Source organism: Candidatus Mycobacterium wuenschmannii (genome assembly GCF_030252325.1).
Taxonomy (GTDB): domain Bacteria; phylum Actinomycetota; class Actinomycetes; order Mycobacteriales; family Mycobacteriaceae; genus Mycobacterium; species Mycobacterium wuenschmannii.
In genome coordinates this window covers 2169012-2224921 of sequence record NZ_CP126981.1, presented here as the reverse complement: position 1 = coordinate 2224921, position 55910 = coordinate 2169012, and the positions used below count along the sequence as shown (strand labels likewise).

The window sequence follows — 55910 nt, the reverse complement described above, 5'->3', positions numbered from 1 at the left end:
GGATTCGACATCAACACCGGCGCTTTCGTGCTCAACGGCGCCACGTTGGGTCCGCGGGTCATTGCCGCCTACCGACGGGCGGAGCACGACCGGGTGGCGGCGCTCGACGCATTCATGACCGAGCGGTCGATTCGTTATACCCGCATCGGCGCCAGCAGCGAACTGCGCGCGCAACTGGTCGGCCTGACCGAGAGCTTTCGCCATGCAAACTGACCTGCTGCGTTACATCTCGGGTCCGAGCCCATTTGCGTTGTGGTGGCTGGTGATTGCCGCGGCGTTGATCATCGTGCTGGCGGCCTGGTACGCCGGGGTCTTCATGTGGACGATGCCGCCGGCTCGACTGCGCGCAATGCGCGGGATCTCGACGCTGCACCGCCGGTTGCTGGCACGCCGTTTCGCGCGGTCGGTAGCTGCGACGACGAACGCCTACCGATCCGGCGCGATCACCGCCGTGCAGGCGTGCGCTGGATACAGCCGCACCCTGCGCAGCTTTCTCAACGTCACGACCGGGCAGCGGGCTCAGTACATGCACGTCGACGACCTGTCCGGCGGGGCGCTGGCGCCGGCGGCGCCACTGATCGCCGCACTCAACGAGGCCCGCTTCACCCCGCTGGCGCGAGTCGAGGTCGAACGGTTCGGCACGACCGTCGAGGAGTTGATTCGTTCGTGGACCTGAAGTGGTGGCCCATCACCGTCGTGGGTGTGGTGACGCTCGTCGCGGTTATCCTTGCCGCACTGATCATCCCGCTGCCCTCGATAGTCCGGATCCTTCGCCCGCTGGCACATGTCAGGCGACTCACCGAGCTTCCCGAATACGCCCGGGTGGCGCGGGCCCGCTTTCTCGCTTTGATCATCACCGCGGTCCTGCTGCTGGTCTTGTTTCTGGCGGCGATCATCACCGCGGGGCGTCCGGTCGGTTTCTCTTCGGCGACAAGAAACTTCGAGTCGCTGCACCCCGAGGACATCATGATCTGCGTGGGTGAACCCGTGACCGACGCGGCGACCGCGGGGCTGCTCAACTACGTCAACCAACAGATGAAGACGTATCACACCCAGCGGATAGGGCTGACGTCGCCAACCCTGCGCGTGGTCCCGTTGACCCGCAACTACGATTGGGCCGCACAGCGCTTCACCGAATACGCGAAGCTGTCCGGACTGCAGCAAGACATCGACGCCGGCAAGAAGCTTAACGGTGGCGAGGTCGCGCAGCTCAGCAACGGCATCACCAGCTTTTCGCGCTCCATCGACTACACCGATTACGTGCGTTCCGTCGAAGACATCTTGGCACTGTGCATGACCGGCTTCCCCGGCTTCGAGGACAAGTCCGCACATCGTCGCTCACTGATCTACATGGGCTACAGCAAGATTCGCTCGGACGAGGATCAGCGTCGGTCGCTGTACTCCACGCAGACGGTGAAGGACATGGCCGCGCACGCCGGCATCCAGATCAACGCGATCGCCCGTACGGATGTTCTCAGCGGACCGAAGCAGTCGTCGGAGTCCCTGTCGTCGATCGTCGCCGCCACCGGCGGCCGCTTCAGCCTGTACAACCCAGCAGGGACCGGCGTCGACACCGGAGGTACCGATTCGACGCTCTCCGGCCTGTTGGATCGCATTCGTGATGCCCCGCCCAGCGTCGTGCTGCCGAACGGCACGATGATCACCCGCCGCTCGTGGGATTACCCGATTCTGCCGGTGAGCATCTCACTGGCCGCGGCCATCCTGCTGTGCGTGTCCCTGGCGGTGCTGCGGCGATGACCTTCGAACCCGTTCTGCCGGTGTGGCTTCTGGTCACCATCGCCATCGTGCTCACCGGTGTGCGCATGACCGCCCTGTACCGCGTGCTGGTCCGGACCGGACCCGGTCGCTACCGGCCCGTGGTGTTGCGCTGGAGCGGCTTGACGCTGGCCGTCCTCATGCTCGTGGTCGCCGCAGCGCGGCCGGGACTGGAAGCCAAGGACGCGCATCCGGACTCCCCGCCGCCCAACGCTTCCGCGGCGTCCACGGCAAACCTGAACGTGTTCTTCGTGATCGATCGATCAGTGGACACTCGCGTCGAAGACTTCGCCGACCGAACCTCGCGGCTGGCGGGAATCCGCGACGACGTGGTTGCGCTGATCGATCAGTACCCGCGCGCCCGTTTCTCGGCCATCGGGTTCGCCTCGAAAGCCACTGAGCTGTGGCCGCTTTCCGACGATGCATGGAGTCTCAAGCCGCTCATCCAAGGGCTGTCTTCTTACACCGAAGTGCCCGAAGACGCTATGTACCGGGTTGATTCCGGCGCCGCCAACGACACCTTACGAACTGCCTTGACCGTGGCCCGCAGCCAGCACAAGGGCTCCAAGAATGTGGTGTTCTACCTGGGTTGCGGGGCCGCTGGGTCGCGAGCCGCCCAAACAGCTTTCACGGTCAAGGATTTGGTGTCCGGCGGTGCGGTGCTCGGCTATGGAACACCGGCGGGTGGCCCGATCCCGCGCGGGTACATCGACGGCAACCTGATTTACATGGCCGACCAGCAGAGTGGCGCCCCGCTCACCAACGGCATCGGCGAAGACACCCTCAAGGCGCGGGCCTCGGACCTCGAGGTCACCTACCACCACCGTGACAAAGGTCAGTCCATCTCGCCCGTGGTGCCCGCGGTCACCGCCGAGCCGCCACCGGACGCCGCTCCGTTGCAGGCATCGCAGACCGTCGAACGCACCGAATTGTATTGGCTCTTCAGCCTTCTCGCTGCGACGTTCGTGGCGATCGAGATCTACCTGACCGCTCGTGACTACCGACGCGCCCGGCAGGCCGGATCGGGTGTGACGCCATGATGCTGCGGACAACCCCCCGACGTGCGACCGCGCGAATCGCGGGCTGGTGGCGCGCCGGTCCGACCCGGTTGCGGTTACGCCGGCGACTCGTGGTGATGTCGCTGCTGCCGGCGCTGCTGCTCCTGGTCGTGATCGTCAAGCTGATCTCGGTACAACTCGTCGGCAATGGGGCGATCGACGACTTCGCCCGCCACGACACCGAGGCGCTGCGCAATGACATCGACGCGCTGTCGCTGCTCAACGTCATTGAGCCGGAGCACGTCACCTTCGCGAATGGTGACCTGGCGGTACTCGAAGGTCGACTGGACGACGCGGAACGCAACTTCAGTTCCGCGCTGTCGCACGCCGCCGCCGACGACTGCACGTCCCGGGTGAATCTCGAACTGGTGCGTGAGACGTTGGGCGACCTGGCCGCGCGATCAGGGGACAAGGCCGGTGCGCGCGGGCGATACACGAGCGCGCTCGAGGTGGTCACCGGCGCGCCCGAGACGGCGCACTGCTTCAAGGGCAACAACGATCCGAACTCCGACCGGCGCCGGATTCGCGACGCCACCCCGGAGCGGTTGAAAGACAAGCTCGCCTCGTTGGACCGGCCGCCAGCACCGCCACCATCGCCGGCGGTGAGCGTCCCGCCGACGGATCCGTCCGCGCCGTTGACGTCCACGGCGTTACCGCCACCCCCTCCGCCGGCCGGTCCGCCGACTCCCGAGGCGCCCACGCCGCCGCCGTCTGGTGGCGGGCCCGGACCGGTCTTCGGTCCGGGCGGGGGCGGCGGGACCGATGGTCCCGGTGCGCTCAACGACGCCGATCCAGACCGTCTGCCGAGCCAGGGTTCGGGAGCGGCGCCCGGGCACGCCCTCGGCGGTGGCGGAGATCCGCTGGACAAACTGCGCGATGCGCTGGGGACTTCGGACTCCACCGGCGGCAGCCGCGAATAGCGCTATCCCGCTTGCAGTTCGCAGATCACCACCGGGATGTCACGGGTGGTACGTCGTTGATACCCGGCATAACCCTGGTACTGCGCAACGATTTTCGGCCATAGCTCGGACTTCTCGGCCGCGTCGGCAGTTCGGGCGCGAACCTTGTGTCGCCGACCGTGAATGACGATCTCCGCGTCGGGATGGGCCTGAAGGTTCTGGTACCAGTCCGGGTTGCGGTCGTCGCCGCCCTTGGACGCGACGAGCACGACGCGGTGATCGTCGTGGATGGGGGCGGTCAGGTAGCACGACCGGGAAAGTCCGGACTTGCGTCCGGTGGTGTGGAGTTCCACCGTCGGCATGCCGAACGGCGTCGACAGTAGCCGGCCTCCGGAGGCGGTGAGGATGACGCGGTGCGCCAGGTTCATCAGCCTGGCGCCGCTGTCCTTGACAGTATTGAAGTTCATTGCGCTCAGTTTAGGGCGTGAGGGAGGTCTACCTGGTCGTGAGGAAACTGAGCTGCGGGATCACGGTGTCACTCGACGGCTACATCAACGACCGCGACGGGCGCATCGACTGGAGCGTGCCGGACGAAGAGCTGCACCAATTCCACAACGACAGGTTTCGCGAGATCGAGGTCTCGCTGCATGGCCGCCGGCTCTACGAGCTCATGGCGCAGCATTGGCCGTACGTGCCCGAGGACGCGTCCCCGATCGAGCGCGAATTCGGCCGGCTGTGGACGGACAAGCCGAAGGTCGTCTTCTCGCGCACGCTCACCGAGGTGCAGTGGAACAGCACCCTGGTTTCCGAGAACGCGGTGGACGAGGTCCGTCGACTCAAGGCAGAGGGTGACGGCACCATCGAAGTGGGCGGTGCCGCCCTTGCGGCCTCGCTGATGCCGCTGATCGACGAATACCAGCTTTTCGTCGCGCCCGTGGTGCTCGGCGGTGGTACGCCGCTCTTCCCGCCGCTGGACGGCCCCTTTCAGCTGCGGTTGGCGGAGACCAGACATTTCAACTCCGTCGTGATGCTGCGCTACCTCGCGGCGTGACGCGGATACCTGCGCGCATTCGCGTGCGCATCAACGAAATTCGTCCAAGATACCCCCTACCCGGTCGGGGTCTTGCACCTACGACACAGCGTCGTATTCAATCCTCGACGTGACCACACCGGTGCTCCGGCGCAACGGCGGACGATGACGGCGCCAGTCTGGATGGCGGTGCCGCCAGAGGTGCATTCGGCATTGCTCAGCAGCGGCCCCGGACCAGGCTCGCTGCTGGCGGCCGCCGGAGCGTGGACATCGCTCAGCGCCGAGTATGACTCGGCAGCAGCAGAACTCACCGGACTGCTGGCGACCGTGCAGGGCGGGGCGTGGCAGGGTCCGAGCGCGGAGGCGTACGCGGCGGCCCACGCGCCGTACCTGGCGTGGCTGACTCAGGCCGGCGTCGACAGCACCGCGGCGGCCGCCCAGCACGAGACCGCCGCGGCCGCGTACACCGGCGCGCTGGGGGCAATGCCCACGCTGGCCGAACTAACGGCGAACCACACCACCCACGCGGTGCTGCTGGCGACGAATTTCTTTGGCATCAACACGATTCCCATCGCACTCAATGAGGCCGACTACGTCCGGATGTGGGTGCAGGCCGCCACCACCACGGGCGCTTATCAGGCGGTCGCGGCGGCAGCGGTGGCGTCCGTGCCGCCCGCGCAACCGGCTCCCCGCATCGTGAGCTCCGATATGACCACGTCCGGAATGGACATGGGTGGCGACATGGGAGACATGGGACCCCCGGTCCCGCCGTCCGATCCGGCGGCCCAACTCGGTTGGCTGATCGAGCAATTGGACATGCAGTACCAGTTCCTCATCCAATGGATGATCGATCCGGCGAGCACCGGCTTCACGCCGGAGATGATTCTCGAGGGCTTCACGGGCTCGGTCGACGGAATCTTCACTGAGATCCTTCCGCAGCTGCTGACCCAACCCACCAGCGGAGGACTGCTGCTTCTCGTCGTCTATGCGTCCATGGCTGCGGTGCACGGCGCGCAATTGGTCATGCTTGCGGCGCCGTCGTTGCTGCCGTTCGCGGCAGTACCGGCGATAGGCGTGGGCGCGCTAGGCGGACTCGCCGGCCTGTCCGGCCTGTCCGGACTGGCCCCGCCGCTGACGGTGCCCGCCGAGGTCGGACCTATTCCGGCGGCGCCCACAACGGCCACGCCCGTCGTCGCACAGGCGCCGGCCCCGACCGTGACGAGCCCGACCCCGAGTTCGGCCCCGGCCACGGCGCCTGCCCCGGGCCCGCCCCGGCGGGCACCCCGCCACCGTCGCTACCCGCCGCCTCGGGGGCTGGTGTCGTCGGCTATCCGTACCTGGTCGCTCCGCCCGGAGTCGGGTTCGGCTGGGGGATGAACGCCCGGGCTCAGGAACCGACGCCTGACAAGACAGCCGCCCCGGCGGCCGCGCCGGCCGCCGCAGCCGCCGCCCAAAAGTCGGCCGTACGCCGACGTCGCCGGGCATCGATGATCGAGCGCGGTCGGGGCACCGAATACATGGATCTGACAGGCGATCTGGAGCCGACGATCATCGCGTCGGACGTGGGTGCCAGCAACCTGGGATTCGCCGGCACCGTCAGCGCGGGACGCGTCGGTGCGGCCGTGGGGTTGACGACGTTGTCCGACAACGATTTCGGTGATGGCCCGACGATGCCGATGATGCCGAGTACCTGGGGTGCGACGGCGGCGGAGGCCTAGGGACTAGACGCCGGAGCCCGGATTCAACAAGCCCTGTGGGTCGAGCGCGTCCTTGATGCGACGGTTCAGCGCCATCGCCTCAGGCCCGAGGTAGTCGTCCAGCCACGGCCGCTTGAGCCGGCCGACGCCGTGCTCGCCGGTGATCGTGCCACCGAGATCGATTGCCAGCTCGATGATTTCGCCGTAGGCCAGCTGGGCGCGCTCGGACTCGGCTGAATCCTCGGGGTTGTAGACGATCAGCGGATGGGTGTTGCCGTCGCCCGCGTGGGCGATCACCGCGATCATCAGGTCGCGCTGCTCGGCGATTCGCGCGATTCCGCTGACCAGATCGGCCAGCGCCGGCAGCGGCACACCGACGTCTTCGAGGAGCAGCGGCCCCTTCTCCTCGACCGCCGGGATGGCGAACCGGCGGGCGGCGACGAACGCCTCGCCCTCGGCCGGATCGTCGGTCGAAAAGACCTCCGTCGCACCGAATTCGGTGAACGTCGACGCCATGAACTCGGCGTCGTCGCTGCCGCCGCGGCCGCGCTCGTCGGAGGCGCCCACCAGCATCGCCGCCGCGTCGCGGTCCAGGCCCATCCGCAGTTTGTCCTCGACGGCATTGATCGTCGCCCGATCCATGAACTCCAGCATCGCCGGGCGTAACCGCGAGGTCACTCCAAGTACCGCCGCGCAGGCCGCTTCCACAGAGTCGAACGTCGCGACCACCGTACTCAACGGCTGCTGGGCCGGCACCAGTCGTAACGTCACCTCGGTGATCACGCCGAGGGCGCCCTCGCTGCCGACGAACAACTTGGTCAGGCTCAGTCCCGCAACGTCTTTGAGGCGCGGACCGCCGAGCCGAACCGCGGTGCCGTCGGCCAGTACCACCTGAACGCCCAGCACGTAGTCGGTGGTGACGCCGTATTTGACGCAGCACAACCCGCCGGCGTTGGTCGCGATGTTGCCGCCGATGCTGCAGATCTCGTACGAAGACGGATCCGGGGGATACCAGAGGCCGTGCTCGGCGACGGCCTTCTTCACCTCGGCGTTGAGCAACCCGGGCTGACAGACGGCGGTCCGCGTCACCGGGTCGACCACGATGTCGCGCATCTTCTCGGTCGACAGGACGATCCCGCCGTCGACCGCGGTGGCGCCGCCGGACAGACCGGTGCCCATCCCGCGTGTGACCACCGGCACTTGGTGGGTGGTGGCCCACCGCAGCACGGTTTGCACTTCTTCGGTGCGCAGGGTTCGCACCACTGCCAACGGCTTGCCCGCCGACGGGTCCAGGGCGCGGTCCTGTCGGTAGCCCTCGGTGATCGAGGGGTCGGTGACGACCATTCCCTCGGGAAGCTCGGCGATCAGGCCGGCCAGCGCATCAGCGGCCATGGCAGCGATCCTACGGACGCATGCCTTACTTCACGCCGGGTAGTCGCCGCAACAACCGGAGCCCGTTGGTCATCAGCTTCGCGTAGATGTCACCGCGGACGCCGTGCGGCGCTCCGACCGGCAGTATGCGTTCGGTCGCGATCGTCTGCGACTCGGTGTATTTCAAGAGGCCGTGCTCGCCGTGTCGGCGTCCGAGCCCGGAATCCTTCATGCCGCCCATCGGGGCGTCGACGGACGCCCACGTCGCCGCGTAAGCGCCGTTGACGTTGACGGTGCCGGACTGCAACTGGTTGGCCACCCGCCGGCCGCGCGCCGGATCACTGGTCCACACCGCGGCGTTCAACCCGTAGGCGCTGTCGTTGGCCTTCGCGATGGCTTCCTGTTCGGAATCGACTCGATACAGCGACACCACCGGGCCGAACGTCTCGTCGGCATAGAGCGTGACGTCTTCGTGCACATCGCTGAGGATGGTCGGCTCATAGAAGTACGGTCCGAGGTCGGGGCGGGCCCGGCCGCCGGCCAGCACCGTCGCTCCCTTGGCCTTGGCGTCCTCGACGTGCTCGGTGACCGTCTGCAACTGCTTCTCGCTGATCAGCGAGCCCATGTCGGCCGAGTAGTCCAATGCGCCCGACAGCTTCATCGCCTTCGTGGCCTTGACGAACTCGGCGACGAATTCGTCCCAGAGGGCCTTGACCACGTAGATCCGCTCGATGGAGATGCACAGCTGACCTGCGTTGGAGAACGCCGCGCGGACGGCACCCGCGGCCGCTTTGCCGACGTCGGCGTCATCGAGCACGAGCAATGCGTTCTTGCCGCCCAGTTCCATCGAGCAGTCGATGAGCCGCTCGGCCGCCTGCTTGGCGACTGTGCGGCCGGTGCCGGTCGAACCGGTGAACATCAGATAGTCGGACTCCTCGATGATCGGTGTCCCCAGTTCGGACCCCGGCCCGGTGACCACCTGCACCAGGCCCGGCGGCAGGCCGGCCTCCTCGAGCAGCCGCACCGCCCACAATGCCGAAAACGGTGTGCTGTCATCGGGTTTCGTCAGCACCGCGTTGCCCGCGACGAGGGCGGGCACCGCGTCGCTGATCCCGAGGGTCAACGGATAATTCCACGGCGAGATGATGCCGACCAGGCCCTTGGGGTGGTGCTGCTCCCAGACCTCGGTGAGCGCCAGCTGCACACCCTGACGGCGTTTGGGCCGAAGGTACTTCTCGGCGGTGTTCGCGTAGTAGCGCGCGGTGATGGCGGCGTCGAGAATTTCCTCGAATGCATGACGCCGCGCCTTGCCGTTCTCGAGCTGAATGAGATCGAGCACCTCGTCCTGACGCTGCAGCACGAGGTCGTGATAGCGGAGCAGGACGGCCGCGCGCTCGGAGACGGGTCGCGCGGCCCACTCTTTCTGGATCACCCGGGCGCGTTGGGCCGCGGCTTTCACGTCGGCCGGCGTGCAGTGCGGCACGTGGCCCAACAGCTCGCCGGTCATCGCGTTGGTGATGTCTCGCTGCGGTCCGGGGTCGGCGGCCTGAACGTGACCGGCCAAGGTCTTGAGCAGCTGGTCGAGGTCTCGGGTCGTGGTGACGGTTGACGACATCGTCGATGACTAGCCCCGACCCGGTCCCGGCAAACACCGTTCGGCACAGTGGAGCTGTGAACCTCGCCCACCCGCGTACCGGCGTGCTGTTCGACTCCCCGGTGTCGCCGGGAACGGGATGGCCCGGGGACCCCGCGACCACTCGCACGGCGGTCGCGACGAACGCGGGCCAGGTCACCGAGCTCGCGGAGGCCGCCACGACGCTCGCGCAGCTGGACGCCGAGATCTCGGTGTGCCGGGCCTGCCCGCGCTTGGTCGAGTGGCGCGAGGAGTCGGCACTGACCAAGCGACGGTCGTTCGCCGACGAGCCGTATTGGGGACGGCCGGTTCCGGGCTGGGGCGACGAGCGCCCGCGGATCGTGGTCGTCGGCTTGGCCCCGGCGGCCAACGGCGCCAACCGGACCGGACGGGTGTTCACCGGCGACCGTTCCGGCGACTTCCTGTACGCGGCTCTGCACCGCGCCCGTTTGGCCAACTCGCCGATCGCCGTGGACGCCGCCGATGGACTGCAGCTCAACGACACTCGAGTGGTGGCCGCGGTGCGCTGCGCACCGCCGGCGAATGCGCCGACCCCGGCCGAGCGGTCAACCTGCGCGCCTTGGCTGACCGCCGAATGGCGGCTGGTAGGTGCTGACACGCGAGTCATGGTGGCGCTCGGTGGTTTTGGCTGGCGCAGCGCGCTCGACATGATCCGCGCGGCGGGCGGTGACGTGCCGCGCCCGCAGCCGAAGTTCGGCCACGCTGCCACCGCCACGCTGCGCGCCGCGCACGGCGAGGTGACGCTGCTCGGCTGCTATCACCCGAGCCAGCAGAACACCTTCACCGGCAAACTGACCCCCGCGATGCTCGACGACATCTTCGCGCAGGCGAAGAAAATAGGAGGACTCGAATGAGGACCGCGCTCGTTTCCGGTGCCAGTGTGTCCGGTCTGTCAACGGCGTATTGGCTTGCTCACCATGGTTATTCGGTGACAGTGGTGGAACGTTACGACGGTCTGCGACCGGGAGGGCAGGCGATCGACGTGCGCGGGCCCGCACTGGGCATCCTCGACCGGATGGGGTTGCTGCAGGCCGCCGACGACAAGAAGACCGCGATCCGGGGCGCATCGTTCGTCGACCGCGACGGCAACGAGCTTTCCCGCGACACCGAGGCAACCCCGACCGGCGGCGTCATCGACAACCCGGACATCGAAATCCTGCGCGACGACCTAGTCGAACTGCTGCACAGCGCCCTCGACGGCGTGGAGTTCGTCTACGCCGACAGCATCACCGGACTCGACGATCGCGGTGACACGGTCGCGGTCGGCTTCGAGCGCGCCGACCCGCGCGAGTTCGACCTGGTGGTCGGCGCCGACGGTTTGCATTCCAACGTCCGCAAGCTGGCCTTCGGACCCGAGTCGCAATTCGTCAAGCCGCTCACGACATACTTGGCGATCTTCACCGTGCCCAACTTCCTCGACCTGGATTACTGGCAGATCTTCCACCGGGGCGACTCCACAATGGCCGCTGTCTACAGCGCGCGGGGCAACAGTGAGGCCCGGGCGATGCTGGGGTTCCAGGACGCTGAGCTACGGCTCGACTATCGCGACACCCCAGCGCAATTCGCCGAACTCGACCGCCGGATGGCCGACGAAGGCTGGGTGCGCCCGCAGCTGCTGGAGTACATGCGCACCGCGCCCGACTTCTACTTCGACGGCCTGGCGCAGATCATCATGGACCGCTGGGCGCACGGCCGCGTGGTGCTGGCCGGCGACGCCGGGCACTGCAGCTCGCCGTTGTCGGGGCAGGGCACCAGCCTGGCACTGCTGGGCGGCTACATCCTGGCGGGTGAACTCGCCCGCGCAGACCACGATCACGAGCGCGGTTTCGCCAACTACGACGCCGCGTTCCGTGGCTACGTCGACCGCACCCAGCAACTCGTGGACTTCGACGAGGAATTCGACGGGCCAATCGACCCCGACGACTTCCAGGCCGTGGTGCACTCGATCGAGGTGCAGGACTACTAGCGGGGAACGTTCGGTGGACCGGAGGCGTTGACGTGCCTATGCGGCTTTCCGTACTCGATCTCGTCCCCGTCCGCACCGACCAGACCACCGCCGACGCGCTGCAGGCCACGGTGGGTCTGGCGCAAACCGCCGACCGGCTGGGCTACACCCGTTACTGGGTGGCCGAACACCACAACATGCCCTCGGTCGGCGCCACCAGCCCGCCGGTGCTGATCGCCTACCTGGCCGCACAGACCGACCACATCAGGCTGGGCTCGGGCGGCGTGATGCTGCCCAACCACGCGCCGCTCGCTGTCGCCGAGCAGTTCGCGCTGCTCGAGGCCGCGGCGCCGGGTCGCATCGATCTCGGCATCGGTCGCGCGCCCGGATCCGACCAGGTGACGTCGGTGTTGCTGCGCGGCGCGGCCGGTCGCGACGACCGCGACATCGATCAGTTTCCCAATTACCTCGACCACGTGCGCGCGATGATGAGCACCGACGGCGTCCCGGTGCAGTTGCGCGACGGCGACTACATCCTCAAGGCCACCCCGGCGGCCGCGAGCGAACCTAGGTTGTGGCTGCTCGGATCGTCGATGTACTCGGCGCAACTCGCCGCCGCCAAGGGTCTGCCCTATGTGTTCGCCCACCATTTCTCGGGCCAGGGCACCGAGGAAGCGTTGGAGATCTACCGGACGCGGTTTGTACCGAGCGAGCTGACACCTGAGCCGGTGACCTTCCTGACCGTCAACGCCGCGGTGGCCGAAACACACGACGAGGCAATGGCTTTGATGCTGCCCAACCTGCACATGATGGCCCGGCTGCGGACCGGCCGGCCGCTCGGGCCGGTACAACTCGTCGAGGACGTCGACGACGCACAACTCACCCCGCAGATGCGGCATGTCGTCGAGAGCGGTCTCGAGCGGGCGGTCGTCGGGTCGCCCGCCGAGGCCGCCGACCAACTCACCGCGCTGGCGCAGCGATTCGGCGTCGACGAGGTGATGGTGCACCCGGTGGCGTCCGCGCATCGCGGCACCGACCCCGCGTCCGCGCCCGCGCGCGAGACGACGCTGGAGTTGCTCGCCAAGGAACTCTTCTAGGCGGGCGCGAACGTCGAGTTGTCGGGCCGTTTGGCTGGATTTCCGCCCAACAAGTCGACGTTCGACGCAGCTACGCCGGCGTCAGCCGGACGACCGGGATCGGTCGCGACGTCCTCTCCTGATACGCCTCGTAGCGGTTGCTGTTGTTCTTGTTGACGATCGCCCAGAGCCGCTGGTAATCCGCGTCGTCCCGCAGCACCGGTTGCGCGGTGACGCGGAATCGCTTTGGGCCGACGTTGATTTCGACGCTCGGGTTGGCCTTCAGGTTGTGATACCAGCCCGGCGCCCTGGGGTCGCCGCCCTTGGACGCGACGATCAGATAGTCGTCGCCGTCGCGGGCATAGGTGAGCGACGCGGTGCGGGCCTGGCCGGTCTTGGCGCCGACGGTGTGCAGCAGCAGACTGGGCACCGGCAGCACCCGGTGTCCGATCCAGCCGTTTGTCGCTTTGTACACGGTGTCGTGGACCTTGAGCAGATACGGCAGCAAGGTTTTTTCCAGCGGGAGGGCCATGCGACCAGTATTAGCCGCCGGCGTCGATCTCCGCCAGCGCGTCCCGCAGGATCCGGCCGGTCGACTCGCGGTCGGGGTCGCGGCGTAGTAGCAGGCCCTTGGCGACCGACAACTTGTCGCCGTTGCGCCGCGGCAGCACGTGCAGATGGATGTGGAAAACGGTCTGGAAAGCGGCCTGACCGTCGTTGATGCCGATGTTGGTGGCGTCGGCCAGCTCCGTTGCCCGTGCGGCCTTGGCGATCCGCTGCCCGACCGTCGCCATACCGGCCAGCGTCTCCGGTGGGGTGTCGGTGAGGTCGACGGAATGTCGCTTGGGCACCACCAGGGTGTGGCCGCGGGTGAAGGGGCGGATGTCGAGGAAGGCCAGATAGTCGTCGTCTTCGTGGATCCGGATGGCCGGAGCCTGGCCGGCGACGATCGCGCAGAACACACAGGACATGAGGTCACGGTAGCGGCCCGCCGCCATGGTCGAGTGAGTAGTCTGCCTCGACGTGGACGACGCTGATCTGGCCTTTGCGGGAGCCGCCGAACAAGCCCGGATGTTGGCTGCGGCCACCATTACCGCCCCGGCGCTGCTGGAGATCTATCTGGAGCGCATCGCGCGACTCGATCCGCAGTTGCGCAGCTACCGCGTGGTGCTGGCGGAGTCCGCACGCCGCGAGGCGCTGGACGCGCAGCGCCGTCTCGACGCCGGTGAGCGGTTGCCGCTGCTCGGTGTCCCGGTCGCGATCAAAGACGACAACGATGTGGCAGGGGAGATCACCGCGTGCGGCAGCAGTGCCGTATCGACACCGGCGGCCGCCGACTCGGAGGTGGTGCGCCGACTGCGCGAGGCCGGAGCGGTGATACTCGGCAAAACCGCTGTGCCGGAACTGATGATCTTTCCGTTCACCGAGACCCTCACGTTCGGCGCGACTCGCAATCCCTGGGACACGGCGTTGACGCCGGGTGGCAGCAGCGGGGGCAGTGGCGCCGCGGTGTCGGCCGGTCTGGCGCCGCTTGCGCTGGGCTCCGACGGGGGCGGCTCGATTCGCATCCCGTCGGGCTGGTGTGGGCTGTTCGGCATCAAGCCTCAGCGTGATCGGGTGTCGCTGGCGCCACAGCAGGACGCCTGGTGTGGGCTGGCGGTCAACGGGCCGCTCGCGCGGACCGTCGAGGATGCGGCGCTGTTCCTGGACGCGACGACGACGTTGCCGGCCCCCGATGGGGGCTTCGTCGGTGCGGCGGCCAAGGCTCCGGGCCGATTGCGAATCGCGTTGAGCACCAAGGTCCCTCCGCCGCTGATAGCCCGGATCGGCAAGGAGCAACGGGCGGCCGTCGACGCGGCCGGTGCGCTGCTGCGCGATCTCGGCCACGACGTCGTCGTCAAGGATCCGGACTACCCGGCCTCGGCCGTCTACGGCAACTTCCTGCCGCGCTACTTCCGCGGGATCTACAACGACGCCCGCAAGATGCCGCACCAGGATCGGCTGGAAAAGCGCACGCGCGGCATGGCGCGCATCGGATCGCTGATCCCCGAGGGCCGGATGGCGAAGGTTCGCGTCGCGGAAGCCGAACTAGCGCAACGCATTCAGTCGATCTTCGACGACGTCGACGTGGTCCTCACGCCCGGCAACGTGGCGGGGCCGTCGCGCATCGGTGCCTACCAACGCCTCGGCGGCATCGCGACGCTGCTGGCGGTGTCGCAGCGGGTCCCGTTCTTCGAGATGTGGAACCTCACCGGTCAACCGGCCGCGTCGGTGCCGTGGGGGCTGGACGACAACGGGGTCCCGGTGTCTATCCAGCTGGTCGGCCGCCCCAACGACGAGGCCACACTGGTGTCGCTCGGCGCGCAGATTGAGGCCGCCCGGCCGTGGGCGCAGCGCCGCCCGCCGGTGTCATGACGGCGCGATGACCCGCCAGGCCCGCAACTTCCGGCCGGCCGGCATCGCGCGCGCCGGACTGCTCGACGGTAAGACCTGGTGGTCCACCGGCCCGTCGACCAGTCGTCCGTAGAGCTGATGCGCGGCGCAGCCGTTGAAGAAGACCCGCGTTATCGACGGATAGTCGGTGAAGAGTCGGCCAAAGTCGTTGGCCACCACACTCTTCGGGTCGATCTTGCTGTCGGCGCTGCCGGCCCGCCGACAACGGTGCAGCACGTCCCATAGCGATACGCCAGCCGATTGCAATGCGGCCAAACGGGTTTCGTATGGCGCCGCCGCATCGAAGCCGAACAATTCGCCGGTGATCGGCCAGAACGCGTTGCGTGGGTTGCCGTAGTACTGCCCGGTCTGCAGCGACAACACGCTGGGGAACGACCCGAGGATCAGCACCCTGGCGCGATCGTCGACGATCGGCGGGAACCCCTGGAGTAGCGGCGTGGCCATCGGATAACTTGACCACGTGGACGACGCGAAAATCGAGAAACTGCTCGACGGCCTGGAGGGCGATGCGCGCGCCGAGCGCGCCGAGTTGATCGAGTGGCTGTTCGACCAGGGCATCACGGCCGAGGAGATCGAAGGCACGTCCGCGCCGTTGATGTTGGCGACCCGCCGGCTGATCGGTCACGACGGTACCTTTGTCTCGACGCGAGAAGTGGCTCAGCAGTACGACATTGACCTCGACCTACTGCAGCGGGTGCAGCGCGCGATCGGGCTGGCGCGGGTTGACGATCCTGACGCGCCGGTGAACATGCGCGCCGACCTGGAGGCCGCCGCCCATGTCCGGCACTTCGCCAAGGCCGGCCTGAACCCCGAGAACCTGATTCTGGTCACGCGGGTGCTCGCCGAGGGACTCTCGCACGCGGCCGAGGTGATGCGTTATACGGCCCTGGCCGCGGTCGCCGAGCCCGGCACATCCGAACTGGACATCGCCAAACGGTCGCATGCCCTGGTGGGTGAGATCGCGCCGCTGCTGGGGCCGTGGATCCAGGACATGCTGCTCATGCAGCTGCGCAACATGATGGAGACCGAGGCTGTCACCGCCAGCGAGCGGGCCGCCGGAGTGCCGCTGGCCGGCGCGCGACACATCACGGTTGCCTTCGCCGACCTGGTCGGCTTCACCCGGCTCGGTGAGGAGGTGCCGGCCGAGGAACTGGGGCAGTTGGCCAACCGGCTGGCCGACCTCGCCCGCGATGTCGCGACGCCGCCGGTGCGGTTCATCAAGACCATCGGTGACGCGGTGATGTTCGTCTGCACCGAACCCGCGCCGCTGCTGGACGCCGTGCTCAAGCTGGTCGACATGACCGACAGCGACAACGACTTCCCGTCGTTGCGGGCGGGGATGGCGTCGGGTTCGGCGGTGAGCCGTGCGGGCGATTGGTTCGGCAGCCCGGTGAACTTGGCGAGCCGGGTGACCTCGGTGTCGCGTCCGGGTGCGGTACTGGTCGCCGAGTCGGTGCAGGAGGAACTCGGCGACGAGTCGGGTTTCAGCTGGTCGTTCGCCGGCGCGCGCCGGCTCAAGGGCATCAAGGGCGAGGTCAAGCTGTTTCGCGCCCGGCGCGGGGAGAGCTGATTTCACCCGGAGCGAACGGGCGCCCGTCAGCTTTGCAACGGTGTAATCATGTAATTATGAAACAACACCATGGACATGGACGGCGCCACGGCCGTCCCGGTGGCTGGCAGCAGGCCGGCCAACCCGAAGCGGGCGACGCGGCGGACTGGTTCGCCGGACGCCTGCCCGACGCCTGGTTCGACGGCGACCCGACGGTCGTCGTCGACCGCGAAGAAATCACCGTCGTCGGAAAGCTCCCCGATTCCGACAAGGACGAGAGCGACGCGCACGCCGAGGGCCGGGCCTCGCGGTTTCGCGAGGAGACCCGTTCCGAGCGGATGGCCATCGCCGACGAGGCGCAGAGCCGCTACGGCCGCAAGGTGTCGTGGGGTGTCGACGTGGCCGGCGAGCCGGTGCTCTTCACCCACATCGCGGTGCCGGTGATGACGCGTCTGAAGCAGCCTGAGCGTCAGGTGCTCGACACGCTGGTCGACGCCGGAGTGGCGCGGTCGCGCTCCGACGCCCTAGCGTGGTCGGTCAAGCTGGTCGGCGAGCACACCGAGGAGTGGCTGGCCAAGCTGCGCGACGCAATGACGGCGGTCGACGATCTACGGGCCGAGGGTCCGGCGCTGTAACGTCACCAGGCTGCGGAGGTGCCGAGCGTGAATCCTGCGACGCCCACGCGGTGTGTCGCCGCAGCATGCACACTCGTGCGGCGGGGTCCGCGTCAGGCCTGCGTCATCTGGTAGTAGGCGCCACGGCGGGCGAGGAGCTCGTCGTGGCTGCCCTGCTCGACGATCTTGCCCGCCTCCATCACCAGGATCACATCCGCGTCGCGGATAGTCGAAAGCCTATGCGCGACAATGAAGCTCGTTCGATCACGGCGAAGCTCGCGAGTGGCCTTGGCGATCAGCAACTCGGTGCGGGTGTCGACCGAACTCGTCGCCTCGTCGAGCACCAGCAACTGCGGGCGCGCCAGGAACGCCCGCGCGATGGTGATCAGCTGTCGCTCGCCCACGCTGATGTTGCTGCCGCCGTCGTTGACCTGCGTCTCGTAGCCGTTGGGCAGCGTGTGCACGAACCGGTCCACGTGGGCGGCCTTGGCCGCGTCGATGACCTCGTCGTCACTGGCGTCGGGCCGCCCGTAGGCGATGTTCTGCGCGATCGTCCCGCTGAACAGCCAGGCGTCCTGGAGCACCATGCCGATCCGCGAGCGCAACGAGTGTCGGCTCACCTCTGCGATGTTGACGCCGTCGACCAGAATCCGCCCGGAGTCGACGTCGTAGAACCGCATCAACAGGTTCACCAGCGTCGTCTTGCCCACCCCGGTCGGGCCGACGATCGCGACGGTGCTGCCCGGCTCGGCGACAAACGACAGATCGTCGAGGACTGGCGTACCCGGTTGGTAGCCGAAGCTGACATGGTCGAATTCGACTCGTCCCGTTGAATTTTCGGGCAGCGACTCGGTGCGGTCCGGTTGCTCCTCGGGCTCGTCGAGCAATTCGAAGACCCGCTCGGCGCTGGCCACCCCGGACTGCAGTGCGTTGTACATCGACGCCACCTGATTCAGCGGCGCGTTGAATTGGCGCACGTACTGGATGAAAGCCTGGATGTTGCCGACGGTGATCTGACCGGTCGCCACCTGAATCCCGCCGACAATCGCGACGGCCACGTAGCTGAGGTTGCCGATGAACGTCGTGGCCGGGGCTACCAGGCCCGAGATCAGCTGTGCGCCAAAGCTCGCCTCGTACATGTCGTCGTTGCGCCGCCGGAATTCGTCCTCGATCCGGGCGCGCTGCCCGAACGTCCGCACCAACGTGAAGCCGCTGTAGCTCTCCTCGATCAGCGCGTTGAGTCGTCCGGTGTTGGTCCACTGCGCGACGAACAACCGTTGCGAGCGCCGCGCGATCGCCCGCGTCACCACGATCGACAACGGCACCGTCAGCAGGGCAAGCCCGGTCAGCAGCGGCGAAATGCTCAGCATCATCACCAGCACGGTCGCCACGGTCAGCACCGCACTGAGCAGTTGGGTGATGGTCATCGACAGCGACGTCTGCAGGTTGTCGATGTCGTTTGTCACCCTGCTGAGTACCTCGCCGCGTTGCCGAGTGTCGAAGTAGGACAACGGAAGCCGGTGCAGTTTCTCCTCGACGCGGGTGCGTAGCGCCTGCAGCGTGCGCCGAACGGTCACGTTGAGCAGCCGGGCCTGGGCGTAGATCATCGCCGCGGCGATCACATACATGCCCAGCGCCAGACCCAGCGTGCGGATCACCGCTTCGAAGTCCACGCCGTGGCCGGGTATCACCTGCATCCCGGACAGCAGGTCGGCGAACGCGTTGTCGCCGTGCGCCCGCGCCGCGGCGACCGCCTGCTCCTTGGTGATGCCCGCCGGCAGCCGGCGACCGATCACACCGTTGAACAACAGGTCGGTGGCGTGGCCGAGAATACGCGGCACCACCACGCCGAGGACGGTGCCGAGAACGCTCAGCGCAGTCACCGCGATCGCCGTGCGACGTTGCGGGGCAAGCAACTTCACCAGGCGCACTGTCGAGCCGTAGAAGTCGCGCGGCTTCGTCGGCGGGGGAGCGGGCGGCCGCCGCGTCGGCGCGCTCACCGCTGACCACCCACTGCGGCATCCAGCGACTGCGATTCGGCGAACTCCCGGTACGTTGGCGACTCCGCGAGCAGCGACTCGTGCGTGCCGGTGCCCTTGACCTGCCCGTCCTCGACGACGACGATCTGATCGGAATCGGCAATAGTCGAGATGCGCTGCGCCACAATGATTCGCGTCGCATCTGTGGCGACCTCGGCGAGTCGGGCCCGGACCAGCGCATCGGTATGGACGTCCAATGCGGAGAACGCGTCGTCGAACACGTAGATCGCCGGACGGCGGATCACCGCCCGCGCGATGGCCAACCGCTGCCGCTGACCGCCGGAGAAGTTGACCCCACCCTGTGCGACGCGCATGTCCAGGCCGTCGGGGTGCGCCCGGACGAAATCGTCGGCGGCGGCGACGCGCAGCGCCTCCCACATCTCGTCATCGGCCGCATCGAACTTGCCATACTGGAGGTTGTCGGCGACGGTGCCGGAGAACAGGTAGCCGCGCTGCGGCACCAACCCGATCGTCGACCACAACTCCTCGATGGCGCGGTCACGCACGTCGACGCCACCGACCTCGACGGAGCCGCTGGTCGCGTCATAGAGCCGGCAGATCAGCGCCACCAGCGTCGACTTCCCGGAGCCGGTGCTGCCGATGATGGCGGTGGTGGTGCCGGGCGCCGCAGCCAGCGAGACATCTTGCAGCACAGCGCGATCCGCCCCGGGATAGCGGAACGACGCGCGGTCGAGCCGGACGGCGCCGCGGTCGGTCGGCGGCACCGGATTGGCCGGGTTGCGGACCGCCGGGACAGTCGACAGCACTTCGGTGATCCGCTCGGCGCAGACCGCGGCGCGGGGCAACACCATCACGGTCATCGTCGCCATCAACACGGCCATCAGGATCTGGGTGAAGTACACGAGAAACGCGATCAGCGAGCCGACCTGCATCTGGCCGGCGTCAATTCGCAAGCCGCCGAACCAGATCAGCGCCACGCTGGAGCAGTTGATGGTCAGTGTGGTGACCGGCAGCAGCAGCGCCTGCCAGTTGCCGGCGTCCTGCGCGGTGGTGGACAGCGCGACGTTGGCGTCGTCGAATCGCTTGCTCTCGACGGGCTCCCGCGCGAATGCGCGCACCACCCGGACGCCGGACAGCTGTTCGCGCATCACCCGGTTGATGTTGTCGATCAACCGCTGCATGCTGCGAAACAACGGAAGCGTCCGCGAGATGATCCAGTAGTTGGCCACCACCAGGACCGGAATGCTGACCACCAGCAACCACGACAAACCCGCATTCTGGTGGATCGCCATGGCGATGCCGCCCACACACATGATCGGCGCGGCCACCAGCACCGTGCACGCCATCTGCACCAGGAACTGAATCTGGCGGACGTCGTTGGTCGTGCGGGTGAGTAGCGTCGGCGCGCCGAAGCGGGCTGTCTCGTGCTCGGAGAAGGTGGTGATGTGGTGAAACAGCGCCGAGCGCAGGTCGCGGCCGAACCCCATGCCGGCGCGCGAACCGAAGTAGACCGCACCGACCGCGCACAGCACTTGTAACGCGGTCACGCCGAACATCAGCAGACCCAGTCGGACGATCGCCGCGCTGTCGCCGCGTGCGATGCCGTCGTCGATGATCGTCGCGTTCACCGTCGGCAGGTAGAGCGAGGCCAGGTTGCTCACCAACTGCAGCGCCATCACCGCCGCGACCAGCCATCGGTACGGCCGCACATACTGGCGCAGCAGTGCCACGAGCATCCGGTAACTGTTGCACACGAGAATGCACAGCTCACCGCGTGTGCGATGGTTGCCCATAGGCGGTGCCGCTACAGTGCATCCTGTGCGGCATAACCTGGCAGCGCTGGCCTGCGCGGCAGCAGCCCTGATACCCATGGCGTCCGCGTGTTCTGATTCCGGCTCGAACCAATCGCAGTCGCCCGGATCGACCGCGCCGTCGTCCGGAAACGGGAGTCACGGGCCGTCGTTCCCGCAGTGCGGCGGCGTCACCGACGAGACGGTGAACAAGCTGACGCAGATCAACGGACTGGTAAATACCGCCAAGAATTCGGTCGGCTGCCAGTGGTTGGCCGGCGGGGGAATCCTCGGCCCGCACTTCTCCTTCTCCTGGTACCGCGGCAGCCCCATCGGACGCGAACGTAAGACCGAGGAACTGTCCCGGTCCAGCGTCGAGGACATCAACATCAGCGGACACGGCGGCTTCATCGCCGTCGGTAATGATCCGCAGCTGGGCGATTCACTGTGCGAGGTCGGAATCCAGTTCAACGACGACTTTTTCGAGTGGTCGGTGAACTTCAGCCAGAAACCCTTCCCGGACGCCTGCAACATCGCCAAAGAACTGGCGCGCCAGACGATTGCGAACGGCAAATGAGCGCCGGCATGCGGAACCGAATGGTTGTCGGCGTGGCCGTGCTCGCCACCACCCTGTCGGTGCTGACGGGTTGCACCAAGTCAGTCGACGGCACGGCGGCGAAGGCGGGTGCGGGCGACAGCCAGCGCAACAACAACTCCGAGCAGCAGTACCCGAACCTGCAGAAGGAATGCGAGGTCCTGACCACGGACGTGCTGGCCAAGACGGTCGGCGCCGACCCGCAGGACATCCAGAGCACATTCGTCGGCGCGATCTGCCGCTGGCAGGCGGCCAACCCCGGTGGGCTGATCGATATCACCCGGTTCTGGTTCGAGCAGGGCAGCCTCGCCAACGAACGCAAGGTCGCCGAATTCCTGAAGTACCAGATCGAGAACAAGACGATCGCCGGCGTGTCCTCGATCGTGATGAAGCCGAACGATCCCAATGGCGCGTGCGGCGTCGCGAGCGACGCGGCGGGCGTGGTCGGGTGGTGGGTCAACCCGCAGGTGCCGGGTATCGACGCCTGCGCGCAGGCCCTCAAGCTCATGGAACTCACGCTCTCGACTAATTCCTGATTTCCAGCGCTGAAACGTTCGGTGCGCTGGTTAAGCTGCCAGCGCACCGGATTTCGCATCCTTAGTGCGGATATCCGTCCCAAAGCGATTGAGACAGTTAATTTTTATTGATCCCTGAAAGGGTTACCGGCCGATAGTTGCGGCCTATACGATCGACGAATGTCTGAAACACCCTCAAACGAGCCAACGTCCGCTGCCGAGGACGCCACCGAGACCGTCGCCGCCCCCACCGCCGCGCCGGCAGCTACGACCACCGCGCCCGCGCAGAGCCCGTCGAAGCTGCCGTTCTGGCTCGCAGTGGCGGCCCTGGTGCTGGCGATCCTCGGCGTTGCGGGTGCGGCTTACGGGTACTTCTACCCGAATGAGACCGCCGCGGCCGCGGGCAAGTACTCCGACCAACAGCGCGGCGACGCCAAGAAGAAGATCTGTGAGACATTCAAGATCGTCGACCGCGCCGTGGTCCGCAACTCGCACCTGAAGAACCCGGAAAACGGTGGTCCGATCGGCGCGCTCTCGGTCGCGACCGCTCAGCGTTTCGCCTTCTACGACGGCGGGGCCTTCCTGAAGTCTCAGGTGGCCGACCAGCCGGCGACCCCGAAAGAGCTGGCGGACAACGCAAGCCAGCTCGGCACACAGCTCGAGGAGCTGAGCATCGGATACCTGGCCGGTGCGCAGGACTTCGCACAGGACGAGCTACGGCAGAACCTCGACGACAAGATCAAGAAGATCGTCGAGATCTGCAAGTAACCCGTCGCCGCGGCTAACGCGGCACATGAAAATCGGCCAGCTGGGCGGACCCGAGTTCGAGGTCCGCCCAGCTGCCGTTCAGGTGCAATACCGCCATGGCCGAGGTCGGGAATTTGATCGAAATACGTTCCGCGACATCGGTGTTCGCGGCGGCCGGGTCGGCCAGCCCGAGTGCCAACTGGGTCATCGTCGGCTGGTGGCCGACCACCAGCACGACGTGCTCATTCTCCTCGACGCCGTTGATCAGGCCGATGACCGTGCCGGGTGTGGCGCCGTAGAGCCTCTCGACGTAGCGGACCGGCGCGTCAATGCCGGTGCGTGCCAACGTTTCCCGGGTACGCGTCGCGGTCGAGCAGAGCACCTGCTCGATCGCGGGCTGACGGGTTCGCAGCCATTCGCCGGCCAACGGGGCCTCGCGTTGACCGCGGGCTGCCAGCGGTCGATCGTGGTCGGCGACGCCGTCGGGATAGGCCGACTTGGCGTGTCGGAGCAGGATCAGTGTGCGGTCATGGTCGCTCACCGGGTCGACGTTACCCGGCCCGGTTGGGGGCCCGTGTGGCTGATGTGGCGCCTGCGCACCGATGAGGTTCGGCGCCGTCGACGCGTGCCGGACGTGCCGATTGAGGTCCGCAGTCTTGTCGGAGGGCGGTCCTAAACTCGCCATGCCCGGTCGTCAGACGGCCGGACATCACGCAGAAGGGACTCCGATCGCGATGCGATTCGTGCACACCGCCGACTGGCAACTCGGCATGACGCGGCGCTGGCTCGCGGGCGATGCGCAACCGCGCTACTCGGCCGCTCGGCGCGACGCGGTGGCCGGCCTCGGGTCGTTGGCGGTCGGTGCGGAATTCGTCGTGGTGTCCGGCGACGTCTTCGAAGACAACCAGCTGGCGCCTGCTGTCGTCAGTCAGTCGCTGGAAGCCATGCGCGCCATTGGAATTCCCGTCTACCTGTTGCCCGGCAACCACGATCCCCTCAACGCGGCATCGGTGTACACCAGCGCACTCTTCACCACCGAATGCCCGGCCAACGTCACGGTGCTCGACCGGGCCGGCATCCACGAGGTCCGACCCGGCCTGCAGATCGTGGCCGCGCCGTGGCGGTCCAAGGTGCCGACCACCGACCTGGTCGCCGAGGTGCTCGCGGACCTTCCGGCCGATGGCGTGATTCGGGTCCTGGTCGCACACGGCGGCGTCGACGTGCTCGACCCCGACCCCACCAAGCCGTCACTGATTCGGCTGTCCGGCGTGGAGGACGCACTGAACCGCGGTGCCATTCACTACGTGGCGCTCGGCGACAAGCATTCGCTGACCGACGTGGGCAGTACGGGCCGCGTCTGGTACTCGGGTTCCCCTGAGGTCACCAACTTCGACGACGTCGAAGCCGATCCCGGCCACGTGCTGATCGTCGACATCGACGAGGCGGACCCGCGGCATCCGGTGACCGTCGATGCCCCGCGCGTAGGCCGCTGGCGGTTCAGCACGCTGAACCGCAACGTGGACAACAGCCGCGACATCGCCGATCTGGACATGAACCTCGACCTGATGCCCGACAAGGACCGAACGGTGTTGCGGCTGGCGCTGATTGGCTCGTTGACGGTCACCGACCGCGCCGTGCTGGACGCATGCCTGGACAAGTATTCGCGACTGTTCGCGTCGCTGCGGGTGTGGGAGAGCCACAGCGACCTGGCGGTGATCCCGGCCGACGGTGAATTCAGCGACCTCGGCATCGGCGGGTTCGCCGCCGCGGCGGTCGAGGAGTTGATGGTGATGGCCCGTGGCGGCGATGACGAGACCGCCGGTGACGCCCAGGCAGCGCTCGCACTGTTGTTGCGGCTGAGCGACCACGGTCAGCAGAGTCGAGGTGCGGCGTGAAACTGCATCGCCTGGTCTTGAAGAACTACCGCGGAATCGACCACCGCGAGATCGACTTTCCCGATCACGGAGTGGTGGTGGTGTCCGGGGCCAACGAGGTCGGCAAGTCGTCCATGGTCGAGGCGCTCGATCTACTGCTGGAATCTAAGGACCGCTCGACGAGGAAAGAAGTCAAACAGGTCAAGCCGACGCACGCCGATGTCGGTTCCGAGATCACCGCCGAGATCAGCGCGGGCGCTTACCGGTTCATCTATCACAAACGCTTTCACAAAAAGCCCGAGACGCAGTTGACGGTGCTCGAGCCGCGTCGCGAGCAGCACAGCGGCGACGAGGCGCACGATCGCGTGCAGGCAATGCTGGCCGAGACCGTGGACACCGAGTTGTGGCATGCGCAAAGGGTTTTGCAGTCTGCGGCCACTGACGCTGTGAATCTCTCGGGGTGCGACGCGTTGACCCGTGCTCTCGATGTCGCCGCCGGCGACACGGCCGCGCTGTCGGGCAACGAGCCGCTGCTGATCGAGCGCATCGACAGTGAATTCGCCCGCTACTTCACCCCCACCGGCCGGCCCACGGGTGAGTGGACCGTCGCCATCAAGGCACTCGACGCCGCCACCCAGGAGGTCGAGCGGTGTGCCGCCGCGGTCGCGGAGGTCGACGACCGCGTCCAGCGGCACGCCGTGCTGACGCTCGAGTTGGCCGAGCTGGCCGAGCGGCGCGCTGTCGCCGCCACCCGGCATGCCGCGGCGCAGGCCGCGGCGGATGCGATCGCCCGGCTGACCGAGCAGGTGCGCGAGGCCGAGTTGATCGCCGCCGCCGCGACCGCGGAGAGCGCCGCGTCGACCGCGGAGCACGCCGAGCGGGTCCGGCTTCGAGGCGAAAACGATTCGCGCTCAGCCGCTGTCGCTGGGCTGACGGACGAAGCCCGTGAGGCCACCGAGGCGCAGGCACTCGCGCGCGACGTCACCGTCGATGCCGACGCGGCCGTTGAGCAGGCCGACCTGGGCATGGTTGCCGCCCGAGAGCGGGCCGACGGCGCCCGGCAGCAGGTCGACGATCTGGCCCGCCGTGAGGAGACGCAACGACTGACCGGCAAGCTCGCGAAAATCGACGCCGCGCTGCGTGAGCGAGACGCGGTCGCCGCGGAGCTGTCCGTGATCACCGTGACCGAGGACCTGCTCCGCCAGATCGAACAGGCCGCCGCGTCCGTCGACCGGGCTGAGGGTCAACTCGCATTGGTTTCGGCGACAGTCGAATTCGTCGCCATCGCCGACCTCGAATTGGTCGCCGGCGATCAGCGGGTGTCGCTGGCCGCCGGTGAAAGCTGGTCGACGGTGGCGAACTCCGCCACCGAGGTGCAGATCCCCGGCGTCGTGACCACCCGTGTCACACCCGGCGCGTCCGCGCTGGAGATCCAGGAGAAATTCGCTGCGGCACAAGGGAACCTGACCGAGGCGCTGACGGCCGCGAAGATAAGCGACCTGGACGCGGCCCGGCAAGCCGACCAGCGACGCCGCGAACTACAGAGCCTTCGCGACCAGCTCACCGCAACGCTGGCCGGGTTGACCGGTGACGATGACGTCGAGGAGCTGCGCGCCCGATTGGCCGAATTACAGGACCTGCCGGCGGTTTCCGACGATATCGACGCAGCCGCCGCGCGCGCAGAACTCCTCGAGGCGGTTGCCGCCCGCGCGCAGGCGGAGGTCGACTGCGACACCCATCGTAAGGTGGCCGCGCTGGCGTTGAAGAAACTCAACGACGTCACCGCGCAGGCCACGCGTCTGCACGACAAGCTGGTCACCCAGCGCGCCGAGTTGGTCACCGTGGCCGACCGGTTGGCCGAGCAGCGTGCGTCCGTCGCCGATGAGCAACTGGCCGCGGCCGTCGATGCCCACGCGGCGGCGGCGCAGGCCGCCACCGGCCGGGTGGCTGAACTGTCCCGGGAGTTGGCTGCCAAGGTGCCCGACGCGGTGGCCGCGGAGTTGGCCGACGCCGTCGAGGAGACGACGGGGCTTCGTCAGCGCATCGGCGAGGTCGAGCGCACTCTGCACGAGATCGCCGCGCAGCTAGCAGTTTTCGGTACCGAAGGCCGCCAGGGCAAGCTCGACGCGGCCGAGATCGACGCCGAGCACGCCCGCGGCGAGCATGACCGGGTCGGTCGTCGGGCCCGGGCGGTGCAGCTCCTGCGTACCGTGATGACGCGACACCGCGACACCACCCGACTGCGCTATGTCGAGCCGTTCCGCGCCGAACTGGAGCGACTCGGGCGGCCGGTGTTCGGGCCGAGCTTCGAGGTCGACATCGACAGCGACCTGTGCATCCTCACCCGCACGCTCGCCGGGCGGACCGTGCCGTACGAGTCGCTGTCCGGTGGGGCCAAGGAACAACTCGGCATCCTGGCGCGGTTGGCCGGTGCGGCGTTGGTCGCCAAAGAGGACGCCGTGCCGATCCTGATCGACGACGCGCTCGGCTTCACCGACCCCGAGCGACTGGTCAAGATGGCCGCGGTGTTCGACACACTGGGGGAGCGCGGGCAGGTGATCGTCTTGACCTGCACGCCGGCCCGCTACGACGGCGTCAAGGATGCCCGGCGAATCGAGCTGTGCGCCTAGGGGATTGAGCTCAGAGGTTTGAGAGGCTGTTTTCCGAAATGTCCAGAGAACATCGCGAGCCAACTAAGGCAACCGCCAAACATCTGTATGCGAATGCAATCAAGTGCGCGTTTCCTGGTTGCGGCGCGCCGCTTTACAAGAACTATATTGATGGCAGGCCGCGCACTCTAAACACTCGTATCGCGCACATTCGTGCACGCAGTGAAGGCGGGCCGCGGTGGAGCGACGAAATGTCCGAGCCGGAAAATCGATGCGCAGAGAACCTGCTTATTCTCTGCATACCCCATGCGGATGCGGTCGATCGAAAAGAACTTGTCGAAGAATTCAGATTCGAAGTACTTCACGAATGGAAGCAGGAACAGATCGCGCTCTACGACAACGCGGTTCGGGCAGCTACTGGCGGCGAAGTTGGAGTGCAACTGACCGACGAGGAGGCCGCCGATGTCATCGAGCAATCGGCTAACCCGTCATCGTCATCCATCGTTATTTATGGCGACATCAACAACGGTGGATGGGGGGGGCACCGCACCTGGCAGCGGCGGGGGTGGGGGCGGCGTTATGGCCATCGGTGGAGACGTATTCAGCGGCGTCGCGGGGCACGGGGGGGACGGCAGACCGAAAATCTCAAACGATGGTCGGCCGGGCGAAGGATATGGCAGCGGAGGAGGCGGAGGAGGTGCTAGCTGGACCGCTCCGCTTCCGCGACCCGCACGTAAAGGTAAGGAGGGCAATGGCTTCGTCGAAGACGTGCAGCATCATGCGGATTACTCGGCACCGCCGCCCAACTGTGCTGGGCGCTGCGTAAGCGATCGCCTCGCGATGACAGCGCTCTTACTCGACAACTATGCGAGCATCGCTGGTGGCCTTGCGCAGATCGACGGCGGCGCTTGGCAAAACGTCACGGTTACTGACGACCTTCCCGTGCAGCTTCAATTTCCGGTGTTTGCAGTGATCGAAGCAGGCGGCGTTCCTTCTGGCGTGTATACATTGCTTTTCGAAGTCATTGATCCCTCAGGAGAAGTTAAGGCGCTCAGCAGCTTGGCACTTGTCGTCGACGAACCCGCTCAACTTGTCCGGGTTCCCTGCGCGTTTAATTTGACAGCACACGTTGACAACTTCGGGATCTGGTCTCTCGTGGTGAGAAGCGAGCTGGACGAGCTAGCCGCCATCGACTTAATGATCAAACCGCCAGACCCTGATGGTGGATAGCTGGGGGCTATCGAAGCCGCTCACGCCGGCGCGCTACGACGGCGTCAAGGATGCCCGGCGAATCGAGTTGTGCGCCTAGGGTTCAGCGCATGAATCCGATTGCGGTGTAATCCAAGTCGGCCAGCCCGGCCGCGCCGAAGTTGGCCAGTGAGCTGTTCACCGCGACATTGCCGGCGGACTGCACGAGCGGCAGGCTGAAACCCTCGGCCCAGATCAGCTTGTCGACCTGGTTGGCCAGCACCCGTGCCTTGGCAGGGTCCAACTCCTCGAGCGTCTGCTCAATCTTGGCGTCGATCTCGGGGCTGCCGATCTTGCCGAAGTTGCTCTCGCCTTCGGACGCGTAGATCTGTGTCAAGGCCGAGAGCGGGAAAGCGTCACCCATCCAACCGAATTGGGCCATGTCGAACGCGCCGACGTTGATGTAGTTGGTGAAGAACCCGCTGCCGGCCTTCGCCATCAACTCGAGCTTCACACCGATTGCGGCCAGGCTGTGCTGAGCGATCAGGCCGAACTGCTTGCTGGATTGCGCGTCGTAAAAAAGGTCGCGGACGACGAGTTGCTTGCCGTCCTTTTCGCGGACCTTGCCGTTGAGCTTCCAGCCCAGTGCATCCAGGTCGCGCTTGGCTTTCTCGGGGTCGTAGGCGACCACGCCGCTGTTGTCCTGGTAGCCTTGCTGACCCTCGACGTAGATGTGGTTGTTCAGCGCAGCCGGGTGACTGTTGAGCCCATGCTGGCTGACCGCGGCGATGCTCTGCCGGTCGATGCCCTCGGCGATTGCGCGACGCAGCGCGGGATCGGACAGAATCGAGCCCTTGGCGCCGTTGAACGTGACGTGATACCAACTCGGGGTCGGCGCCCGCCGGATCGAGATGCCCTTGGTGCGTCGCGCAATCGTCATCTGGTCCAGCCCGGCCAGCCCGGCCGCATCGATCGCCTTGTTCTGCAACGCCGGTATCCGGGCGGCGTCGTCGAGCACTAGGTATGTGATGCGATCCAGCCGCGGTCGCTCACCCCACCATTTGGGATTGCGCGTCAACATGATTCGCTGTTTGGTTCGGTCCAGTGACGACACCACGAACGGTCCCGCCGACGGTCCGGGCCCGGACAGCTGAGCCGTGTTGAACGCCTCAGGTGTCTCGGTCATCTTCTTCGGCAGCAGCATGGTGTTGCCGGCGAACATGCCGCGCCATTCCGCGTACGGCTTGGCGAAGGTGATCACGGCCTGCCTGTCGTCGACGCCGCGGGTCACCGACTTCACCCGCTCGCTGCCGTTGGTTCCGGCGATCGCGAAGTTCTTGTCAGCACCGCTGGTGGCGTGGATCTGACTGGCGATGTCCTCCCAACTCAGCGGGGTGCCGTCGGACCAGATCGCCTTCGGGTTGATCGTGTAGGTGACCATCTGCGGGTTGGTGCCGGTGAGTTCGACGCTACTGAAGTACTCGGTGTTGACGGACGTCGAGCCATCGGCCCCGATCACGAAGGCGCGCGGCATCGTGGCTTTCAGCATGCCGCCGACGTCGGCGGAGTTGCCGTCGATGTGCAAAGTGTTGAAGTTGGAGGGGAATTCGGTGAGCGCAAGACGCAGGTCGCCGCCGTTGCGCAGGGTCGCCGGATTCTGCGGGTTGATATCGCTGGTTGCGCCGACTGCGTTCGCAGGACCGGTGGGCACATCGTCGGCGCCCGACGAGCAGCCGGCCAGCAGGACGACCGCGAAGGCAAAAGCCAGAAGTTGCCTGAGCCGGTTACCCATGGGCCGAATCCGGTTGCGGCACAGCCGCCAACAGGCGCTGGGTGTATTCGTGTTGCGGTCGGTGGAAGATCGCGTCGCTGTCGCCCTGCTCCACGATCGCTCCGCGCAGCATCACCACGACGTCGTGGGCCAGCTGCTTGACCACCGAGAGATTGTGCGAGACAAACAGATACGACAAGCCGAGTTCCTGCTGCAGATCGAGCAGCAGGTTGAGGATACCGGCCTGAATGGACACGTCGAGGGCGGACACCGGCTCGTCGAGGGCCAGAATCTTGGGCCGCAGCGCCAGCGCCCGCGCGATCCCGATGCGCTGCTTCTGCCCGCCGGAGAACTCCGCCGGGTAGCGGCTGGCGTCACCGTGCCGCAGCCCGACCGTGTCGAGCAACTCGGCCACCCGCGAACGGGTGTCGGCCTTGCTGAGGCCGTTGGCGTGCAACGGCTCCGCGAGCAGATCGAAGACCGGCAGCCGAGGGTCCAGCGCCGCGGCCGGGTCTTGGAAGATGACCTGGATGTCGCGGCGCAACTCCCGCCGCTTAGCCGTATTCAGTGTCGCGACGTCGGTGCCGAGCACTTCGATCGAACCCGACTGCGGCGCAACCAGTTCAAGGATCTCGTGCAGCGTCGTCGACTTGCCCGATCCCGACTCGCCCACGATGGCCAGCGTGCGGCCCTGCTTCAGTTCGAAGCTGACGCCGTCGACTGCGCGGACTTCGCCGACGTTGCGGCGAAACAACACGCCCTTGGTCAGCGGGTAGGTCTTGATCAGGTCGCGGACCCGGACGACGACGGGCGGGTCGCTCGGGCCGGCGGTGTCGGCGGGCACGCTGACGCCGTAGACGTCCGCGGCGCTGCGTCCGACGACGTGCTCGGTGCGAATGCAGGCCGCGAGATGTTCGGGGGCCACCGGCAGCAGCTTCGGCTCCGCGGTGCGGCATTCGTCGACGACGAGGGGACAGCGCGGTGCGAACGGGCAGCCCGGGTCAAGCGCGGTCAACGCCGGGGGTGCGCCCGGTATCGGGACCAACCTGGTGCCCTGCGCGGCGTCCAACCGCGGCACCGACCCCAAAAGGCCAACGGTGTAGGGCATTCGGCGATCGCGGTAGACGTCGTTGACGGCCGCCGACTCGACGATCCGGCCGGCGTACATCACCAGCGCCCGGTCGGCGAATTCGCCCACCACGCCCAGGTCGTGGGTGATCAGCAGCACCCCGGCGCCGGTGACGTCGCGCGCGGTCTTCAGCACCTCGAGAATCTGCGCCTGCACGGTGACGTCGAGCGCGGTCGTCGGCTCGTCGCAGATCAGCAGATCGGGGTCGTTGGCGATGGCGATGGCGATGACCACCCGCTGTCGTTCGCCGCCGGACAGTTCGTGCGGGAAAGAGCGCGCACGCTTTTCGGGCTGCTTGATGCCGACCAGTTCGAGCAGCTCCACCGCGCGCTGGCGGGCCGCTCGCTTCCCAGTGCGTGGCTGGTGTATCTCAATGGCCTCGGCGATCTGATCGCCGACGGTGTAGACCGGCGTCAGCGCCGACATCGGGTCCTGGAACACCATGCCGATGGCGTTACCGCGAAATCGCGACATCGCGTCGTCGGGCAGCCCGATGAGCTCACGGTCCTGCAACGTCACCGAGCCGTGGACGTCGGCGTACTCCGGCAGCAGCGACACCACCGCCATTGCCGCCGTCGACTTGCCCGATCCGGATTCCCCTACGAGCGCCACCACCTCGCCGGCGTCGACGTGAAAATCTATGCCGCGCACCGCCTTCAGTGGCGGTCCGTCGGTCGGGAAACTGACCGCCAGGTTGGTCACGTCGAGCAGGCGGGTCACGGGCGACCCCCTCGGGACGCGGGATCGAGCGCATCGCGCAAGCCGTCACCGGTCACGTTGGCGCACATCAGGATCAGCACCAGCACCCCGGCCGGGAACAGGAAGACCCACGGAAATGTCGTCGCCGACTGAGTACCGTCGGCGATCAGCGTTCCCAGCGACACGTCCGGGGGCTGGACGCCGAACCCGAGAAAGCTCAGCCCGGTCTCGGCCAGGATCGCGACGGCGACGTTCAGCGCCGCGTCGATGATCAGAATCGACGCCACGTTCGGCACCACGTGATGAGTAATGATCCGGCGATTCGATACGCCCATATACCTTGCGGCGCGGATGAATTCGCGCTCACGCAGGCTCATTGTCATGCCTCGGACCATCCGTGAGCTGACCATCCAGCCGAAACCGGCGAGCAGCAACACGAGCACGGCGACGTTGCCAGAGCTCTTGGTGCGGGGTGTCAGGATCATGATCAGCAGGAACGCGGGCACCACCAGCATGAGGTCGACGAACCACATCAACGCGCGGTCGCGCCAACCACCGAAGTAGCCGGCGATCGAGCCCACGGTCGCCGCGATACCGGTGGAGATCACCGCCACGCACACCGCGATCAGCATCGACTTCTGCATGCCGCGCAACGTCTGAGCTAGCAGATCCTGGCCAAGGGCGTTGGTGCCCAACCAGTGTCGGGCGTTTGGCGGCTGCAGCAGCGCGTCGAAGTCGAGGTCACCGTAGGAGAACGGCAGGAACGACGGCGCCGTGTAGCAGCCGACGAACAGCACGAGCAGCACCAGCAGCGCAGCCACCGCCGAGCGGCGACGCAGGAAACGCCGCAGCACCAACGTCCGCCGCGACGCGAACTCCGGAGCGGTGGCCGTCATGACACCCGCACCCTCGGGTCCAGCGCCGCGTAGATGAAGTCGGAGAGCAGACCCGCGAGCAACACCACGGCGCCGGCGAAGACGGTGATCGCCGCGACGATATTGGCGTCCTGGGTCGCGACGCCCTGCACCATCCATTCGCCCATGCCGTGCCAGCCGAAGATCTTCTCGACGAACACGGCCCCGGTCACCAATCCGGCAACGCCGTAGGCGAAGAGCGTCGCCAGCGGGATCAGCGCGGTTCGCAGCCCGTGCTTGATCAGGGCGCGGCGCCGGGTCAAGCCCTTGGCCCGTGCGGTGCGGATGAAATCTTGGCCGAGAACGTCGAGCATGGCGTTGCGCTGATACCGGCTGAATCCGGCCGCGGAGCCGAGCGTCAGCGTGATCGTCGGTAAGGCCAAGTGCTGCAAGCGATCCACGAATCGCGCCCCGGCGCCGTCGATCAATGCCGGCGAGGTTTCCCCGGTGTACTGGAACAGTTGCCAGCCCAGCGCCCAGTTCACCCGAAGCGCGCCGAGGATCAGCAGGTTGGCAATCACGAACGTCGGCGCCGAGAGCACCAGCAACGACAGCAGAGTGATCACGCGGTCGCTGATGCGGTACTGCCGAATCGCCCCCCACGCGCCCAGGGCGACGCCGATCAGGGTGCCGGCCAGCGAGCCGATCAACAGCAGCCGCAGGCTGACGCCGATGCGCCGAGGCAGTTCTTTCGACACCGGTTGACCGGTGATTGTGGAGCCGAAGTCGCCGCGCACCGCGTGCGACACCCAATTCGCGTAGCGCAGCGGGATCGGCTTGTCGAGCCCCAACTGCGCGGCCTTGGCGTCGATCACGGCCTGCGGCGGGCGCGGGCTGCGCTGCATGAGACTCTCCAGCGGCGAGAACGCCACCGACGTCAGACAGAAGGTCAGGAACGACGCCAGCGTCAGCAGCACCACGTAATTCAAGACGCGACGAGCCAGGAAGCGGGTCATGGCTACCGGCCTCGCCCCTGTCGCATTCGCACAGACTAAGAGATTGCGATCCGTTTGATCCGGACCGGTGATTCGCGGGGCGTCGCGTCGTACCGTCGGGGAGATGAGCGCGACCGAGGGCTACCTGGCCAACAACGCCGCCTACGCGAAGTCTTTCGACGGGCCTTTGCCGCTGCCCCCGAGCAAGCACGTAGCCGTCCTTGCCTGCATGGATGCCCGAATCGACGTGTATCGCGTCCTCGGCATCAACGAGGGGGAGTCGCACGTCATCCGCAACGCCGGCGGCGTCGTCACCGATGACGCGATCCGCTCGCTGGCCATCAGTCAGCGGCTGTTGGGCACCACCGAGATCATCCTGATCCACCACACCGACTGCGGCATGTTGACCTTCACCGACGACGACTTCAAGCGCACGATCCAGGACGAGACCGGGGTCAAGCCGCCGTGGTCGGCCGAGGCCTTCCCCGACCTCGCCGAGGACGTGCGGCAGTCGCTGCAGCGCATCGAGAACAGCCCGTTCGTCACCAAGCACACGTCGGTCCGCGGCTTCATCTTCGACGTCGCCACCGGCAAGCTCGATGAAGTCACGCTCTAACCTCGTGCGCCGAGTGTGAATCCACGGCGAAAATCGCCCCGAAATCTTGCGCTGATTTCACACTCGACGAGTTGTCGGTCGGTCATCGGACACTCGTCCGCATGGGCACACCCTTCGTCGGCTCCGAGGCGGTCGCCGCGGGCGCCGTGACGCCATATCAACTGCGCACCCAGTTTTCGGCGATCTATCCCGACGTCTACGTGGCCGGCGGTGTCGTACTGCCGGCAACCACCCGGGCCCACGCCGCGTGGCTGTGGTCGCGGCGGCGCGGCGTTGTCGCGGGCCAGTCTGCAGCCGCTCTGCACGGTGCGAGGTGGGTGAACGCCAAGCGCCCTGCGGAGCTGATTTACGACAACCGTCATGTGCCACCCCTGATCAGGACATGGCGGGATCGCTTCGAAGACGATGAGTTGGGGCTTATGAACGGCGTGACTGCGACCAACCCCGCGCGTACGGCACTCGACATCGCGTCTCGCTACCCGACTGGACCGGCAGTCGCGGCGATCGATGCGCTCGCCCGGGCGACAAGTCTCAAGACTGCAGAAGTCGAGCTACTCGCGCAACGCTACGCAGGTCGACGAGGCATCCGAAAAGCGCGAATTGCCTTGAGCATGGTGGACGCCGGCGCTGAGTCGCCCCGCGAAACCTGGCTCAGGCTCATCCTGGTTCGGGCAGGGTTCCCCGCGCCGCGTACCCAGATTCCGGTGTACGACAACTACGGCCAACTTATTGCGGAGCTCGACATGGGCTGGGAGCACATCAAACTCGCGGTGGAGTACGACGGCGACCAGCATTGGACGAGTCGTCGGCAGTTCACCAGGGACATCACGCGCTCCGAATGCCTCAACGACCTCGGCTGGACCGCTGTGCGGGTAACGGCGGAGGACACCGAAGGGGGCGTGATCGCCCGGGTGTCGACCGCGTGGGAGCGTCGAGTGTGAAACTTCTGCGACAAAATCCTCAATTTTTCGCGGACGATTCACACTCGGCGGACGCGTAACTGCACAGTCGGCGAACAACGCGGCTACCAACACCGCAACGAATTCGTTGACAGACGTCCCCGCCGCTGGTTACATACTCGGTAATGTCTGTAATCTTGACCAAATCTACCAACTTTACCGAGAATGTGGAGAGTAGATGGTGAGCCAAGACGCGCCCGCCGCCGGGCAGTACGAGTTGAGCCATCTGCGCTCGCTGGAGGCCGAGGCGATTCACATCATTCGCGAGGTGGCCGCCGAGTTCGAGCGGCCGGTGCTGCTGTTCTCCGGCGGCAAGGACTCGATCGTGATGCTGCATCTGGCGCTCAAGGCGTTCGCGCCCGGGCGCCTGCCGTTCCCGGTGATGCACGTCGACACCGGCCACAACTTCGACGAGGTGATCGCCACCCGTGACGAGCTGGTCGAAGAAACCGGCGTGCGGTTGGTGGTGGCCAAGGTGCAGGACGACATCGACGCCGGCCGGGTCGTCGAGACCATCCCCTCGCGCAACCCCCTGCAGACCGTCACGCTGCTGCGGGCCATCCGGGAGAACAGCTTCGACGCGGCGTTCGGCGGTGCCCGCCGCGACGAGGAGAAGGCACGCGCCAAGGAACGGGTGTTCAGCTTCCGCGACGAGTTCGGCCAGTGGGACCCCAAGGCACAACGGCCCGAGCTGTGGAACATCTACAACGGCCGCCACCACAAGGGTGAACACATCCGGGTGTTCCCGCTGTCCAACTGGACCGAGTTCGACATCTGGTCCTACATCGGCGCGGAGAAGATCAAGCTGCCGTCGATCTACTACGCCCACCAGCGCAAGGTCTTCCTGCGCGACGGGATGCTGCTGGCGGTCGACCGCCACCTACAACCCCGCAGCGACGAGAAGGTCGTCGAGAAGACGGTCCGCTTCCGCACCGTCGGCGACGTCACCTGCACCGGCTGTGTGGAATCCGAGGCGGCCACCGTCGCCGAAGTGGTTGCCGAGACAGCGGTTTCGCGACTCACCGAGCGCGGCGCCACCCGCGCCGACGACCGGATCTCCGAAGCCGGCATGGAGGACCGCAAGAGGCAGGGGTACTTCTGATGGGCGCGTCAACGACACTGCTGCGCATCGCGACCGCCGGTTCGGTCGACGACGGCAAGTCCACGCTGATCGGGCGGCTGCTCTACGACTCCAAAGCCGTGATGGACGACCAGTGGGCCTCGGTCGAGCGCACGTCAAAGGACCGCGGTCACGAATACACCGACCTGTCGCTGGTGACCGATGGACTGCGCGCCGAGCGCGAACAGGGCATCACGATCGACGTCGCCTACCGCTACTTCGCTACTCCCAAGCGAAAATTCATCATCGCTGACACCCCGGGCCACATCCAGTACACCCGCAACATGGTGACCGGCGCGTCCACCGCGCAGCTGGCGATCGTGCTGGTCGACGCGCGCCACGGCTTGCTCGAGCAGTCCCGCCGGCATACCTTCCTGGCGTCGCTGCTCGGCATCGAGCACATCGTGCTCGCGGTCAACAAGATGGACCTGATCGACTGGGACAAGGATGCTTTCGAGGCGATCCGCGACGAGTTCCACGCCTTCGCGACCCGACTCGACGTCCAGGACGTGCTGACGATCCCGATGTCGGCACTGCACGGTGACAACGTGGTCAGCAAGTCCGAGCACACGCCGTGGTACGACGGACCCGCACTGCTGTCGCATCTCGAAGAGGTTTATGTCGCGGCTGATCGAAACCTCGTCGACGTCCGGTTCCCGGTGCAATACGTCATCCGGCCGCAGACCAAAGAGCACCAGGACCACCGCAGCTACGCCGGCACGGTCGCGAGCGGGGTGATGCGCCCGGGCGACGACGTCGTCGTGCTGCCCACCGGCAAGCCGACCCGCATCACCGCGATCGAGGGCCCCAATGGTCCTGTGGCCGAGGCATTTCCGCCGATGGCCGTGTCGGTGAGTTTGGCCGACGACATCGATATCTCGCGTGGCGACATGATCGCGCGGCCCTCCAACGCGCCGCGCATCACCCAGGAATTCGACGCGACCGTGTGCTGGATGGCTGACGCCGCGGCGCTCGAACCGGGCCGCGACTACCTGATCAAGCACACCACTCAGACCACCCGGGTGCGGGTCACCGCGTTGGACTACCGGCTCGACGTCAACACACTGCGCCGTGACAAGGATGCAAAGGCGTTGCAGCTCAACGAGCTTGGTCGCGTCTCGCTGCGCTCCCAGGTTCCGCTGCTGCTCGACGAGTACACCCGCAATGCCAGCACCGGATCGTTCATCCTGATCGACCCGCACACCAACGGCACGGTCGCCGCGGGCATGGTGCTGCGTGAGGCGACCTCGCTGGCGTCGAGCCCCAACACCGTCCGGCACGCGAACCTGGTCACCGCGACGGACCGCCTCACCCGCGGTCGGACGTTGTGGTTCACCGGTTTGTCGGCGTCGGGTAAGTCGTCGGTGGCCATGCTGGTCGAGCGCAAGCTGCTCGAAAAAGGCGTTCCCGCTTTTGTTCTCGACGGCGACAACCTGCGGCACGGTCTGAACGCCGATCTCGGTTTCAGCATGGCAGACCGAGCAGAGAATCTGCGGCGGCTGGCGCACGTCGCCGCGCTGATCGCGGACTCCGGACAGGTCGTGCTGGTGCCGGCGATCAGTCCGCTGGCCGAGCATCGCGCCTTGGCGCGCGGCGTGCACGCCGACGCCGGGCTCGACTTCGTCGAGATTTTCTGCGACACCCCACTGGAAGACTGCGAGCGCCGCGACCCCAAAGGCCTTTACGCTAAGGCGCGGGCGGGTGAGATCACGCACTTCACCGGGATCGACAGCCCCTACCAGCGACCGAAGAATCCGGACCTGCGTCTCGTCCCGGATCGCAGCCTCGACGAGCTCGCGCAGCTCGTCATCGACCTGATCGAGGAAAGGCCATGACCGATCACGAGCTCGCGGCGCGACTGGCCACCGAAGCGGGTCGACTTCTGCTCGGGGTGCGCGAGGAACTCGCCGACGCGACCGAGGCGGACCGAAAAGCCGCCGGGGACAAGCGCTCTCATGACTACCTGATGGAAGCGCTGACCCGCGAGCGGCCGGACGACGCGGTGCTCTCCGAGGAAGGCGTCGACGACCCGGTTCGGCTGAACGCCCAACGGGTGTGGATCGTCGACCCGCTGGACGGCACTCGGGAATTCTCCGAACTCGGCCGCGAAGACTGGGCCGTGCACGTCGCGCTGTGGCAATCCGGCGCGCTCGTCGCCGGCGCGGTGGCGTTGCCCGCGCAGGGTGTCACGCTGGCCACCCCGGATCCCGTTCCGCCACCGGCGTATTCGGGCGAGCCGCGGATCGTCGTCTCCCGCACCCGTCCGCCGGAAATCGCGCTCAAAGTGCGCGAGGCGCTGAACGGCACGCTGGTGCCGATGGGATCGGCGGGCGCGAAGGTCGCCGCCGTCATCCAGGGCATCGCCGACGTCTACGTCCACGCCGGTGGCCAGTACGAGTGGGACTCGGCCGCACCGGTCGCGGTCGCGCGCGCCGCCGGGCTGCACACCTCCCGCATCGACGGGTCGCCGCTGGAGTACAACCGCTCCGACCCGACGTTGCCGGACCTGATCGTGTGCCGCCCCGAATACGCCGACGCGGTGCTTGCCGTTACCAGCTGAGTGGTGACCGGGTGGGAGAATCTCATTCCATGCGGATGTCGGCGAAGGCGGAATACGCGGTGCGGGCGATGGTGGAACTGGCCACCGCCAGCGACGGCGTTCGCATGACCACCGACGAGCTGGCCACCGCGCAGGGCATCCCACCGCAGTTTCTCGTCGACATCCTGTCCGCGCTGCGCGCCGATCACCTGGTACGCAGTCACCGTGGCCGCGACGGCGGATACGAATTATCGCGTCCCGGAACCGAAATCAGCATTGCCGACGTGCTGCGCTGCATCGACGGCCCGCTGGCCAGCGTTCGCGACATCGGCCTGGGCGATCTGCCGTACTCCGGCGCGACCGCGGCGCTGACCGACGTCTGGCGGGCGTTGCGGGCCAGCATGCGCTCGGTGCTCGAGGAGACCAGCCTGGCCGACGTCGCCGCCGGTTCATTGCCCGAACATGTCGGCCGCCTGGCCGACGACTACCGCGACCAGCAGGCGCTACGTCGTGGACCCCGCTCCGCGAGCTAACTGCCCGAGCCGTACGGCCGGGTGATGATTTCGAGGTAGTGACCTGCGGGGTCCTGGAAGTAGACGCCGCGCCCGTCGTCGTTGGTGTTGAATTCGCCGGGCCGTTTGCCGGCCGGGTCGGCCCAGTGCTGCAGCCCGCGCGCGGAGATCTTGGCGTAGATCGCGTCGAAGTCGTCCTCGGAAACCAGAAACGCGTAGTGCTGCGGGCGGATCTGTTCGCTGGCGGCCACCTCGGCGTAGTCGAGGCTGGCGCCGTGCTCGAGGGTGACGACCAGGAAGGGGCCGAACGGCTGCGGGCCGGGCAGGCCGAACAGTTCGCTGACGAACTCGGCGGACTGCCGCTTGTCGTGCGCGGCGACGATGGTGTGGTTGAACGCGATGGGCATTGTGCTTGCCAGTCAACCACTCTGCCGATGTGCGTGCCAGAATCGCGATCGTGCAGGTATCGATGACCATGCCGGTAATGGAGCCGGACTTGGACGCCGCCGTGTTGCGGGAATGGGCGCGCACGATCGACGACGGACCGTTCGCGTCGTTGTGCTGGGGCGAGCGGATGGCCTTCGACAACCCCGAGACGCTGTCGTTGATGGGCGCACTGTCGGCGTGGACCGACCGCGTGCGGCTGGTGACGACGGTGATCGTGCCGCAGTTGCACGACCCGGTCATGTTGGCCAAGGCGCTGGCAACCGGCGACATGTTGTGCGGGGGACGGTTGACCGTGGGCCTCGGCGTCGGCGGCCGCGTGGAGGATTACGTCGCGGTTGGCGCCGATCCGTCGACACAGACCATCCGCGGGATGGCCGAGCGAGCCGCGGTCATGAAACGAGTCTGGGCCGGCGAGAAGGTCACCGAGTCGGTGCTGCCCGTCGGGCCCGCTCCGATGCAGGCGAGTGGCCCGCCGCTGCTGGTCGGGACGATCGGACCGAAGACGCTGCGCAGCGCCGCCGCGTGGGCTGAGGGTCTGGCCGGGACGACGCTCGATCTCGATGTCGCGAGGCAGAACGAACTTTTCGACGTCGCACGCCAGGCCTGGGCCAAGGCCGGGAAGCCCGCGCCGCACCTCGCGACGTCGTTCTGGTTCGCCTTGGGACCCGTCGAGAAAGCCCGCAAGCAGGTGCACACGCATCTGCGTCGCTACATGAACTGGATTCCGGCCGAGTACGTCGACGCGATGGCGCCGACGACCGGGTTCGCCGGCACCGAGGACGACCTGATCGCCGTGCTGCGCGCGTTCGAAGCCGTCGGCACCGACGAAATTCAGCTCATCCCAACGAGTTCCGATACCGACCAGCTGCGCCGCGCCGCGGAGATCGCGAGCGCGTTCGATGCCTGAGCGCAACGTGCTGGGTGGTCCGCTGGAGCCCTGCGGCAGCGAACCGCTCACCGGCTTCTACCGCGACGGCTGCTGCTCGACCGGGCCCGAAGACATTGGTCGGCACACGATCTGCGCGGTGGTCACCGCCGAGTTTCTCGAGCATCAACGCTCGATCGGCAACGACCTCTCAACGCCCATGCCGCAGTTCAGGTTTCCCGGGCTGGTGCCCGGTGATCGCTGGTGCGTGACCGCCGGCAACTGGCTGGTGGCCTACCGCGACGGCCGCGCCGCACCCGTGGTGCTGGCGTCGACGCACGAGCGAACGCTCGACATCGTTCCGGTCGAGGCGTTGCAGGAGCACGCCGTCGACGTTCCCGACGATCTGGGCGGCCTGTAGTTCTCAGTCGAAGAGTTGCATCAACTGCTCGACGGCGTCGTCGTCGGCGCGCCCACGCTGCTGGAGTTCCAGGATGCAGTAGACCGTGAGATCGACGGATCCGTAGATGTGGAAGCCGATCATCGCCAGGTGCGAAAGTTGTTCGCTGGTCATGCGTTCCGGGTGGGCGAGGTCGCGAATGTAGACCAGGTCGGCCTCGAGAACCTGATTGCCTGGAGCGTAGAAATTGTTGTCGAACACCGTGGGTGCGATCGCCCAACGCTTCACGTCCGCGATGGAATGTGGCATGAATCCCTGCGACCGCAGCTCGTTGTCCACGTCGCCGAAGGTTGGTTGACCGTGATACAGCGGCACCAACGACATTTCGGTTTGCACGGCGACCGCATTCTCGAGCCGACCGCGGCCGTTCTGGAACACCATCAGCTCCGAGCCCTGGACGTCGATCTTGAGCAGATCGAAGTCGTCGATATCGAGATCGTCGAGCCGGTGCGTCTGGACGTCGTGTTCCTCGAGGACCGCGCCCAGGTCAGCGAACGGGTGAAACAGTCGCAGCTGGTTGCGGTCCGGAGCCAGCAGGCTGGTCATGCCCGGAGCTTTGGTGATCCTCAACCGGTGGTCGCGTCCGTCGGCGACCACCTCGGGGCGGTATTTCTCCAGCGGACCCTTGCGCTGCTGCAGCGTTGCAAGCGCCTGCTGCTGGGGCTCGAATCCGGTGACCGAACACAGGCCGTAGCCGAGCATCTCCTTGTACGGCGGGTCGCCGTCGATAGGGTTGGCGCCGATGTCGAGGATGCTGGTGAGCTTCGAGCATCGCACCAGGTCACGGAGCAGGTGCACCGAGGTCATGTGCGGATAATCGCACGCGCTTGGCGCGACTGCGAGGCGGGCGAAATAGAATGCCGGTCATGAAGCCCGTGATGATCGGAGCGGCGATTGCCGCCGCCCTGTTGACCGCGCCGCTCGGCCACGCCGACCCAGACCCACACAAGCCGGACCTCAGTGCCCACTTCTGCCCCGGTGGCGGAACCGTCGACATGATGTCGCCGACCCAGCCGTCGTGCGACGGTGTGCCCTACGAGGACGGCTCCTACTGGCGCGCCATCAACCGCGCTGCTCCGGGAGCGCCTGCGTATGTGGTCGTGCAGTGCGTGAAGCCGCCGCCACCGCCGGGGCTTTTCACCCCGCCGCAGCAGGGCCCGGTTCCCGCCGGGCCGGGCGGGTGCCAGTAGCGACTCCGAATCTGGTTGTGAAGTAAGCGATTCAAACGGTAGATACTCCGGCGCGGGTTCGGTGAGTTGGCATGGAGGCCTCCGTCATTGCTGCTTCGGGGGCCCGGGCATGGGCGAATAAGGGTTTTCCCTACATTTTGGGAATTTCATTGGCCTGGGTTCAGGAATTCATATGAACGATCTCAGCACTTGTTAAGTTAGCTGGATTCCTGAATACCGCCAGCTAGAACCCTCGGGAGCAGCCATGAACCATCGCCTGACGACCCTCACTACCTGTGCTGGCGGGTTTGCCGCCGCACTGCTGATGCAGATGTCCGCCGCACACGCGGACGACACTTTCATCTACACACTCGACCCCGGTGACCAGGTCTTCAATACGGAGTTGAGCACGACGCTGTTCCAGAACATTTTGGAAGGGCATGCCGGCATCGACGCCCTGGACTCCAACATCAACCTGCCCTACAACGACTTCATCCAGGGGTCGGGCGTCGAGACGCTGAACCCCTTCACCGGTGCCGTGATGAACTGGGACCTTGTGGTGACCGACAACGGCGGCTTTCTGGCCACCTACCTGCCGGCCGGTAGTCAGATCGACGTCATGGAACTCGGCAGCGGGTTTTCCAACCAGTTCGTCGATATCCCCGGCGTCGCCGGAGCGCTCAACTCGATCACCGACACGTTGATCACCCCGTTCGGCGACTACACGTTGTTCAGCTTCTGAGCGCCTAAAGTCAGCCCTCGCAGGCGATTCCGTCGCCGTCGCGGTCTAACTTCGAGCGATAGTCTGGATCGCCCTTGGGAATGTTGTAACGACCGTCGGCATGTGCCTGCTTACAGTTGTCGTACGGTCCGCCCGCGTAAGCGCCTGGGGCGACGACCGTCGCGCCGATGAATCCCATAGCGGTGACAGTGGCAACGAGTGCTGCACGAACCATTGAAATTTCCCCCGAAAACTAGGCCCTGATACCGGCGAAGCGAATCTAGCCGTCGCTGGGCTACTCGATGGGGCTTTGATGAGAGTTGGCGGTTACGGCAGCAGATCTCTGAACCTTTACTTCCAGCCGGACTTCGCCACGACTTCGGCAATTGCGGCTTCCCTCGCGGGTCTGTCCATATCTCGGTGCGTTCCGTTTCGTTGCCAGGCAAATTCTTGAAACGCGGCCATGATGGATTCGAAGCGTGGGCGCGGATATTCGGCAGCTAAGGCATTGATTGCCCAAACTGTGTCGTCGTCCAGGTTCGTTGGGCAGGTCACGGCGTGAGGTCGGCCAAGAAGAATCGCATCCCGTAATGCGTTGTCGAACTCGGCTTGGGCATTCTCTGCCGTGAAGAAGTCTGGACCGGCGCACATAACCCTATTTTACCTGCTCAAGGTGACAATTTGGGGAGGCGAAGGGGCCCGGACCAGCGTCGCGGCGGCACCGTAGCGAGGACATGTCGCTGGTTCGGCACCGCCGTCGGGTCGCCCGCTTCGACGCGCGAAAGGCAGCGAGCAGCAAGTTGGCAGGTGTCGCACCAACCCGTGCCAGGTTCGCGCCCGCACAATGGCAATCATGCGGATGGCCGATGCCGACAGCTTGATCGCCATCGACTGCTTCAACGCCGCGCAGGCGGCGAGCGAAGTGGTTACCACGGCGTTGGTGCGCCGCGTCGTCGAGGAACTGTTGACCCATCCGACGCAATGCGATTGCGGGCATTGTGAGGCCGCTGCGATCGCCCGGATCGGCGACGTCTGCATCATCGCGACGAACTGGCAACGAGCAGTCGCCGCCGTCCCGCGCCGGATAGCGCGCTGATCGCGACTTGACTCGGCGCTCGAGCCCTAGGGGTTGACCGGTTTAGCCGGTTTGGCGGGCGCGGCCTTTCCTCCCATTTTCCCGCCGCCACCCTCCGTTCGCTGACCACCGCCAGCGGCGCTGCCACCGGGCGGAATGCCATGATCCGAAGGGTCCACTCCGGAAGCGCAGCTCGGACAAGGTTGGCTCGGGCCTGGGTCGGCGTAGGCATCCGCGGCCTCGCCCGCGGGAACCGCAAGCAGGAACGCCGCCCCGATCGCGGCAAGGACCATCTTCTTCGTGAGAAACAACATTCCGGCCTCCAAAAGCGAAATATGCGGTCGGATCTTTGCCCTGCCGGTAGGCGCCCGCCGTCGCAGTAGCAGTACCCGCTGAGTGAGCGGCCGATTGGCGCTAGCGGCATCGTTTACAAGGGATTAATCACCGGCAATCACGCAACGCCGGATTCGCCTGGATGAAGGATCGTGCCGTCAAACGGTGAGTGCCCCCGGCAGGATTCGAACCTGCGGCCTTCTGCTCCGGAGGCAGACGCTCTATCCCCTGAGCTACGGGGGCGCACGCGAGAAATGCTGCGCCAACGGGCCACGACAGACTAACGCATCACAGCGCCAGGTCTGGCACTGGAATGGATTCGAAGCCAGCGCACCCCAACCAATAGGATGGCCTGCGTGAATCCCGCCGATCTGGCCGAGCTGCTGAGGGTCACCGCGACCGCGGTGTTGACCGAGCATGGCCTCGACACCGCCGCTTTGCCGGTGGCGATCACCGTCGAGCGGCCCCGCAACCCCGAGCACGGCGACTACGCCAGCAATCTGGCGCTGCAGGTGGCCAAAAAGGTCGGCGCCAACCCGCGTGAGCTGGCCGGATGGCTGGCCGACGCCTTGACGAAAGCCGACGGCATCGCCTCGGCGGAGGTCGCCGGGCCCGGCTTCATCAACCTGCGCCTGGACGCCTCGGCGCAGGGCCTGATCGTCAACAACATCATCGACGCCGGCCACACCTACGGCCACTCCGACGCCGAAGCGGGTCACAAGATCAACCTCGAGTTCGTCTCGGCCAACCCCACCGGCCCGATCCACATCGGCGGCACCCGCTGGGCCGCGGTCGGCGACGCGCTCGGCCGGCTGCTCACCACGCAGGGCGCCGCCATCACGCGCGAGTACTACTTCAACGACCACGGCGCGCAGATCGACCGGTTCGCCAATTCGCTGATCGCCTCGGCCAAAGGCGAGCCCACACCGGAAGACGGCTACGCGGGTGACTACATCGCCGACATCGCCAAGCAGATCGTCGCGCAGGTGCCAGACGCGCTGAACCAGCCCGACACCGAGCAGCACGAGACGTTCCGGCGGATCGGCGTCGACTTGATGTTCAACCACATCAAGAAGTCGCTGCACGAATTCGGCACCGACTTCGACGTCTTCACCCACGAGGACTCGATGCACACCAGCGGCCGCGTCGACCAGGCCATCGAGCGCCTCCGCGCGAACGGCAACATCTACGAGAAGGACGGCGCAACCTGGTTGCGCACCAGCGCTTTTGGTGACGACAAGGACCGCGTCGTGATCAAGAGCGACGGCAACCACGCCTACATCGCCGGTGACCTCGCGTACTACATCGACAAGCGGGGTCGCGGCTTCGACCTGTGCATCTACATGCTCGGCGCCGACCACCACGGCTACGTCAAGCGCCTCAAGGCCGCTGCCGAGGCGTTCGGCGATAACCCCGGCACCGTCGAGGTGCTCATCGGCCAGATGGTCAACCTGGTGCGCGACGGGCAACCCGTCAAGATGAGCAAACGGGCCGGCACCGTCATCACCCTCGACGATCTGGTCGAGGCGATCGGCGTCGATGCGGCGCGCTACAGCCTGATCCGCTCGTCGGTGGACACCCCGATCGACATCGACCTCGCGCTGTGGTCGTCGGCATCCAACGAAAACCCGGTCTACTACGTGCAATACGCGCACGCCCGACTCTCGGCGCTGGCCCGCAACGCCGCCGAACTCGGACTGATCCCCGAGACCAGTCACCTCGAGCTGCTCACTCACGACAAAGAGGGCGCGTTGATCCGTAACCTGGGCGAGTTCCCTCGGGTGCTGAAAACCGCTGCGTCCCTGCGGGAACCGCACCGGGTAAGCCGCTACCTCGAAGACCTCGCCGGTGACTACCACCGGTTCTACGACGCCTGCCGGGTGTTGCCGCAGGGCGACGAGGAAGCCAACGAACTGCACACCGCGCGCCTGGCGCTCTGCCAGGCGACCCGCCAAGTGATCGCCAACGGTCTGGCCATCCTCGGCGTGACTGCTCCGGAGCGAATGTGAACGCACACCCCGCCGGCCCCCGCCACGCCGAAGAGTTCCACCACGGGGGAGTACCGCCGCGGCCGGACTCGGCAGAAGAGATGCTGCAGCTCGCGCCGAATGTCTGGCCGCTCAACACGGTTCGCGGCGACGACGGCTCGGTCAGCATCGCCGGCGTCTCGCTGCAGGCGCTGGCCCGCGACTACGGCACCCCGCTGTTCGTCATTGACGAGGACGACTTCCGGTCACGGTGCCGTGAGATCGCGGCCGCTTTCGGCGGCGGCGCCAACGTGCACTACGCCGGTAAAGCCTTTCTGTGCAGCGAGATCGCCCGCTGGATCAACGAAGAAGGTCTTTCGCTGGACGTCTGCACCGGTGGCGAGCTGGCCGTCGCGATGCACGCCGACTTCCCGCCCGATCGGATTGCCCTGCACGGCAACAACAAATCGGTCGCCGAACTCACCACCGCCGTCAAGACCGGCATCAAGCACGTCGTGGTCGACTCACTGATCGAGATCGAACGGCTGGACGCCATCGCGGGCGAGGCGGGTGTCGTGCAGGACGTGCTGGTCCGCGTCACCGTCGGAGTCGAGGCACACACCCACGAGTTCATCTCCACCGCCCATGAAGACCAGAAATTCGGCTTGTCGCTGTCCAACGGTGCGGCGATGGACGCCATTCGGCGGGTGTTCGCCGCCGACAACCTCCGCCTCGTGGGTCTGCACAGTCATATCGGCTCGCAGATCTTCGACGTCGGCGGCTTCGAGATCGCCGCGCACCGGGTCATCGGCCTGTTGCGCGACGTGGTTGCCGAATTCGGCGTCGACAAGACCGCGCAGATCGCAACCGTCGATCTCGGTGGCGGCCTTGGCATCTCGTATCTGCCCAACGACGACCCCCCTCCGGTCAGCGAACTCGCCGACAAGCTCGGCGACATCGTCCGCAGCGAGTCAGCGGCGGTGGGACTGCCGGCGCCGCGTCTGGTCGTCGAACCCGGCCGCGCGATCGCCGGTCCCGGGACGATCACCCTCTACGAGGTCGGCACGGTGAAGGACGTCGGCGTCAGCGCGACCGCGCACCGGCGCTACGTCAGCATCGACGGCGGGATGAGCGACAACATCCGCACCTCGCTGTACGCCGCCGACTACGACGTCCGTCTGGTGTCCCGGACCACCGACGCGGGGCCGACGCTGGGGCGTGTCGTCGGGAAGCATTGCGAGAGTGGCGACATCGTGGTGCGCGATGCATGGGTGCCGGACGACATCGCACCCGGCGATCTGGTGGCGGTCGCCGCAACCGGCGCGTACTGCTATTCGCTGTCGAGTCGGTACAACTTGATCGGTCGCCCCGCGGTGGTGGCCGTGCGCGACGGAGAGTCCCGTCTGATCCTGCGCAGGGAGACGGTCGACGATCTGCTGAGTCTGGAAGTGAGGTGAGTGGCGCAGATGAGCGATGAGAAGCCGGTCGGTGTAGCGGTTTTGGGGCTGGGCAATGTGGGCAGTGAGGTGGTCCGCATCATCGAGGAGAGCGCCGACGACCTCGCGGCCCGCGTCGGAGCGCCGCTGATCCTGCGGGGCGTCGGCGTACGGCGGGTGGCCGACGACCGTGGCGTTCCGGTCGACCTGCTCACCGAGGACATCGACACGCTGGTCTCTCGCGACGACGTCGACATCGTGGTCGAGGTGATGGGGCCGGTCGAGCCGTCGCGCAAGGCGATTCTGTCGGCACTCGAGCACGGTAAGTCCGTGGTGACGGCCAATAAGGCGCTGCTGTCGATTGCCACCGGTGAACTCGCGGCGGCCGCCGAGAAGGCCCGCGTTGACCTGTATTTCGAGGCCGCGGTCGCCGGGGCCATCCCGGTGATCCGCCCGCTGACCCAGTCGCTGGCCGGCGACACCGTGCAGCGGGTGGCCGGCATCGTCAACGGCACCACCAACTACATCCTGTCCGAGATGGACAGCACGGGCGCCGACTACGAGAAGGCCCTGGCCGACGCGGGCGCACTCGGCTACGCCGAGGCCGACCCGACCGCCGACGTGGAGGGCTACGACGCGGCGGCGAAAGCGGCGATCCTGGCTTCCATCGCGTTCCACACCCGCGTGACCGCGGACGACGTCTACCGCGAGGGCATCACCAAGATCAGCCCCGACGACTTCGCCTCGGCCCGCGCGTTGGGCTGCACGATCAAGCTGCTGTCTATCTGTGAGCGGATCACGACCGACGATGAGCAGCAACGGGTTTCGGCCCGGGTGTATCCCGCGCTGGTGCCGTTGGAGCACCCGCTGGCCACGGTGAACGGCGCGTTCAACGCCGTCGTGGTCGAGGCGGAGGCCGCCGGTCGGCTGATGTTCTACGGCCAGGGCGCCGGGGGAGCGCCGACCGCGTCGGCGGTTACGGGTGACCTGGTGATGGCCGCCCGCAACCGGGTCCTGGGCAGCCGGGCGCCGAAAGAGTCGAAGTACGCCCAACTTTCGGTCGCGCCGATGGGTGTCATCCCGACGCGCTACTACGTCAACATGGACGTCGCCGACAAGCCGGGTGTCTTGGCCACCGTCGCAGCCGAATTCGCCAAGCGCGGGGTCAGCATCGCCGAGGTCCGCCAGGAAGGCGTGGTCGGTAAGGGCGGGCGGCGCGTCGGGGCGCGCGTTGTCGTGGTCACGCACACCGCGACGGACGCCGCGCTGTCCGAAACCGTCGACGCGCTGGCCGAACTCGATGTGGTGCAGGGCGTGGCCAGCGTCCTGCGGCTGGAAGGAACCAACGCATGACCCCGTCCAAGGCGGCCGTTCATCGCCAGTGGCCGGGCCTGATCGAGGCCTACCGCGATCGATTACCCGTCGGCGACAACTGGACTCCGGTCACGCTGCTCGAGGGCGGCACCCCGTTGATCTCGGCGCCCCGACTCTCGGCCGAGATCGGCTGCACGGTGCACCTGAAGGTCGAAGGCCTCAACCCCACCGGCTCTTTCAAGGACCGTGGCATGACGATGGCCGTCACCGACGCCGTTGCCCGCGGCCAGCAGGCGGTGATGTGTGCGTCGACCGGCAACACCTCCGCGTCCGCCGCGGCGTACGCCGCTCGCGCCGGCATCACCTGTGCGGTGTTGATCCCGCAGGGCAAGATCGCGATGGGCAAGCTGGCGCAGGCAGTCATGCACGGCGCCAAGATCATTCAGGTCGACGGGAACTTCGACGACTGTCTGGAGGTGGCCCGCAAAATCGTCGCCGACTTCCCGACAATCGCGTTGGTCAACTCGGTCAACCCGGTGCGCATCGAGGGGCAGAAGACCGCTGCGTTCGAAATCGTGGATGTGTTGGGCGATGCGCCCGACATCCACTCCCTACCAGTGGGCAACGCGGGCAACATCACCGCGTACTGGAAGGGCTACTCCGAGTACCACGCCGACGGTGTGAGTACCAAGCTTCCGCGGATGCTCGGCACCCAGGCCGCCGGCGCCGCGCCGCTGGTGTCCGGCGAGCCGGTGAAGAACCCGGAGACGATCGCCACGGCCATCCGGATCGGGTCGCCCGCGTCGTGGGGCCCGGCCGTCGCCGCCCAGGAACAGTCCGACGGGCGCTTCCTGGCCGCCACTGACGACGAGATTCTAGCCGCGTATCACCTGGTAGCAGCCACCGAAGGCGTCTTCGTCGAGCCGGCATCCGCGGCCAGCGTCGCCGGCCTGCTCAAATCCGTCGCCGACGGCTGGGTCAAGCCCGGTTCGACCGTCGTGTGCACCGTGACCGGCAACGGCCTCAAGGATCCCGACACCGCGCTGCGCGACATGCCGACCGTCGAACCCGTCCCGGTCGATCCCGTCGCGGTGGTTGCCAAACTGGGGTTGGCCTAGTGCTGGCTCCCGGGCTGCTGGGCAGCTCGGTCGTACCGGCGTCCAGCGCAAATATCGGGCCCGGCTTCGACAGCCTCGGCCTGGCGCTGAGCCTTTACGACGAAATCGTGGTCGAGACAACCGATTCCGGTTTGGTCGTCGACGTCGATGGTGAGGGCACCGGCGAATTGGCCCTCGACGAAGGGCATCTCGTCGTTCGCGCCGTCCAGCACGGTCTCAAGGCCGCCGGCGTCACCGCTCCTGGTCTGAAAGTGCGCTGCCGCAACGCGATTCCACACTCTCGTGGTTTGGGCTCGTCGGCCGCGGCTGTGGTCGGCGGGCTTGGCGCGGTGAATGGTCTTCTCGTGCAGGCGGGTTTGACGCCGCTGGCCCAGAGTCAGCTGATCCAACTGGCGTCAGAGTTCGAAGGCCATCCCGATAACGCCGCCGCGGCGGTCCTCGGTGGAGCCGTCGTGTCGTGGACCGACACCAGCGCGGGCGCGCCCACCTATTCGGCCGCGCAGCTACGGCTACATCCCGAGATCCGGCTGTTTCCGGCCGTCCCGACGCAACGCTCGTCGACCGTCGAAACGCGGGTGCTGCTGCCCACCCAGGTCAGCCACGAGGATGCGCGCTTCAACGTCAGCCGGGCCGCTTTGCTGGTGGTCGCCCTGACCGAGCGGCCCGACCTGCTGATGGCCGCGACCGAGGACGTGCTCCACCAACCGCAGCGTGCGCCCGCGATGCCCGCCTCGGAGGAATATCTGCAGCTCCTGCGCCGTTGTGGAGTGGCAGCTGCGCTTTCCGGAGCTGGTCCAGCAGTGATCGCACTGAGCACAGCTCCCCAACTGCCGGCCGAGGTGCTGGAATACGCCACCGCAAATGGGTTTGCGGTCAGCGAGATGACGGCGGGCGACGGGGTGCGCTGGACTTCCGGCGTGGCAGTCCCCAGCTAGCGTCCCTCGACGCGGGGAAGGGGCTTCTTGCTTCCGGCATCGAAGCAGGTTATCCTCGGAGCCGTCCAGCAATCGCAGCATCTGCATCTGCGTCAACACTAGGACGAACACCAAATTCTTCTCGTGGACGATGGTTCGCCGTTTACATCGCCAATCCTGGCAATCACCGTTGCAGAGTCGATCTTTGGCAGCACTCGGCGAATTGGCTGAATGCAACGAACCCCTGGCTTGAGTCGATCAGCGAGGGAGAGAAAGGAAATCCGTGACTGATACGGACCTCGTTACGGCTGGCGACAGCACTGACAACGACAGTGTGTCGAACCCCGTGACCTCACAAACTTCCAGCGAGAACGACGCCCAATCAAACGCGTCGGACGGCTCGCTGGCATCGATGGTGCTTCCCGAACTGCGCGCGCTGGCCAACCGGTCCGGCGTCAAGGGCACCTCGGGAATGCGCAAGAGCGAACTGATCGCCGCGATCCGGGAATCTCGTCAGGGCGGTCAATCCAATGGCGCGTCGACCAACGGCGGCGCCAATGGTGAGTCGGACAACCACGACACCAAGTCCGACACCGTCGCGGCCGCCGACAACAACGCGGCTCAGAGCGATTCCGGCGACAAGCCTTCCACCGATGACAACCACGCGGGGGAGCGGAACGACAAGTCCGACAAGAATGAAAAGTCGGATAAGAACGACAAAAAGCAGCACAACGGCAACGACAAGCCGGCCCGCGACCAGCAGGACAACAAGTCCGAGAACCGCGACTCCGACAAGGATTCCGACAAGGGCGGCGACCAGCAGGGCGGCGGACAACAGAACCGCGGCAACCAAAACCAGAACCAGAACCAGAACGACGACGACGGCGACGGACGTGGTGGACGCCGCGGCCGCCGGTTCCGCGAACGTCGCCGCCGCGGTGACGGCCCCCGTGACAGCGGCAACGGCGGTGGCGACACCGAACTGCGTGAAGACGATGTCGTTCAGCCAGTGGCCGGAATCCTCGACGTGCTCGACAACTACGCGTTCGTCCGGACTTCGGGGTACCTCGCCGGCCCGCACGACGTCTACGTCTCCATGAACATGGTGCGCAAGAACGGTTTACGCCGTGGCGATGCGGTCACCGGCGCGGTTCGGGTGCCCAAGGACGGGGAACAGCAGAATCAGCGACAGAAGTTCAACCCGCTGGTGCGGCTGGACACCGTCAACGGCGGACCCGTTGAAAACGCCCGGAACCGGCCCGATTTCACCAAGCTGACGCCGCTGTACCCGAACGAGCGGCTGCGTCTGGAGACCTCCGGCGACAAGCTGACCACCCGGGTCATCGACCTGATCATGCCGATCGGCAAGGGACAGCGCGCGCTGATCGTGTCGCCGCCCAAGGCCGGTAAGACCACGATCATGCAGGACATCGCCAACGCGATCACCAGGAACAACCCGGAATGTCATCTCATGGTGGTGCTCGTCGACGAGCGCCCTGAAGAGGTCACCGACATGACGCGTTCGGTCAAGGGTGAGGTCATCGCCTCGACGTTCGACCGCCCGCCGACCGACCACACCGCGGTTGCCGAGCTGGCCATCGAACGCGCCAAACGACTCGTGGAACAGGGCAAAGACGTTGTGGTGCTGCTGGACTCGATCACCCGCCTCGGCCGCGCATACAACAACGCGTCGCCGGCGTCGGGCCGCATCCTGTCCGGTGGTGTCGACTCGACCGCGCTCTACCCGCCGAAGCGATTCCTCGGCGCCGCCCGCAACATCGAAGAGGGCGGATCGCTGACGATCATCGCCACCGCGATGGTCGAGACCGGATCCACCGGTGACACAGTCATTTTCGAGGAATTCAAGGGAACGGGTAACGCAGAGCTCAAGCTCGACCGCAAGATCTCCGAGCGCCGGGTGTTCCCGGCCGTGGACGTCAACCCGTCGGGCACCCGCAAGGACGAACTGTTGCTCTCGCCCGATGAGTTCTCGATCGTGCACAAGCTACGCCGCGTGCTTTCGGGTCTGGACTCGCACCAGGCCATCGACCTGCTGATGTCGCAGCTGCGAAAGACCAAGAACAACTACGAGTTCCTGGTCCAGGTGTCCAAGACGACACCCGGCATGGACAACGACTGATCGATGACGATGCGGGCCGAGTGCGGCCCGCTGAGGAGTCGATCGAATCGGCCTGAGCCGATTAGCACACCGGTGCCGGCCGCCGACGATGGCGGTCTTGCATCAGTACTGTTGTCGCGACGGTAACGTGCGCCCTGTCGAAGACCGACGGGGAAAGTGGTGAGCCGTGGCGGACACTGTCCAGCAGCTGCTGCGTGAGCGCAGCGACGACTCCACGCCGGCCGTCAAGTACGACGACCGCGTTTGGACCTGGCGTGAGCATCTCGCCGACGCATCCGCATCGGCCGCCGCGCTGATCGGCATTGCCGACGCCGCCCGCCCGCTACATGTCGGTGCGCTGCTGGGCAACACGCCCGACATGCTCACCGCAATGGCCGCGGCCGCGTTGGGCGGCTACGTACTGTGCGGCATCAACGACACCCGTCGCGGCGCCGCGCTGGCCAAAGACATCGCCCGCGCCGATTGCCAGATCCTGCTCACCGATCCTGACCACCGCGGCCTGCTCGACGGCTTGGACCTGTCCGGTGTCCGCGTCATCGACGTCAGCAGCGACGAGTGGTCGGAATTGCTCGCCTCGGCGGGGTCGCTGGTCCCGCATCGCGAGGTCAAGCCGACCGACACGCTGATGATGATCTTCACGTCTGGAACCAGCGGTGAGCCGAAGGCCGTCCAGGTCACCCATCTGACCGTTATCTTCGCTGGCGCCAACCTGATTGGTCGTTTCGACGTCGACTCGAACGGCGTCTGCTATCTGTCGATGCCGCTGTTCCACTCCAACGCGCTGCTGGCCGGCTGGAGCGTGGCCGTCGGCTCCGGTTCGGCAATGGTGCCAGCCACCTTCTCGGCGTCGCGGCTGCTGTCCGACTTGCGCCGGTACGGCGCCACCTACATGAACTACGTCGGGAAGCCGCTGGCCTACGTGCTGGCCACCCCCGAAGATCCCGACGACGCGGACAACCCGCTGCGCGTCGCGTTCGGCAACGAGGCCAGCGATCGCGACATCGCCGAATTCAGCCGGCGTTTCGACTGCACAGTCTGGGACGGGTTCGGCTCCAGCGAAGGCGCGATCATCATCACCCGCGAGGACGGCTGCCCGCCCGGCTCACTGGGACAAGGCTTTCCGGGCGTCGCGATCTACAACGCCGACACTCTCGCCGAATGCGCGGTCGCCGAGTTCGACGCCGACGGCGCGCTGACCAACCCCGACGATGCGATCGGTGAACTGGTCAACACCACCGGCGCCGGCCTGTTCGCCGGTTACTACAACGACAAGGCCGCCACCGACGCGCGCCTGCGCAACGGCATGTTCTGGTCCGGCGACCTGGCCTACCGCGACGCCGACGGCTGGATCTACTTCGCCGGTCGCAGCGGCGACTGGCTGCGCGTCGACGGCGAGAACATGACCACCGCGCCGATCGAGCGGATCCTGCAACGACTGCCCGCGGTAAGCCAGGTAGCGGTCTATGCGGTGCCCGACGAGCAGGTGGGCGACCAGGTGATGTCCGCTCTCGTGCTGGTCGACGGCGCCGCCCTGACTCCGGGGGAGCTCAGCGAATTTCTGGCCGGCCAGCCCGACCTCTCGCCGAAAGCCTGGCCCCGGCACGTCTGGATCACCGACTCGCTGCCCACCACCGCCACGAACAAGATCCTCAAACGCCAGCTCAGCGCCCAGGGCGCTAGCCCGCCCGGCGGTGCGCTATGGACCCGAGTCGGCCGCGCCACCAGCTATGACGTCGTCGATCGGCCCGCAAAAGCCCAGCTCAGACAAAGCTAGCGGCGGGAATGTCCCGGCGCTGGCGCGCGTTTAGGGCGATAGCGGCTGAACTGGCATAATCAGCAGCCGAAGTTCGGGTTCCGGTTCACGTCAGATTTTTCAGCACGGTCTGGCGACCCGGCGGCCCACGATTGAAGAGGACACCATGAAGGCTGACATTCACCCCGCATACGGCGAGACCACCGTGGTCTGCGGTTGCGGAAATACTTTCCAGACGCGGAGCACCAAGGAGAGCGGCCACATCGTGGTCGAGGTCTGCTCGCAGTGCCACCCGTTCTACACCGGTAAGCAGAAGATTCTGGACAGCGGAGGCCGCGTGGCCCGCTTCGAGCGCCGCTACGGCAAGCGCAAGGCCGGCGCCGAGCAGGAAGCTTCGGCCGACAAGTAGCACGATCGACGCCCGGACTGCCGCGACAATCGCGCAGGACGGGCGTCGTTTCATGTGCGGGAGTCCAGCGAGGAGGTGAGCATGACGCAAGGCGGACCGGCGATCGACGCCCTGGTGGCCGAGCATGCCGACCTCGAGAAGAAGCTGTCCGATC

The 55910-nt window shown here is 66.6% G+C and carries 58 protein-coding genes and 1 tRNA gene (2 of these 59 cut by a window edge); 40 read left to right on the top strand and 19 right to left on the bottom strand.

Annotated features, from left to right (window positions below):
* The 5 genes in view from PT015_RS10600 to PT015_RS10580 are tightly spaced (each overlapping or abutting the next) and all read left to right on the top strand, a layout consistent with a single transcriptional unit that may run on beyond the window.
* Positions 1 to 213, top strand: partial view of a DUF58 domain-containing protein gene (locus PT015_RS10600; protein ID WP_285190571.1) — the 3' portion only. It extends 660 nt beyond the left edge of the window; only the last 213 of its 873 coding nucleotides appear in the window; its start codon lies off the left edge, out of view; the stop codon is at positions 211 to 213.
* On the top strand, positions 203 to 676 hold the full coding sequence (locus PT015_RS10595; protein WP_285190570.1) for a hypothetical protein: 474 nt from the start codon (positions 203 to 205) through the stop codon (positions 674 to 676). The genes PT015_RS10600 and PT015_RS10595 overlap by 11 nt, the downstream gene beginning before the upstream one ends.
* Positions 667 to 1758 (top strand): hypothetical protein, encoded by a 1092-nt coding sequence (locus PT015_RS10590; RefSeq protein WP_285190569.1) that lies wholly within the window; start codon positions 667 to 669, stop codon positions 1756 to 1758. Before PT015_RS10595 ends, PT015_RS10590 begins: the two co-directional genes overlap by 10 nt.
* The gene (locus tag PT015_RS10585; RefSeq protein ID WP_285190568.1) at positions 1755 to 2816 is read left to right on the top strand and encodes a vWA domain-containing protein; all 1062 of its coding nucleotides are present in this window, start codon (positions 1755 to 1757) and stop codon (positions 2814 to 2816) included. The genes PT015_RS10590 and PT015_RS10585 overlap by 4 nt, the downstream gene beginning before the upstream one ends.
* Positions 2813 to 3754: a hypothetical protein gene (locus tag PT015_RS10580; RefSeq protein ID WP_285190567.1), complete on the top strand. Its 942-nt coding sequence runs from the start codon at positions 2813 to 2815 to the stop codon at positions 3752 to 3754. The genes PT015_RS10585 and PT015_RS10580 overlap by 4 nt, the downstream gene beginning before the upstream one ends.
* Positions 3755 to 3756: 2 nt before the next feature.
* On the opposite strand, the gene PT015_RS10575 is transcribed toward PT015_RS10580, so the two are convergent.
* Positions 3757 to 4200, bottom strand: a complete 444-nt coding sequence (locus PT015_RS10575; RefSeq protein ID WP_285190566.1) for a nitroreductase family deazaflavin-dependent oxidoreductase — start codon at positions 4198 to 4200, stop codon at positions 3757 to 3759.
* Between the two features lie 38 nt (positions 4201 to 4238).
* On the opposite strand from PT015_RS10575, the gene PT015_RS10570 reads away from it, so the two are divergent.
* The 3 genes from PT015_RS10570 (at position 4239) to PT015_RS24795 (ending at position 6481) form a co-directional block, all read left to right on the top strand.
* Positions 4239 to 4784 carry a dihydrofolate reductase family protein gene (locus tag PT015_RS10570; RefSeq protein WP_285190565.1) on the top strand — a complete coding sequence of 182 codons (546 nt, stop codon included), beginning with the start codon at positions 4239 to 4241 and terminating at the stop codon, positions 4782 to 4784.
* Positions 4785 to 4928: 144 nt separating this feature from the next.
* Positions 4929 to 6140, top strand: a complete 1212-nt coding sequence (locus PT015_RS10565) for a PPE family protein (RefSeq protein ID WP_449248067.1) — start codon at positions 4929 to 4931, stop codon at positions 6138 to 6140.
* Entirely contained in the window at positions 6137 to 6481 is a 345-nt protein-coding gene (locus PT015_RS24795) for a PPW family C-terminal domain-containing PPE protein (protein ID WP_449248065.1), read from the top strand. The genes PT015_RS10565 and PT015_RS24795 overlap by 4 nt, the downstream gene beginning before the upstream one ends.
* Positions 6482 to 6484: 3 nt before the next feature.
* Here PT015_RS24795 and PT015_RS10560 read toward each other — a convergent pair whose 3' ends face one another.
* Together PT015_RS10560 and PT015_RS10555 are read right to left on the bottom strand one after the other, a co-directional pair.
* Positions 6485 to 7852, bottom strand: coding sequence for an FAD-binding oxidoreductase (locus PT015_RS10560; RefSeq protein WP_285190564.1), 1368 nt, complete (start codon positions 7850 to 7852; stop codon positions 6485 to 6487).
* 25 nt (positions 7853 to 7877) lie between these two features.
* A complete protein-coding gene (locus PT015_RS10555; RefSeq protein ID WP_285190563.1) occupies positions 7878 to 9446 on the bottom strand; it encodes a succinic semialdehyde dehydrogenase in 1569 nt (522 codons plus the stop codon).
* A gap of 5 nt (positions 9447 to 9451) precedes the next feature.
* On the opposite strand from PT015_RS10555, the gene PT015_RS10550 reads away from it, so the two are divergent.
* From PT015_RS10550 to PT015_RS10540, 3 genes are read left to right on the top strand one after another with little or no spacing between them, the layout of a single operon-like run.
* Positions 9452 to 10339, top strand: coding sequence for a uracil-DNA glycosylase (locus PT015_RS10550; RefSeq protein ID WP_390887962.1), 888 nt, complete (start codon positions 9452 to 9454; stop codon positions 10337 to 10339).
* Positions 10336 to 11451: an FAD-binding protein gene (locus PT015_RS10545; RefSeq protein ID WP_285190561.1), complete on the top strand. Its 1116-nt coding sequence runs from the start codon at positions 10336 to 10338 to the stop codon at positions 11449 to 11451. The genes PT015_RS10550 and PT015_RS10545 overlap by 4 nt, the downstream gene beginning before the upstream one ends.
* Positions 11452 to 11489: 38 nt before the next feature.
* Positions 11490 to 12527 (top strand): LLM class flavin-dependent oxidoreductase, encoded by a 1038-nt coding sequence (locus tag PT015_RS10540; RefSeq protein ID WP_285190559.1) that lies wholly within the window; start codon positions 11490 to 11492, stop codon positions 12525 to 12527.
* A gap of 70 nt (positions 12528 to 12597) precedes the next feature.
* Here the strand turns inward: PT015_RS10540 and PT015_RS10535 are convergent, their stop codons facing one another.
* The gene (locus PT015_RS10535) at positions 12598 to 13038 is read right to left on the bottom strand and encodes a nitroreductase family deazaflavin-dependent oxidoreductase (protein ID WP_285190558.1); all 441 of its coding nucleotides are present in this window, start codon (positions 13036 to 13038) and stop codon (positions 12598 to 12600) included.
* A 10-nt stretch (positions 13039 to 13048) separates the two neighbouring features.
* Complete coding sequence (locus PT015_RS10530; RefSeq protein ID WP_285190557.1) at positions 13049 to 13477, bottom strand: HIT family protein; 429 nt, start codon at positions 13475 to 13477, stop codon at positions 13049 to 13051.
* Between the two features lie 52 nt (positions 13478 to 13529).
* On the opposite strand from PT015_RS10530, the gene PT015_RS10525 reads away from it, so the two are divergent.
* Entirely contained in the window at positions 13530 to 14921 is a 1392-nt protein-coding gene (locus tag PT015_RS10525) for an amidase (protein ID WP_285190556.1), read from the top strand.
* Here PT015_RS10525 and PT015_RS10520 read toward each other — a convergent pair.
* Entirely contained in the window at positions 14916 to 15404 is a 489-nt protein-coding gene (locus PT015_RS10520; RefSeq protein WP_285190555.1) for a DNA-deoxyinosine glycosylase, read from the bottom strand. The two genes, PT015_RS10525 and PT015_RS10520, sit on opposite strands and share 6 nt — an antisense overlap.
* 16 nt (positions 15405 to 15420) lie before the next feature.
* Here PT015_RS10520 and PT015_RS10515 point away from each other — a divergent pair, with 16 nt between their 5' ends.
* Positions 15421 to 16530 (top strand): adenylate/guanylate cyclase domain-containing protein, encoded by a 1110-nt coding sequence (locus PT015_RS10515; RefSeq protein WP_285190554.1) that lies wholly within the window; start codon positions 15421 to 15423, stop codon positions 16528 to 16530.
* A 56-nt stretch (positions 16531 to 16586) separates the two neighbouring features.
* A complete protein-coding gene (locus PT015_RS10510; protein WP_285190553.1) occupies positions 16587 to 17144 on the top strand; it encodes a hypothetical protein in 558 nt (185 codons plus the stop codon).
* A 92-nt stretch (positions 17145 to 17236) separates the two neighbouring features.
* On the opposite strand, the gene PT015_RS10505 is transcribed toward PT015_RS10510, so the two are convergent.
* Together PT015_RS10505 and PT015_RS10500 are read right to left on the bottom strand one after the other, a co-directional pair.
* The gene (locus tag PT015_RS10505) at positions 17237 to 19123 is read right to left on the bottom strand and encodes an ABC transporter ATP-binding protein (protein ID WP_285190552.1); all 1887 of its coding nucleotides are present in this window, start codon (positions 19121 to 19123) and stop codon (positions 17237 to 17239) included.
* Positions 19120 to 20859, bottom strand: a complete 1740-nt coding sequence (locus tag PT015_RS10500; protein ID WP_285190551.1) for an ABC transporter ATP-binding protein — start codon at positions 20857 to 20859, stop codon at positions 19120 to 19122. Before PT015_RS10500 ends, PT015_RS10505 begins: the two co-directional genes overlap by 4 nt.
* An 82-nt stretch (positions 20860 to 20941) precedes the next feature.
* On the opposite strand from PT015_RS10500, the gene PT015_RS10495 reads away from it, so the two are divergent.
* From PT015_RS10495 to PT015_RS10485, 3 genes are all read left to right on the top strand, one after another.
* Positions 20942 to 21490, top strand: a complete 549-nt coding sequence (locus PT015_RS10495; RefSeq protein WP_390887961.1) for a DUF3558 domain-containing protein — start codon at positions 20942 to 20944, stop codon at positions 21488 to 21490.
* A gap of 8 nt (positions 21491 to 21498) precedes the next feature.
* Positions 21499 to 22044: a DUF3558 domain-containing protein gene (locus PT015_RS10490; RefSeq protein ID WP_285190550.1), complete on the top strand. Its 546-nt coding sequence runs from the start codon at positions 21499 to 21501 to the stop codon at positions 22042 to 22044.
* A gap of 159 nt (positions 22045 to 22203) precedes the next feature.
* A complete protein-coding gene (locus tag PT015_RS10485; RefSeq protein ID WP_285190549.1) occupies positions 22204 to 22791 on the top strand; it encodes a hypothetical protein in 588 nt (195 codons plus the stop codon).
* A gap of 13 nt (positions 22792 to 22804) precedes the next feature.
* Here the strand turns inward: PT015_RS10485 and PT015_RS10480 are convergent, their stop codons facing one another.
* A complete protein-coding gene (locus tag PT015_RS10480) occupies positions 22805 to 23311 on the bottom strand; it encodes a SixA phosphatase family protein (RefSeq protein ID WP_285190548.1) in 507 nt (168 codons plus the stop codon).
* Between the two features lie 193 nt (positions 23312 to 23504).
* Between PT015_RS10480 and PT015_RS10475 the strand changes: the two genes are divergently transcribed.
* Entirely contained in the window at positions 23505 to 24665 is a 1161-nt protein-coding gene (locus tag PT015_RS10475) for a metallophosphoesterase family protein (protein ID WP_285190547.1), read from the top strand.
* Positions 24662 to 27274, top strand: coding sequence for an AAA family ATPase (locus PT015_RS10470; protein WP_285190546.1), 2613 nt, complete (start codon positions 24662 to 24664; stop codon positions 27272 to 27274). Before PT015_RS10475 ends, PT015_RS10470 begins: the two co-directional genes overlap by 4 nt.
* 167 nt (positions 27275 to 27441) lie before the next feature.
* Here the strand turns inward: PT015_RS10470 and PT015_RS10465 are convergent, their stop codons facing one another.
* Complete coding sequence (locus tag PT015_RS10465) at positions 27442 to 27729, bottom strand: hypothetical protein (protein ID WP_285190545.1); 288 nt, start codon at positions 27727 to 27729, stop codon at positions 27442 to 27444.
* A gap of 292 nt (positions 27730 to 28021) precedes the next feature.
* Between PT015_RS10465 and PT015_RS10460 the strand changes: the two genes are divergently transcribed.
* On the top strand, positions 28022 to 28483 hold the full coding sequence (locus PT015_RS10460) for a hypothetical protein (protein ID WP_285190544.1): 462 nt from the start codon (positions 28022 to 28024) through the stop codon (positions 28481 to 28483).
* Positions 28484 to 28565: 82 nt separating this feature from the next.
* Here the strand turns inward: PT015_RS10460 and PT015_RS10455 are convergent, their stop codons facing one another.
* From PT015_RS10455 to PT015_RS10440, 4 genes are read right to left on the bottom strand one after another with little or no spacing between them, the layout of a single operon-like run.
* On the bottom strand, positions 28566 to 30233 hold the full coding sequence (locus PT015_RS10455) for an ABC transporter family substrate-binding protein (protein ID WP_285190543.1): 1668 nt from the start codon (positions 30231 to 30233) through the stop codon (positions 28566 to 28568).
* A complete protein-coding gene (locus PT015_RS10450; RefSeq protein WP_285190542.1) occupies positions 30226 to 32061 on the bottom strand; it encodes an ABC transporter ATP-binding protein in 1836 nt (611 codons plus the stop codon). Before PT015_RS10450 ends, PT015_RS10455 begins: the two co-directional genes overlap by 8 nt.
* Positions 32058 to 32936, bottom strand: coding sequence for an ABC transporter permease (locus PT015_RS10445; RefSeq protein ID WP_285190541.1), 879 nt, complete (start codon positions 32934 to 32936; stop codon positions 32058 to 32060). Before PT015_RS10445 ends, PT015_RS10450 begins: the two co-directional genes overlap by 4 nt.
* A complete protein-coding gene (locus tag PT015_RS10440; RefSeq protein ID WP_285190540.1) occupies positions 32933 to 33910 on the bottom strand; it encodes an ABC transporter permease in 978 nt (325 codons plus the stop codon). The genes PT015_RS10445 and PT015_RS10440 overlap by 4 nt, the downstream gene beginning before the upstream one ends.
* Positions 33911 to 34013: 103 nt before the next feature.
* Here PT015_RS10440 and PT015_RS10435 point away from each other — a divergent pair, with 103 nt between their 5' ends.
* From PT015_RS10435 to PT015_RS10410, 6 genes are all read left to right on the top strand, one after another.
* Complete coding sequence (locus PT015_RS10435; RefSeq protein ID WP_285190539.1) at positions 34014 to 34505, top strand: beta-class carbonic anhydrase; 492 nt, start codon at positions 34014 to 34016, stop codon at positions 34503 to 34505.
* 101 nt (positions 34506 to 34606) lie between these two features.
* On the top strand, positions 34607 to 35446 hold the full coding sequence (locus PT015_RS10430) for a DUF559 domain-containing protein (RefSeq protein ID WP_285190538.1): 840 nt from the start codon (positions 34607 to 34609) through the stop codon (positions 35444 to 35446).
* Positions 35447 to 35642: 196 nt separating this feature from the next.
* The gene (cysD, locus tag PT015_RS10425) at positions 35643 to 36566 is read left to right on the top strand and encodes a sulfate adenylyltransferase subunit CysD (protein WP_285190537.1); all 924 of its coding nucleotides are present in this window, start codon (positions 35643 to 35645) and stop codon (positions 36564 to 36566) included.
* Positions 36566 to 38419, top strand: a complete 1854-nt coding sequence (cysC, locus tag PT015_RS10420) for an adenylyl-sulfate kinase (protein WP_285190536.1) — start codon at positions 36566 to 36568, stop codon at positions 38417 to 38419. The genes cysD and cysC overlap by 1 nt, the downstream gene beginning before the upstream one ends.
* Complete coding sequence (locus PT015_RS10415; RefSeq protein WP_285190535.1) at positions 38416 to 39144, top strand: 3'(2'),5'-bisphosphate nucleotidase CysQ; 729 nt, start codon at positions 38416 to 38418, stop codon at positions 39142 to 39144. Before cysC ends, PT015_RS10415 begins: the two co-directional genes overlap by 4 nt.
* A gap of 29 nt (positions 39145 to 39173) precedes the next feature.
* On the top strand, positions 39174 to 39656 hold the full coding sequence (locus PT015_RS10410) for an Rrf2 family transcriptional regulator (protein ID WP_285190534.1): 483 nt from the start codon (positions 39174 to 39176) through the stop codon (positions 39654 to 39656).
* Here PT015_RS10410 and PT015_RS10405 read toward each other — a convergent pair.
* Positions 39653 to 40042: a VOC family protein gene (locus PT015_RS10405; RefSeq protein WP_285190532.1), complete on the bottom strand. Its 390-nt coding sequence runs from the start codon at positions 40040 to 40042 to the stop codon at positions 39653 to 39655. The genes PT015_RS10410 and PT015_RS10405 overlap by 4 nt on opposite strands.
* A gap of 62 nt (positions 40043 to 40104) precedes the next feature.
* On the opposite strand from PT015_RS10405, the gene PT015_RS10400 reads away from it, so the two are divergent.
* Positions 40105 to 40989, top strand: a complete 885-nt coding sequence (locus PT015_RS10400; protein ID WP_285191043.1) for an LLM class flavin-dependent oxidoreductase — start codon at positions 40105 to 40107, stop codon at positions 40987 to 40989.
* Positions 40982 to 41368, top strand: a complete 387-nt coding sequence (locus PT015_RS10395; protein WP_285190531.1) for a DUF2237 family protein — start codon at positions 40982 to 40984, stop codon at positions 41366 to 41368. Before PT015_RS10400 ends, PT015_RS10395 begins: the two co-directional genes overlap by 8 nt.
* A gap of 3 nt (positions 41369 to 41371) precedes the next feature.
* Here the strand turns inward: PT015_RS10395 and PT015_RS10390 are convergent, their stop codons facing one another.
* Positions 41372 to 42214, bottom strand: coding sequence for an FkbM family methyltransferase (locus PT015_RS10390; RefSeq protein ID WP_285190530.1), 843 nt, complete (start codon positions 42212 to 42214; stop codon positions 41372 to 41374).
* 59 nt (positions 42215 to 42273) lie between these two features.
* On the opposite strand from PT015_RS10390, the gene PT015_RS10385 reads away from it, so the two are divergent.
* Positions 42274 to 42597, top strand: coding sequence for a hypothetical protein (locus PT015_RS10385; protein ID WP_285190529.1), 324 nt, complete (start codon positions 42274 to 42276; stop codon positions 42595 to 42597).
* A gap of 244 nt (positions 42598 to 42841) precedes the next feature.
* Complete coding sequence (locus PT015_RS10380; protein ID WP_285190528.1) at positions 42842 to 43318, top strand: hypothetical protein; 477 nt, start codon at positions 42842 to 42844, stop codon at positions 43316 to 43318.
* Positions 43319 to 43328: 10 nt separating this feature from the next.
* Here PT015_RS10380 and PT015_RS10375 read toward each other — a convergent pair whose 3' ends face one another.
* Positions 43329 to 43496: an excalibur calcium-binding domain-containing protein gene (locus PT015_RS10375; RefSeq protein WP_285190527.1), complete on the bottom strand. Its 168-nt coding sequence runs from the start codon at positions 43494 to 43496 to the stop codon at positions 43329 to 43331.
* A gap of 152 nt (positions 43497 to 43648) precedes the next feature.
* Positions 43649 to 43948: a hypothetical protein gene (locus tag PT015_RS10370; RefSeq protein WP_285190526.1), complete on the bottom strand. Its 300-nt coding sequence runs from the start codon at positions 43946 to 43948 to the stop codon at positions 43649 to 43651.
* A 202-nt stretch (positions 43949 to 44150) separates the two neighbouring features.
* Here PT015_RS10370 and PT015_RS10365 point away from each other — a divergent pair, with 202 nt between their 5' ends.
* Positions 44151 to 44393, top strand: a complete 243-nt coding sequence (locus tag PT015_RS10365; RefSeq protein ID WP_285190525.1) for a hypothetical protein — start codon at positions 44151 to 44153, stop codon at positions 44391 to 44393.
* Between the two features lie 482 nt (positions 44394 to 44875).
* On the opposite strand, the gene PT015_RS10360 is transcribed toward PT015_RS10365, so the two are convergent.
* Positions 44876 to 44948: transfer RNA gene (locus PT015_RS10360), tRNA-Arg, on the bottom strand.
* 113 nt (positions 44949 to 45061) lie between these two features.
* Here PT015_RS10360 and argS point away from each other — a divergent pair.
* From argS to prfA, 9 genes are all read left to right on the top strand, one after another.
* Complete coding sequence (gene argS, locus PT015_RS10355) at positions 45062 to 46714, top strand: arginine--tRNA ligase (protein WP_285190524.1); 1653 nt, start codon at positions 45062 to 45064, stop codon at positions 46712 to 46714.
* 80 nt (positions 46715 to 46794) lie between these two features.
* Complete coding sequence (gene lysA / locus PT015_RS10350) at positions 46795 to 48129, top strand: diaminopimelate decarboxylase (protein WP_285191042.1); 1335 nt, start codon at positions 46795 to 46797, stop codon at positions 48127 to 48129.
* Positions 48130 to 48138: 9 nt separating this feature from the next.
* On the top strand, positions 48139 to 49461 hold the full coding sequence (locus PT015_RS10345) for a homoserine dehydrogenase (RefSeq protein ID WP_285190523.1): 1323 nt from the start codon (positions 48139 to 48141) through the stop codon (positions 49459 to 49461).
* Entirely contained in the window at positions 49458 to 50540 is a 1083-nt protein-coding gene (gene thrC, locus PT015_RS10340) for a threonine synthase (protein WP_285190522.1), read from the top strand. Before PT015_RS10345 ends, thrC begins: the two co-directional genes overlap by 4 nt.
* Positions 50540 to 51475: a homoserine kinase gene (thrB, locus tag PT015_RS10335; protein ID WP_285190521.1), complete on the top strand. Its 936-nt coding sequence runs from the start codon at positions 50540 to 50542 to the stop codon at positions 51473 to 51475. The genes thrC and thrB overlap by 1 nt, the downstream gene beginning before the upstream one ends.
* A gap of 313 nt (positions 51476 to 51788) precedes the next feature.
* Positions 51789 to 53594: a transcription termination factor Rho gene (gene rho / locus PT015_RS10330; RefSeq protein WP_390888014.1), complete on the top strand. Its 1806-nt coding sequence runs from the start codon at positions 51789 to 51791 to the stop codon at positions 53592 to 53594.
* 166 nt (positions 53595 to 53760) lie between these two features.
* Positions 53761 to 55368, top strand: coding sequence for a fatty-acid--CoA ligase FadD1 (gene fadD1 / locus PT015_RS10325; protein ID WP_285190519.1), 1608 nt, complete (start codon positions 53761 to 53763; stop codon positions 55366 to 55368).
* A 145-nt stretch (positions 55369 to 55513) separates the two neighbouring features.
* The gene (gene rpmE / locus PT015_RS10320; RefSeq protein WP_285190518.1) at positions 55514 to 55756 is read left to right on the top strand and encodes a 50S ribosomal protein L31; all 243 of its coding nucleotides are present in this window, start codon (positions 55514 to 55516) and stop codon (positions 55754 to 55756) included.
* An 81-nt stretch (positions 55757 to 55837) separates the two neighbouring features.
* Positions 55838 to 55910: the start of a peptide chain release factor 1 gene (gene prfA, locus PT015_RS10315; protein ID WP_285190517.1), read on the top strand. 1001 nt of this gene lie beyond the right edge of the window; 73 of the gene's 1074 nt are visible here — the first part of the coding sequence; it begins with the start codon at positions 55838 to 55840; its stop codon lies off the right edge, out of view.

Excerpts from the sequence above, each read along its gene's own strand:
- PT015_RS10595 (WP_285190570.1), top strand. The coding sequence starts at position 203 with ATGCAAACTGACCTGCTGCGTTACATCTCGGGTCCGAGCCCATTTGCG.
- PT015_RS10585 (WP_285190568.1), top strand. The coding sequence starts at position 1,755 with ATGACCTTCGAACCCGTTCTGCCGGTGTGGCTTCTGGTCACCATCGCC.
- PT015_RS10580 (WP_285190567.1), top strand. The coding sequence starts at position 2,813 with ATGATGCTGCGGACAACCCCCCGACGTGCGACCGCGCGAATCGCGGGC.
- PT015_RS10575 (WP_285190566.1), bottom strand. The coding sequence starts at position 4,200 with ATGAACTTCAATACTGTCAAGGACAGCGGCGCCAGGCTGATGAACCTG.
- PT015_RS10565 (WP_449248067.1), top strand. The coding sequence starts at position 4,929 with ATGACGGCGCCAGTCTGGATGGCGGTGCCGCCAGAGGTGCATTCGGCA.
- PT015_RS24795 (WP_449248065.1), top strand. The coding sequence starts at position 6,137 with ATGAACGCCCGGGCTCAGGAACCGACGCCTGACAAGACAGCCGCCCCG.
- PT015_RS10560 (WP_285190564.1), bottom strand. The coding sequence starts at position 7,852 with ATGGCCGCTGATGCGCTGGCCGGCCTGATCGCCGAGCTTCCCGAGGGA.
- PT015_RS10555 (WP_285190563.1), bottom strand. The coding sequence starts at position 9,446 with ATGTCGTCAACCGTCACCACGACCCGAGACCTCGACCAGCTGCTCAAG.
- PT015_RS10550 (WP_390887962.1), top strand. The coding sequence starts at position 9,452 with ATGACTAGCCCCGACCCGGTCCCGGCAAACACCGTTCGGCACAGTGGA.
- PT015_RS10545 (WP_285190561.1), top strand. The coding sequence starts at position 10,336 with ATGAGGACCGCGCTCGTTTCCGGTGCCAGTGTGTCCGGTCTGTCAACG.
- PT015_RS10540 (WP_285190559.1), top strand. The coding sequence starts at position 11,490 with ATGCGGCTTTCCGTACTCGATCTCGTCCCCGTCCGCACCGACCAGACC.
- PT015_RS10535 (WP_285190558.1), bottom strand. The coding sequence starts at position 13,038 with ATGGCCCTCCCGCTGGAAAAAACCTTGCTGCCGTATCTGCTCAAGGTC.
- PT015_RS10530 (WP_285190557.1), bottom strand. The coding sequence starts at position 13,477 with ATGTCCTGTGTGTTCTGCGCGATCGTCGCCGGCCAGGCTCCGGCCATC.
- PT015_RS10520 (WP_285190555.1), bottom strand. The coding sequence starts at position 15,404 with ATGGCCACGCCGCTACTCCAGGGGTTCCCGCCGATCGTCGACGATCGC.
- PT015_RS10510 (WP_285190553.1), top strand. The coding sequence starts at position 16,587 with ATGAAACAACACCATGGACATGGACGGCGCCACGGCCGTCCCGGTGGC.
- PT015_RS10500 (WP_285190551.1), bottom strand. The coding sequence starts at position 20,859 with ATGCTCGTGGCACTGCTGCGCCAGTATGTGCGGCCGTACCGATGGCTG.
- PT015_RS10490 (WP_285190550.1), top strand. The coding sequence starts at position 21,499 with ATGCGGAACCGAATGGTTGTCGGCGTGGCCGTGCTCGCCACCACCCTG.
- PT015_RS10485 (WP_285190549.1), top strand. The coding sequence starts at position 22,204 with ATGTCTGAAACACCCTCAAACGAGCCAACGTCCGCTGCCGAGGACGCC.
- PT015_RS10475 (WP_285190547.1), top strand. The coding sequence starts at position 23,505 with ATGCGATTCGTGCACACCGCCGACTGGCAACTCGGCATGACGCGGCGC.
- PT015_RS10455 (WP_285190543.1), bottom strand. The coding sequence starts at position 30,233 with ATGGGTAACCGGCTCAGGCAACTTCTGGCTTTTGCCTTCGCGGTCGTC.
- PT015_RS10445 (WP_285190541.1), bottom strand. The coding sequence starts at position 32,936 with ATGACGGCCACCGCTCCGGAGTTCGCGTCGCGGCGGACGTTGGTGCTG.
- PT015_RS10440 (WP_285190540.1), bottom strand. The coding sequence starts at position 33,910 with ATGACCCGCTTCCTGGCTCGTCGCGTCTTGAATTACGTGGTGCTGCTG.
- PT015_RS10435 (WP_285190539.1), top strand. The coding sequence starts at position 34,014 with ATGAGCGCGACCGAGGGCTACCTGGCCAACAACGCCGCCTACGCGAAG.
- PT015_RS10430 (WP_285190538.1), top strand. The coding sequence starts at position 34,607 with ATGGGCACACCCTTCGTCGGCTCCGAGGCGGTCGCCGCGGGCGCCGTG.
- cysD (WP_285190537.1), top strand. The coding sequence starts at position 35,643 with ATGGTGAGCCAAGACGCGCCCGCCGCCGGGCAGTACGAGTTGAGCCAT.
- cysC (WP_285190536.1), top strand. The coding sequence starts at position 36,566 with ATGGGCGCGTCAACGACACTGCTGCGCATCGCGACCGCCGGTTCGGTC.
- PT015_RS10415 (WP_285190535.1), top strand. The coding sequence starts at position 38,416 with ATGACCGATCACGAGCTCGCGGCGCGACTGGCCACCGAAGCGGGTCGA.
- PT015_RS10410 (WP_285190534.1), top strand. The coding sequence starts at position 39,174 with ATGCGGATGTCGGCGAAGGCGGAATACGCGGTGCGGGCGATGGTGGAA.
- PT015_RS10405 (WP_285190532.1), bottom strand. The coding sequence starts at position 40,042 with ATGCCCATCGCGTTCAACCACACCATCGTCGCCGCGCACGACAAGCGG.
- PT015_RS10400 (WP_285191043.1), top strand. The coding sequence starts at position 40,105 with ATGACCATGCCGGTAATGGAGCCGGACTTGGACGCCGCCGTGTTGCGG.
- PT015_RS10395 (WP_285190531.1), top strand. The coding sequence starts at position 40,982 with ATGCCTGAGCGCAACGTGCTGGGTGGTCCGCTGGAGCCCTGCGGCAGC.
- PT015_RS10390 (WP_285190530.1), bottom strand. The coding sequence starts at position 42,214 with ATGACCTCGGTGCACCTGCTCCGTGACCTGGTGCGATGCTCGAAGCTC.
- PT015_RS10385 (WP_285190529.1), top strand. The coding sequence starts at position 42,274 with ATGAAGCCCGTGATGATCGGAGCGGCGATTGCCGCCGCCCTGTTGACC.
- PT015_RS10380 (WP_285190528.1), top strand. The coding sequence starts at position 42,842 with ATGAACCATCGCCTGACGACCCTCACTACCTGTGCTGGCGGGTTTGCC.
- PT015_RS10375 (WP_285190527.1), bottom strand. The coding sequence starts at position 43,496 with ATGGGATTCATCGGCGCGACGGTCGTCGCCCCAGGCGCTTACGCGGGC.
- PT015_RS10370 (WP_285190526.1), bottom strand. The coding sequence starts at position 43,948 with ATGTGCGCCGGTCCAGACTTCTTCACGGCAGAGAATGCCCAAGCCGAG.
- PT015_RS10365 (WP_285190525.1), top strand. The coding sequence starts at position 44,151 with ATGCGGATGGCCGATGCCGACAGCTTGATCGCCATCGACTGCTTCAAC.
- lysA (WP_285191042.1), top strand. The coding sequence starts at position 46,795 with ATGCTGCAGCTCGCGCCGAATGTCTGGCCGCTCAACACGGTTCGCGGC.
- PT015_RS10345 (WP_285190523.1), top strand. The coding sequence starts at position 48,139 with ATGAGCGATGAGAAGCCGGTCGGTGTAGCGGTTTTGGGGCTGGGCAAT.
- thrC (WP_285190522.1), top strand. The coding sequence starts at position 49,458 with ATGACCCCGTCCAAGGCGGCCGTTCATCGCCAGTGGCCGGGCCTGATC.
- rpmE (WP_285190518.1), top strand. The coding sequence starts at position 55,514 with ATGAAGGCTGACATTCACCCCGCATACGGCGAGACCACCGTGGTCTGC.